The sequence below is a fragment of the Streptomyces sp. NPDC059851 genome (genome assembly GCF_042732005.1).
Taxonomy (GTDB): domain Bacteria; phylum Actinomycetota; class Actinomycetes; order Streptomycetales; family Streptomycetaceae; genus Streptomyces.
Window position 1 is genome coordinate 1 of record NZ_JBHWJJ010000028.1, and the last position, 54963, is coordinate 54963.

The 54963-nt window shown below is 72.3% G+C and carries 56 protein-coding genes and 1 rRNA gene (1 of these 57 only partly in view); 31 read left to right on the top strand and 26 right to left on the bottom strand.

Annotation, left to right across the window (positions count from 1 at the left end; genetic code table 11):
* Positions 1 to 130: 130 nt before the first annotated feature.
* Positions 131 to 247 (top strand): 5S ribosomal RNA (gene rrf / locus ACFV7Q_RS12705).
* 152 nt (positions 248 to 399) lie between these two features.
* Positions 400 to 963: a GNAT family N-acetyltransferase gene (locus ACFV7Q_RS12710; RefSeq protein WP_385427443.1), complete on the top strand. Its 564-nt coding sequence runs from the start codon at positions 400 to 402 to the stop codon at positions 961 to 963.
* On the opposite strand, the gene ACFV7Q_RS12715 is transcribed toward ACFV7Q_RS12710, so the two are convergent.
* The 6 genes from ACFV7Q_RS12715 to ACFV7Q_RS12740 all read right to left on the bottom strand — a co-directional run bounded on the left by ACFV7Q_RS12715 (position 960) and on the right by ACFV7Q_RS12740 (position 8033).
* Entirely contained in the window at positions 960 to 2483 is a 1524-nt protein-coding gene (locus ACFV7Q_RS12715; RefSeq protein WP_385427445.1) for a type VI secretion protein, read from the bottom strand. The genes ACFV7Q_RS12710 and ACFV7Q_RS12715 overlap by 4 nt on opposite strands.
* Complete coding sequence (locus ACFV7Q_RS12720; protein ID WP_385427448.1) at positions 2480 to 3898, bottom strand: ATP-binding protein; 1419 nt, start codon at positions 3896 to 3898, stop codon at positions 2480 to 2482. The genes ACFV7Q_RS12715 and ACFV7Q_RS12720 overlap by 4 nt, the downstream gene beginning before the upstream one ends.
* Before the next feature lie 19 nt (positions 3899 to 3917).
* Positions 3918 to 5477 carry an SCO6880 family protein gene (locus ACFV7Q_RS12725; RefSeq protein ID WP_385427451.1) on the bottom strand — a complete coding sequence of 520 codons (1560 nt, stop codon included), beginning with the start codon at positions 5475 to 5477 and terminating at the stop codon, positions 3918 to 3920.
* Complete coding sequence (locus ACFV7Q_RS12730; RefSeq protein ID WP_385427453.1) at positions 5474 to 6802, bottom strand: hypothetical protein; 1329 nt, start codon at positions 6800 to 6802, stop codon at positions 5474 to 5476. The genes ACFV7Q_RS12725 and ACFV7Q_RS12730 overlap by 4 nt, the downstream gene beginning before the upstream one ends.
* Positions 6792 to 7622: a hypothetical protein gene (locus tag ACFV7Q_RS12735; RefSeq protein WP_385427456.1), complete on the bottom strand. Its 831-nt coding sequence runs from the start codon at positions 7620 to 7622 to the stop codon at positions 6792 to 6794. The genes ACFV7Q_RS12730 and ACFV7Q_RS12735 overlap by 11 nt, the downstream gene beginning before the upstream one ends.
* A gap of 102 nt (positions 7623 to 7724) precedes the next feature.
* Positions 7725 to 8033, bottom strand: coding sequence for a hypothetical protein (locus ACFV7Q_RS12740; RefSeq protein ID WP_042818271.1), 309 nt, complete (start codon positions 8031 to 8033; stop codon positions 7725 to 7727).
* A gap of 366 nt (positions 8034 to 8399) precedes the next feature.
* On the opposite strand from ACFV7Q_RS12740, the gene ACFV7Q_RS12745 reads away from it, so the two are divergent.
* Positions 8400 to 8843 carry a hypothetical protein gene (locus ACFV7Q_RS12745; protein ID WP_385427459.1) on the top strand — a complete coding sequence of 148 codons (444 nt, stop codon included), beginning with the start codon at positions 8400 to 8402 and terminating at the stop codon, positions 8841 to 8843.
* 78 nt (positions 8844 to 8921) lie between these two features.
* Here the strand turns inward: ACFV7Q_RS12745 and ACFV7Q_RS12750 are convergent, their stop codons facing one another.
* Positions 8922 to 9758, bottom strand: a complete 837-nt coding sequence (locus ACFV7Q_RS12750; protein ID WP_385427462.1) for a pentapeptide repeat-containing protein — start codon at positions 9756 to 9758, stop codon at positions 8922 to 8924.
* Between the two features lie 146 nt (positions 9759 to 9904).
* Between ACFV7Q_RS12750 and ACFV7Q_RS12755 the strand changes: the two genes are divergently transcribed.
* The 4 genes from ACFV7Q_RS12755 to ACFV7Q_RS12770 all read left to right on the top strand — a co-directional run bounded on the left by ACFV7Q_RS12755 (position 9905) and on the right by ACFV7Q_RS12770 (position 14446).
* On the top strand, positions 9905 to 10690 hold the full coding sequence (locus tag ACFV7Q_RS12755; protein ID WP_385427464.1) for a thioesterase family protein: 786 nt from the start codon (positions 9905 to 9907) through the stop codon (positions 10688 to 10690).
* Positions 10691 to 10737: 47 nt separating this feature from the next.
* Positions 10738 to 12453 (top strand): serine/threonine-protein kinase, encoded by a 1716-nt coding sequence (locus ACFV7Q_RS12760; RefSeq protein WP_385427466.1) that lies wholly within the window; start codon positions 10738 to 10740, stop codon positions 12451 to 12453.
* A gap of 58 nt (positions 12454 to 12511) precedes the next feature.
* A complete protein-coding gene (locus ACFV7Q_RS12765) occupies positions 12512 to 13531 on the top strand; it encodes an NlpC/P60 family protein (RefSeq protein WP_385427468.1) in 1020 nt (339 codons plus the stop codon).
* 204 nt (positions 13532 to 13735) lie between these two features.
* Complete coding sequence (locus ACFV7Q_RS12770; RefSeq protein ID WP_385427470.1) at positions 13736 to 14446, top strand: phosphatase PAP2 family protein; 711 nt, start codon at positions 13736 to 13738, stop codon at positions 14444 to 14446.
* A gap of 212 nt (positions 14447 to 14658) precedes the next feature.
* On the opposite strand, the gene ACFV7Q_RS12775 is transcribed toward ACFV7Q_RS12770, so the two are convergent.
* The gene (locus ACFV7Q_RS12775) at positions 14659 to 14913 is read right to left on the bottom strand and encodes a hypothetical protein (RefSeq protein WP_385427473.1); all 255 of its coding nucleotides are present in this window, start codon (positions 14911 to 14913) and stop codon (positions 14659 to 14661) included.
* Between the two features lie 105 nt (positions 14914 to 15018).
* Positions 15019 to 15252, bottom strand: a complete 234-nt coding sequence (locus ACFV7Q_RS12780; protein WP_385427475.1) for a hypothetical protein — start codon at positions 15250 to 15252, stop codon at positions 15019 to 15021.
* Between the two features lie 143 nt (positions 15253 to 15395).
* Here ACFV7Q_RS12780 and ACFV7Q_RS12785 point away from each other — a divergent pair, with 143 nt between their 5' ends.
* Entirely contained in the window at positions 15396 to 16232 is an 837-nt protein-coding gene (locus tag ACFV7Q_RS12785) for a hypothetical protein (protein WP_385427477.1), read from the top strand.
* Positions 16233 to 16385: 153 nt separating this feature from the next.
* Positions 16386 to 16538: a hypothetical protein gene (locus ACFV7Q_RS12790; protein WP_385427623.1), complete on the top strand. Its 153-nt coding sequence runs from the start codon at positions 16386 to 16388 to the stop codon at positions 16536 to 16538.
* A gap of 194 nt (positions 16539 to 16732) precedes the next feature.
* Here ACFV7Q_RS12790 and ACFV7Q_RS12795 read toward each other — a convergent pair whose 3' ends face one another.
* Positions 16733 to 17080 carry a metal-sensitive transcriptional regulator gene (locus ACFV7Q_RS12795; protein ID WP_385427480.1) on the bottom strand — a complete coding sequence of 116 codons (348 nt, stop codon included), beginning with the start codon at positions 17078 to 17080 and terminating at the stop codon, positions 16733 to 16735.
* Between the two features lie 194 nt (positions 17081 to 17274).
* Here ACFV7Q_RS12795 and ACFV7Q_RS12800 point away from each other — a divergent pair, with 194 nt between their 5' ends.
* Together ACFV7Q_RS12800 and ACFV7Q_RS12805 are read left to right on the top strand one after the other, a co-directional pair.
* On the top strand, positions 17275 to 17895 hold the full coding sequence (locus tag ACFV7Q_RS12800) for a DUF47 domain-containing protein (protein ID WP_385427483.1): 621 nt from the start codon (positions 17275 to 17277) through the stop codon (positions 17893 to 17895).
* 5 nt (positions 17896 to 17900) lie between these two features.
* Positions 17901 to 18899, top strand: a complete 999-nt coding sequence (locus ACFV7Q_RS12805) for an anion permease (RefSeq protein ID WP_385427486.1) — start codon at positions 17901 to 17903, stop codon at positions 18897 to 18899.
* A 141-nt stretch (positions 18900 to 19040) separates the two neighbouring features.
* On the opposite strand, the gene pstB is transcribed toward ACFV7Q_RS12805, so the two are convergent.
* The 7 genes from pstB to mshD all read right to left on the bottom strand — a co-directional run bounded on the left by pstB (position 19041) and on the right by mshD (position 28418).
* Positions 19041 to 19817, bottom strand: coding sequence for a phosphate ABC transporter ATP-binding protein PstB (gene pstB, locus ACFV7Q_RS12810; protein WP_385427489.1), 777 nt, complete (start codon positions 19815 to 19817; stop codon positions 19041 to 19043).
* Positions 19818 to 19846: 29 nt separating this feature from the next.
* Complete coding sequence (pstA, locus tag ACFV7Q_RS12815) at positions 19847 to 20926, bottom strand: phosphate ABC transporter permease PstA (RefSeq protein WP_385427492.1); 1080 nt, start codon at positions 20924 to 20926, stop codon at positions 19847 to 19849.
* Positions 20926 to 21915, bottom strand: coding sequence for a phosphate ABC transporter permease subunit PstC (gene pstC, locus ACFV7Q_RS12820; protein ID WP_385427494.1), 990 nt, complete (start codon positions 21913 to 21915; stop codon positions 20926 to 20928). Before pstC ends, pstA begins: the two co-directional genes overlap by 1 nt.
* A 127-nt stretch (positions 21916 to 22042) precedes the next feature.
* Positions 22043 to 23176, bottom strand: coding sequence for a phosphate ABC transporter substrate-binding protein PstS (gene pstS / locus ACFV7Q_RS12825; RefSeq protein ID WP_385427496.1), 1134 nt, complete (start codon positions 23174 to 23176; stop codon positions 22043 to 22045).
* An 867-nt stretch (positions 23177 to 24043) separates the two neighbouring features.
* Positions 24044 to 25006 (bottom strand): CHAD domain-containing protein, encoded by a 963-nt coding sequence (locus ACFV7Q_RS12830; protein ID WP_385427499.1) that lies wholly within the window; start codon positions 25004 to 25006, stop codon positions 24044 to 24046.
* Positions 24987 to 27263: an RNA degradosome polyphosphate kinase gene (locus tag ACFV7Q_RS12835; RefSeq protein WP_385427502.1), complete on the bottom strand. Its 2277-nt coding sequence runs from the start codon at positions 27261 to 27263 to the stop codon at positions 24987 to 24989. Before ACFV7Q_RS12835 ends, ACFV7Q_RS12830 begins: the two co-directional genes overlap by 20 nt.
* A 222-nt stretch (positions 27264 to 27485) precedes the next feature.
* Positions 27486 to 28418: a mycothiol synthase gene (mshD, locus tag ACFV7Q_RS12840; RefSeq protein ID WP_385427505.1), complete on the bottom strand. Its 933-nt coding sequence runs from the start codon at positions 28416 to 28418 to the stop codon at positions 27486 to 27488.
* Positions 28419 to 28753: 335 nt separating this feature from the next.
* On the opposite strand from mshD, the gene ACFV7Q_RS12845 reads away from it, so the two are divergent.
* Positions 28754 to 30568: a bifunctional metallophosphatase/5'-nucleotidase gene (locus tag ACFV7Q_RS12845; RefSeq protein ID WP_385427507.1), complete on the top strand. Its 1815-nt coding sequence runs from the start codon at positions 28754 to 28756 to the stop codon at positions 30566 to 30568.
* Positions 30569 to 30710: 142 nt separating this feature from the next.
* Here ACFV7Q_RS12845 and ACFV7Q_RS12850 read toward each other — a convergent pair whose 3' ends face one another.
* A complete protein-coding gene (locus tag ACFV7Q_RS12850) occupies positions 30711 to 31484 on the bottom strand; it encodes an alpha/beta fold hydrolase (protein ID WP_385427509.1) in 774 nt (257 codons plus the stop codon).
* Between the two features lie 135 nt (positions 31485 to 31619).
* Between ACFV7Q_RS12850 and ACFV7Q_RS12855 the strand changes: the two genes are divergently transcribed.
* Positions 31620 to 32207: a TetR/AcrR family transcriptional regulator gene (locus ACFV7Q_RS12855; RefSeq protein WP_385427512.1), complete on the top strand. Its 588-nt coding sequence runs from the start codon at positions 31620 to 31622 to the stop codon at positions 32205 to 32207.
* 59 nt (positions 32208 to 32266) lie between these two features.
* Positions 32267 to 33199, top strand: coding sequence for a phosphatidylinositol-specific phospholipase C (locus tag ACFV7Q_RS12860; protein ID WP_385427514.1), 933 nt, complete (start codon positions 32267 to 32269; stop codon positions 33197 to 33199).
* On the opposite strand, the gene ACFV7Q_RS12865 is transcribed toward ACFV7Q_RS12860, so the two are convergent.
* The 5 genes from ACFV7Q_RS12865 to ACFV7Q_RS12885 form a co-directional block, all read right to left on the bottom strand.
* Entirely contained in the window at positions 33179 to 34717 is a 1539-nt protein-coding gene (locus ACFV7Q_RS12865) for a sensor histidine kinase (protein WP_385427517.1), read from the bottom strand. The genes ACFV7Q_RS12860 and ACFV7Q_RS12865 overlap by 21 nt on opposite strands.
* Positions 34714 to 35469 carry a response regulator transcription factor gene (locus ACFV7Q_RS12870; protein WP_385427519.1) on the bottom strand — a complete coding sequence of 252 codons (756 nt, stop codon included), beginning with the start codon at positions 35467 to 35469 and terminating at the stop codon, positions 34714 to 34716. Before ACFV7Q_RS12870 ends, ACFV7Q_RS12865 begins: the two co-directional genes overlap by 4 nt.
* A gap of 86 nt (positions 35470 to 35555) precedes the next feature.
* Positions 35556 to 36746, bottom strand: a complete 1191-nt coding sequence (locus tag ACFV7Q_RS12875) for a S1C family serine protease (protein WP_385427521.1) — start codon at positions 36744 to 36746, stop codon at positions 35556 to 35558.
* 170 nt (positions 36747 to 36916) lie between these two features.
* Positions 36917 to 37939: a LacI family DNA-binding transcriptional regulator gene (locus tag ACFV7Q_RS12880; protein ID WP_385427524.1), complete on the bottom strand. Its 1023-nt coding sequence runs from the start codon at positions 37937 to 37939 to the stop codon at positions 36917 to 36919.
* A gap of 92 nt (positions 37940 to 38031) precedes the next feature.
* On the bottom strand, positions 38032 to 38766 hold the full coding sequence (locus tag ACFV7Q_RS12885; protein WP_385427527.1) for a winged-helix domain-containing protein: 735 nt from the start codon (positions 38764 to 38766) through the stop codon (positions 38032 to 38034).
* A 515-nt stretch (positions 38767 to 39281) separates the two neighbouring features.
* On the opposite strand from ACFV7Q_RS12885, the gene ACFV7Q_RS12890 reads away from it, so the two are divergent.
* The 9 genes from ACFV7Q_RS12890 (at position 39282) to ACFV7Q_RS12930 (ending at position 46858) form a co-directional block, all read left to right on the top strand.
* Positions 39282 to 39536, top strand: coding sequence for a MoaD/ThiS family protein (locus ACFV7Q_RS12890; RefSeq protein WP_385427529.1), 255 nt, complete (start codon positions 39282 to 39284; stop codon positions 39534 to 39536).
* A gap of 10 nt (positions 39537 to 39546) precedes the next feature.
* Entirely contained in the window at positions 39547 to 41277 is a 1731-nt protein-coding gene (locus ACFV7Q_RS12895; RefSeq protein WP_385427532.1) for a hypothetical protein, read from the top strand.
* 118 nt (positions 41278 to 41395) lie between these two features.
* Positions 41396 to 42124, top strand: coding sequence for a DUF2993 domain-containing protein (locus ACFV7Q_RS12900; RefSeq protein ID WP_385427534.1), 729 nt, complete (start codon positions 41396 to 41398; stop codon positions 42122 to 42124).
* Positions 42125 to 42543: 419 nt separating this feature from the next.
* Positions 42544 to 43389 (top strand): sulfurtransferase, encoded by an 846-nt coding sequence (locus ACFV7Q_RS12905; RefSeq protein ID WP_385427537.1) that lies wholly within the window; start codon positions 42544 to 42546, stop codon positions 43387 to 43389.
* Positions 43390 to 43444: 55 nt separating this feature from the next.
* Positions 43445 to 43735 carry a DUF1416 domain-containing protein gene (locus tag ACFV7Q_RS12910; RefSeq protein WP_385427540.1) on the top strand — a complete coding sequence of 97 codons (291 nt, stop codon included), beginning with the start codon at positions 43445 to 43447 and terminating at the stop codon, positions 43733 to 43735.
* Between the two features lie 62 nt (positions 43736 to 43797).
* Positions 43798 to 44130, top strand: coding sequence for a DUF3099 domain-containing protein (locus ACFV7Q_RS12915; protein ID WP_385427615.1), 333 nt, complete (start codon positions 43798 to 43800; stop codon positions 44128 to 44130).
* Between the two features lie 618 nt (positions 44131 to 44748).
* Complete coding sequence (locus ACFV7Q_RS12920) at positions 44749 to 45321, top strand: FABP family protein (RefSeq protein ID WP_385427543.1); 573 nt, start codon at positions 44749 to 44751, stop codon at positions 45319 to 45321.
* A gap of 85 nt (positions 45322 to 45406) precedes the next feature.
* Positions 45407 to 45871: a Fur family transcriptional regulator gene (locus ACFV7Q_RS12925; protein WP_385427546.1), complete on the top strand. Its 465-nt coding sequence runs from the start codon at positions 45407 to 45409 to the stop codon at positions 45869 to 45871.
* Between the two features lie 21 nt (positions 45872 to 45892).
* Positions 45893 to 46858, top strand: coding sequence for a YgfZ/GcvT domain-containing protein (locus ACFV7Q_RS12930; RefSeq protein WP_385427547.1), 966 nt, complete (start codon positions 45893 to 45895; stop codon positions 46856 to 46858).
* A 77-nt stretch (positions 46859 to 46935) separates the two neighbouring features.
* Here ACFV7Q_RS12930 and dtd read toward each other — a convergent pair whose 3' ends face one another.
* Positions 46936 to 47361 carry a D-aminoacyl-tRNA deacylase gene (dtd, locus tag ACFV7Q_RS12935; RefSeq protein ID WP_385427550.1) on the bottom strand — a complete coding sequence of 142 codons (426 nt, stop codon included), beginning with the start codon at positions 47359 to 47361 and terminating at the stop codon, positions 46936 to 46938.
* Positions 47362 to 47523: 162 nt separating this feature from the next.
* On the opposite strand from dtd, the gene ACFV7Q_RS12940 reads away from it, so the two are divergent.
* The 8 genes from ACFV7Q_RS12940 to ACFV7Q_RS12975 all read left to right on the top strand — a co-directional run bounded on the left by ACFV7Q_RS12940 (position 47524) and on the right by ACFV7Q_RS12975 (position 53096).
* A complete protein-coding gene (locus ACFV7Q_RS12940; protein WP_385427552.1) occupies positions 47524 to 48165 on the top strand; it encodes an AmfC protein in 642 nt (213 codons plus the stop codon).
* Between the two features lie 115 nt (positions 48166 to 48280).
* On the top strand, positions 48281 to 49525 hold the full coding sequence (locus tag ACFV7Q_RS12945; RefSeq protein WP_385427555.1) for a GNAT family N-acetyltransferase: 1245 nt from the start codon (positions 48281 to 48283) through the stop codon (positions 49523 to 49525).
* A gap of 43 nt (positions 49526 to 49568) precedes the next feature.
* A complete protein-coding gene (locus tag ACFV7Q_RS12950; protein WP_385427618.1) occupies positions 49569 to 50369 on the top strand; it encodes a putative protein N(5)-glutamine methyltransferase in 801 nt (266 codons plus the stop codon).
* Between the two features lie 125 nt (positions 50370 to 50494).
* Positions 50495 to 51067, top strand: a complete 573-nt coding sequence (locus ACFV7Q_RS12955; protein ID WP_385427558.1) for a hypothetical protein — start codon at positions 50495 to 50497, stop codon at positions 51065 to 51067.
* 218 nt (positions 51068 to 51285) lie between these two features.
* Entirely contained in the window at positions 51286 to 51573 is a 288-nt protein-coding gene (locus ACFV7Q_RS12960) for a DUF4386 domain-containing protein (protein WP_385427620.1), read from the top strand.
* Between the two features lie 26 nt (positions 51574 to 51599).
* Positions 51600 to 52028, top strand: coding sequence for a helix-turn-helix domain-containing protein (locus ACFV7Q_RS12965; protein WP_385427561.1), 429 nt, complete (start codon positions 51600 to 51602; stop codon positions 52026 to 52028).
* A 25-nt stretch (positions 52029 to 52053) separates the two neighbouring features.
* Positions 52054 to 52608, top strand: coding sequence for a hypothetical protein (locus ACFV7Q_RS12970; protein WP_385427564.1), 555 nt, complete (start codon positions 52054 to 52056; stop codon positions 52606 to 52608).
* Positions 52609 to 52757: 149 nt separating this feature from the next.
* Positions 52758 to 53096 (top strand): DUF2516 family protein, encoded by a 339-nt coding sequence (locus tag ACFV7Q_RS12975; protein ID WP_385427566.1) that lies wholly within the window; start codon positions 52758 to 52760, stop codon positions 53094 to 53096.
* A 98-nt stretch (positions 53097 to 53194) separates the two neighbouring features.
* Here the strand turns inward: ACFV7Q_RS12975 and ACFV7Q_RS12980 are convergent, their stop codons facing one another.
* Positions 53195 to 54466 (bottom strand): PP2C family protein-serine/threonine phosphatase, encoded by a 1272-nt coding sequence (locus ACFV7Q_RS12980; RefSeq protein ID WP_385427568.1) that lies wholly within the window; start codon positions 54464 to 54466, stop codon positions 53195 to 53197.
* 297 nt (positions 54467 to 54763) lie between these two features.
* On the bottom strand, positions 54764 to 54963 hold the 3' end of the coding sequence (locus ACFV7Q_RS12985; RefSeq protein WP_385427571.1) for an NlpC/P60 family protein. Its footprint extends 865 nt past the window's final position; the window shows 200 of its 1065 coding nt (coding positions 866-1065); the start codon falls outside the window, past its right edge — the gene reads right to left on this strand; it ends in the stop codon at positions 54764 to 54766.

Below are 54963 nucleotides of genomic sequence, written 5' to 3' on the forward strand. Positions count from 1 at the left end.
GAAGCCCGGTAACGGGTGGAGCTGACTGGTACTAATAGGCCGAGGGCTTGTCCTCAGTTGCTCGCGTCCACTGTGTTAGTTCTGAAGCAACGAACTCGCCATGTCCGGCTTGAGTTCAACTTCATAGTGTTTCGGTGGTCATAGCGTTAGGGAAACGCCCGGTTACATTCCGAACCCGGAAGCTAAGCCTTTCAGCGCCGATGGTACTGCAGGGGGGACCCTGTGGGAGAGTAGGACGCCGCCGAACAATCATTGCGGGAAGCCCCGCACCAGCCCCTTCTGGGGGTTCGGTGCGGGGCTTTTCTGCGTTCACGGGCTGCATTCGCCGGCACGGCTGCGACGTTTGTCGGTCCGATACCCGGATGCGGTGAAGCCTTCGTGCGTGGTTGTATCCGGGCCATGACTCAGCATGTGATCCGGCCCGTGCGCGCCGACGAATGGGAGAAGGTCAAAGAGCTTCGGTTGGTCGCATTGAGCGATCCCATGGCCCCCTTGGCGTTCCTGGAGACCGCCGCCGAGGCCGCGGAGAAGCCCGACGAGTTCTGGCAGGACCGGGCTCGGGGGGCTGCCGAAGGGCGCGGGGTGCGGCAGTTCGTGGCCGAGGCTCCCGACGGGCGGTGGGACGGATCGGTGACCCTGTTCATCGAGCAGGTCGGGTCCACCGACTTCCTGCAGCAGACCGTCCAGCGAAACCAGGGGCACGTCGTCGGCGTGTTCGTGCGGGCCGATCAGCGGGGGACCGGGATCACCGACGCCCTGTTCCGGGCCGCGCTGGAATGGGCATGGTCGCGGGAGGAGCCGGAGTTGGAGCACGTGCGGCTCTTCGTGCACGAGGACAATGCGCGGGCCGGGGCCTTCTACCGGCGGTTCGGGTTCGAGCCGAGCGGGCTCGTCATCCCGAAGCCGGGCGATCCGACGTCCCAGGAGCTGGAGTACGTCATCGCGCGGCCGGCAGCGGGCTAGAGCGGGGACCAGCGGGCGCGGGCCTGTTCGCGGCTGCGGCACAGCGCCACCAGGGGGAGGAGGTCCTCCCGGAGGAGCTCGGGGAGCTGGGGGATCGGGGCGACGGCCGCGACGTCCTCAAGGACCAGCGTCAGTGGTGGGTCGAGCCGGCCGTGGGATGACCGTGCGGCCATGCGGCGGCCGTGCTCGACCACGCTCGACGCGAGTGCGGTCAGCAGTGGCATCGCACTCGGGTGGGTGCGAGGGTCTTCCAAGGATTCACCCACCACATAAAGGGTGCCCCCCTCCTGCACGAACGATGCAAGGGCGAGTGCATCCGTTCGGTTCGGGGTGCACGCCTCGCGGATGTGGATCGACGTCAGGCAGGACAGGGCCCTGGCCGTCAGCTGGAGGGCCTGTTCGCGGCGTTCGGGATGGGCGGTCAGGGCGGATTCGAGTTCGCCGGCCGCGCCGGGCGCCGCCCCGGGGTGGGTGCGCAGGATGCGGACCGGGTCCTGAACGGCCGTGCCCAGGACCCAGCGGTGCAGCTGCTTGAACGGACGGTCCTCCAGGGCGGCCGCCTGGAGCCAGCTCCGCAGGAGGGTCTCGGCGGTGTCGGCCACGGCCTCGTCCCTGCGGGCCCGCGGGCGTACGGGGGCCAGCAGGGCGGCGGCGCGGGCGGCTGCGGTGGTCCGGTCGGCGCAGGCGTCGGCCGGGTTCCAGTGCATGCGGGCCGGGGTGTCGCACAGGTGCGCCGGGTCGTAGAGGAGGACCGGGCCGAGCTTGGCGCGGGCGTTCTTGGTCTCCTCCCAGAGGGAGGGGGAGGACGTGACGACGAGGGCCGCGCCCTCGGCGGTGGCCAGGTACTGGGCCGCCAAGCAGTGGCGTTCGGCCGGGCCGCCGTAGACCAGTCCGGCTGCAGGGGGCGGCGCCGTAGCCGGCGCGGGCGCGGGCGGGGTGCGGGGCGGGGCGTAGCCGTAGCGGTGGGCCTCGTCCACCGGCGGGGGCACGGCCGCGGGCTGCGGTGCGGCAGAGGCCGACGCCGCCGCGGGTACCGGCTCCGAGGTCTTCTGCCGTGGCTCCGCGGCCGGCCGGGGTACCGGCGCGGCCCGGAGCGGATCCGCGGGGTCGGCCGGCCCTGCCGGGTGCGGGCGGGCGGCCATGGCCCGGCGGGCCTTCGTACGGGCGACGACGCCGATCACGAACACGGTCAGGACGAACAGGACCAGGAGCTGCCCGACGAACAGGCCCCAGAACAGGCCCCATCCCGAGAGGGCCGAGGCGTCGGTGTCCGGCCAGGCGGCGGCCACGTCGTGCGGCTGCGTTATCAGGGCGCGGACGGCCTGCGGGGTGCGGGTGAACGAGACGGTGTCCGGCCAGGAGCCCCGGGAGAAGAGGGCCGCCAGGCCGGTGGAGGACCACACGAGGGCGGCCAGGCCGAGGAGGAAGGCGAGGAAGCCGAGCAGGACCCCGTCCGGGACGCCGCCCCGGGAGGCCGCGGGGGGCGTCGTACGTCTCGTGCCGCTGTCGTGCATGGTCATGCCACCGTGGTCGCGGATCCCGGTCCGCCGCCCTGGTGGCGCTCGGTGAGCAGGGCCCGCTGTTCCGCCTCCCATTCCGCCGCGAGCAGGTCGTCGGGGAGCGGGGGTGGGGTCGAGGACTCCGTCATGGCGCGGTCCGTGTAGACCAGGGGGCGTTCGGCTTCGGTGATGAGGTGTTTGACCACCTGGACGTTGCCGTTGACGTCCCAGACGGCGATACCGGGGGTGAGGGTCGGGATGATCTCCACGGCCCAGCGGGGCAGTCCGAGGACGCGGCCGGTGGCGCGTGCCTCGTCGGCCTTCTGGGCGTAGATCGTTCGGGTCGAGGCCATCTTGAGGATGGCTGCGGCCTCGCGGGCGGCGGCGCCGTCGACCACGTCGGACAGGTGGTGGACGACGGCGACGAAGGACAGGCCGAGGCGGCGGCCGAACTTCAGCAGTCGCTGGAACAGCTGGGCCACGAACGGGCTGTTGATGATGTGCCAGGCCTCTTCGACGAGGAAGATGCGCTTCTTGCGGTCGGGGCGGATCCAGGTGTGCTCCAGCCACACGCCGACGATCGCCATCAGGATCGGCATCGCGATCGAGTTGCGGTCGATGTGGGAGAGGTCGAAGACGATGAGCGGGGCGTCGAGGTCGATGCCCACGGTGGTGGGGCCGTCGAACATGCCGCGCAGGTCGCCGTCGACGAGGCGGTCGAGGACGAGCGCCACGTCGAGGCCCCAGGCCCGTACGTCGTCTATGTCGACGTTCATGGCCTCGGCGGATGCGGCCTCGGGGTGGCGCAGCTGCTCCACGATGTCGGTCAGGACGGGCTGGCGGTCGCGGATGGTGTCGACGACGTAGGCGTGGGCGACCTTCAGGGCGAAGCCGGCGCGCTCGTCGAGGCCGTGGCCCATCGCCACCTCGATGATGGTGCGCAGCAGGGCGAGCTGGCCGGTGGTGGTGATCGCCGGATCGAGGGGGTTGAGGCGGATCCCGTCGTCGTTGGCGGCGATGGGGTCGAGGCGGATGGGTGTTATCCCCAGCTGCTGGGCGATCAGGTTCCATTCGCCGACGCCGTCCTCGCCCTGGGCGTCGAGGACGACGACCTGGCGGTCGCGGAAGCGGAGCTGGCGCAGGACGTACGTCTTCTCCAGGGCGGACTTGCCGTTGCCGGACTCGCCGAGGACCAGCCAGTGGGGTGCGGGGAGCTGCTGGCCGTACAGCTGGAAGGGGTCGTAGATGTAGCCCTTGCCGCTGTAGACCTCGCGGCCGATGATCACGCCGGAGTCCCCGAGTCCGGGGGCGGCGGTGGGCAGGTAGACGGCTTGGGCCTGCCCGGTGGAGGTGCGGACGGGCAGGCGGGTGGTCTCGACCCTGCCGAACAGGAAGCTGGTGAAGGCGTCCGTCAGAGTGGACAGCGGATCTCGCATGGGCGGCCTTTCCCTCCGGCTAGCGTCGGATGCCGGTGGCGAACGGCAGGGTGTTGACGAAGGCGCGGTGGTGCTCGCGGTCGCACCATTCCAGCTTCAGGTAGGACTTTCCGGCGGAGGCGCGGATCGTCCTCTTGTCGCGGGCGAGGGCTTCCGGGGAACGGGAGGACACGGTGATGTACCCGACGAGGTTGACTCCCGCCGCACCGCTGGCGAGATCTTCACCTCTTTGGTCGAGGCGGCCGTGGGCGGCGATGTCGCGGGGGTCGACGGTGCGGTTCATCTTGGCGGCGCGGGAGGCGTCGGCCTCGTCGTTGGTCTTCTCGGTGAGCATGCGCTCGATGGCGATCTCGGTGGGCTCCAGGTCCATGGTGACGGCGACGGTGCGGATGACGTCGGGGGTGTGGACGAGGAGGGGGGCGAGGAAGTTCACGCCGACCGGGGTCATCGGCCATTCCTTGATCCAGGCGGTGGCGTGGCACCAGGGGGCTCGGGTGGAGGACTCGCGGGTCTTGGCCTGGAGGTAGGTGGGCTCGACGGCGTCGAGTTCGGCCGGCCAGGCGTTGCGCTTGGTCATGGCCTGGATGTGGTCGATGGGGTGGTCGGGGTCGTACATGGAGTGGACGAGGGAGGCGAGACGGCCCTGGCCCAGGGGCTGGCGCACGCGGATGTCTGCCTCGGCGAGGCGGGCGCAGATGTCGGTGAGCTCGCGGGCCATGACGATGGCGAGGCCGCTGTCGCGGTCGAGCTTGCGGCCCTTGCGGGAGTCGGCGCGGGCGATGGTGTTGGCCTCCGCGGCGAGTTCGCGCGTGTAGTGCATGCAGGCGACGAGGTAGGCGCGGTGCTGCTCGGAGGAGGTGGAGACCATCGACTGGAGCTGGTCGTAGGAGTCGCGCAGCCAGACGGGGGCGGTGGGGTCGCCGCGCTGGGCGACGTCCTTGGCGTGGGCGTCGGGGTCGGCGGGGAGGGTGCGGGCGAGCATCTGCAGGCGGGTGACGAAGCCGTCGCCGTTGGCGACGTGCTTGAGGAGGGTGCCGAAGCGGTCGACGAGGGCTTCTTGGTCCTCGCTGTCGCGCAGGCCGACGCCGGGGCCTTCGATCTCGATGGCCGCGGTGACGGTGCGGCGGTCGGCGTGCAGGAGCACGGCGATCTCGTCGGGGCCGAAGGGGGCGGAGAGCCAGCTGATGCGGCCGATGCCGGGGGGTGGGCCGATCTCGACCTCGCGGCCGTCGGCGGCGCGGGTGCCGGCTTCCATGGCGCCGGAGCGGTAGGTGGTGCCGCGGCGCAGGATCCGCTTGTAGCTGCGGTTGATCTCGTACCAGCGGTAGAAGGTGCGGCCGCGGTAGGGGACGTACACGGCGGCGAGCGCGAGGAGGGGGAAGCCGACGAGGGTGACGATGCGCAGGGTGAGGTCGGGGACGAGGAGCCCGCTCATCATGCCGAGGAACGCACCGGCGATGACCAGGGCGATCTCGCCGTTCTCGCGGTTCTTGCCGACGATGGCGTTCGGCCGGGCGCGGCCGATGAGGTACGTGCGGCGGGGTGCGACCGGGTGCAGCTGGTGGGACTGGGCCGTCAACGCCCGTCACCTCCTGTGTTCCTCGTGCTGGAGCTCGTACGGGGCTGGGGAGTGGCGGGTCCGCCGCCGGTGGGGCGGCTGCTGTGGGCGGCCACGCCTCCGGAGAGGGGGTTCGCGGGGCGCGGGGCGCTGTCGCCGCCGCCGGAGCGGTGGGCGCCGCGGCTGCTGTGGGCCTTGATGCCCTGGGACACGAGGGTGGCCGGGGAGCTGATGACGGCCGCGGCCTGGGCGCCGTCGGTGGCCTTGCTGCGGCCTGCGCGGGCGGCGGCGATGTCGTCGCCGAAGCCGGGGACGAAGCGGTAGATCATCGCGGAGGCGAAGATCGCCAGGAGGATGATGGCGAGGCCGGAGACGACGGCGGAGAAGGCGTTGGGACCCTTCTCGCCGGCGAGGGCGCCGGCGAGGCCGAGGACGATGACGATGACCGGTTTGACGAGGATGACGGCGATCATGATGCCGGCCCAGCGGCGGACGTGGCCCCACAGGTTGCGGTCGACGAGGCCGGCGTAGACGACGACGCCGAGGAGGGCGCCCACGTAGAGGAGGGCGGCCCGGATGAAGAGCTCCAGGAAGAGGATGCCCGCCGCGAGGACGGTGACGAGGGAGACGACGATCAGCATGATGGGGCCGCCGCCGATGGAATCGCCCTTCTTGAGGGCCTCGATGAAGGACCCGAAGAACACGTCGGTCTGGCTGCCGCTCGCGGAGGCGATGACCTCGGTGACGCCGTCGGTTGCGGAGACGACGGTGTAGAGGATCAGGGGGGTGAAGGCGGAGGCGAGGACGGTCAGCCAGAGGAAGCCGATGGCCTCCGACAGGGCGGTGGCCAGGGGTACGCCGCGGATGGCGCGCTTGGCGACGGCGAGGAGCCACAGGACGAGCGTGAGGACCGTGGACGCGGCGAAGACGATGGCGTACTGCTTGAGGAAGGCCCCGTTGGTGAAGTCGACGTTGGCCGAGCCGTTGACGGCCTTGCTGAGCTCGGTGACGATCCACGCGGCCGCGTCGGCGCAGCCCTTGGCGAGGGAGCCGAGGGGGTTGAGGGCGTCGGCGGGGTCGGTGGGGAGGCCGGTGCGGGGGGCTCCGCCGGTGGTTGCGCCTTGGCCGCGCTCGCAGTAGTCCTTGGCAGGGCCGCGGATCAGGTCGCAGGGGTTGTTACTGCCTTGCGGACTGGGGCTGGTGCTGGCCCCGGGAGCGGCGGGTGTGGCGCCCGGCGGCGTCGGCGTGGGTGTTGCAGCGACGGCGCGGGTGGCCATGAGCACGGCTGTCGTCTGCACGACCGTGACGACGGCGAGGAGCGACAGGTACGGACGGCTAGCGCGCATAGGTGAGTCCCCCGAACTGCGACACGGCGGCGGCCATTTCTTCGGCGGATGCTGCGGTCTGGTCCTGGCCGACCGGCGCCGGGCCGCTCTTCTGCGTGAAGTCGGCGATTCGCCAGTCGCCGTTGACCCAGCGGAGCTCGAAGGTGTTGGTGTACCAGCTTTCCGCGACCGGGTTCTGTGATCCTTCGCCAGCGAGCCCGAACAAGGTGGAGTGCCAGACCGACACCGTGGCGGTGTCGCCGCCGTACTTCTCCACCTTGGTTCCCACGGGGTTCGTCCGGGAGATGAAGGTCTTTCCCTTGGGGGCCTTGCCGGCGGTGTCGAGGCCGATGCGGCCCAGGAAGGCCGGATCCGTGTAGACGCGGTCGAGGTCGCCCTGACGTGCGGCGGCCACGTCGGGCACGTACACGGCCTGGATGATTGCTCGTCTGCGGGCGGAGTCGAACATGCCGTCAGAGCCCAGGGCCACCGCGTAGTTGGCGGCGGCGGACTGGGCGCCCTGCTCGTCGTGGGCGAAGCCCTTGGGGATGCCGGCGTTCTTGCCGTCCACCGGGCGGGTGCCCGTGGGCTCGGTGGCTGCGGTGGACGGCTGGGCGTTCGCGGAAGGGGGTTCGGGGCTGCTGCCGGACTGGTTTGCGAAGGCGATGGCGGCGATCAGGAGGACCACCACACCGACCACCGTGACCAGGCTGCGCGAGGCGCGCGGGGTGCGGCGGGGAGCGCCGTACGGGTCGGCGGGGGTTTCCGGGAGGCGGGTGCGGGTCTGGCCCGTGCCGCCGACGTCGCCGTAGCCGCCGCCGTACTGGTCGTCGTTGCTCATTGCCTGTCCGCCCCCTCCGCGTCGTACGACGGTAGCGCTGGTCCCGCGTGGATGCGGTGTGGTGGTTCGTCCTCGGATACGGGTTTCTGTGGGCGGAGCCGGTTATACGGCCATGCCGTAGACGATCGTGAACAGCGTGCCGAGGGAGCCGATGATGAAGACTCCGGTGAGTCCGGCCACGATCAGGCCCTTGCCCTGCTCGGCGCTGAACGTGTCGCGGAGGGCGGTGGCGCCGATCCGCTGCTTGGCCGCGCCCCAGATGGCGATGCCGAGGCAGAGCAGGATCGCGACGGCCATGATCACTTCGATCATGACCTTCGCTTCATTGCCGAGGCTGCCGAACGGCCCCCAGTTCGGGGCGATTCCGCCGATGATGGTGGTGATGTCGCCCTTTTCAGCTGCCAGGATCATGTAACTCACCGCCCCTGTATGGGTAGTTCCGGTCGCCCGTGCCCGACGGCAGGGGTCACGCTCTATCTTCGCTGATGAAACCGCCGTCGTATGTCGACTTGACGCCTCTCTTTACCCGATGTCCCGTTCCTTGGACCGCTCGGGCGCTCTGACCTGGGCGGAGATGGGAGGGCGTCGGGGAGGACGTGGGGTCACTCTGTGTATCACGGGGGGTGACCGCGGGCAATGATCGCCGTAGCGAGTGTGCGGGCCCGTGCCGGGGTTGGCCCGAACTGCCGGGGTTTGTCCGACGTTCCGTCAGTCGTTCCATCGGGCCGGCGCTTCCGCTCGCGGCGAATTGTCAGTGGCCGCCGGCACGATGGGAAGGTGACGACTACTCAGAGTGCTGACGCCGCTGCCCGTCCCTGGACGCTGACGGACATCGAGGCGGCCGTTCGGGCCGGCTGGTCCGCGGAGACCTGTTCGCCGGATGACGTGGAGCGCGAGCCCTGGAGCACCGACAACCCGGCGTGGGGGCACTGCGACATCACTGCGCTCGTGGTGCAGGACCTGCTGGGGGGCGGGCTGCTGGTCGGGGAGGTGTGGCTGGACGGTGAGCAGCACGGCTTCCACACCTGGAACATGCTGCCGGGCGGTATACCCGTGGACCTGACGAGGGGGCAGTTCCGGCGGGGTCAGGTGGTGACGGAAGGGCGGCTGATGGGGCCGCGGCCGAAGGGGCCGCTGCCTAGGCGCTGGGAGGAGTACCTGCTGCTGCGGCAGCGGGTCGAGGACAGGCTGGGGCCGCTGGGGGCGCCGGCCGCGGGGTGATGGGGCGGCGTCCGCCCTCGGGGTGATAGGGCGGCGTACGGCCTCGGGGGCGCCCGGCGATGGCGAGCGGCTTGCCGGTCAGGCCCAGTGGGCGGGGCGGGTGAGGGTGGGCGGGATCTTGGTGTGGGCGTCGCCCCGGGCGGCGTTCAGCTGGGCCTGGGTGAGGAAGAGGGCGTCACGCAGGTCGGCGCCGCGCAGGTCGGTGTCGCGGAAGTCGGCGCCGATCAGGTCGGCGAGCCGGAGGTCGGCCCGGCCGAGGTCGGCGGCGATCAGGTAGGCGCCGCGCAGGTTGGCGCCGCGGAGGTCGGTGCCGGCCAGGCGGGCTCCCATGAGGTCGGCGCCGCGGTGGTTCTTCCTGCGGCCGGGGGCCTTGGCGCGGACGAGCTCGCTCGTTTTCAGCAGCAGGGTGTTGATCTGCTGCCGCAGGGCGCCGACGTCCAGCCCGGCCAGTGCCTCGGCGTCCGCGGCGGCCCATCGGGAGGTTTCCTCCAGGGCCTGGCGGAGCTCGGGGTGGACCGGGCGGGCGGCGGGGCGGGCGAGTGCCTCGGTGACGTAGAAGAGCAGCTCGTGCAGCTGCCGCATGACGGGGAAGGTTTCGAACATGCGGGCGGCGGTGCCCGGGTGCGTACGCCAGTCACGGCCGCCGAAGGTGACCTGGGAGACCTGCTGTCCGGCGCCGAAGCAGTCGAACGTGGTGCAGCCCTGGAAGCCCTTGCTGCGCAGCTGGGTGTGGATGCCGCAGCGGAAGTCCTGCCGGAGGTTCTTGCAGGGGGAGCCGGCGGCCTTGTTCACCGCGAAGTCGTGGGACTTGGCGAAGGGCAGGGCGACGCAGCACAGCGCGAAGCAGCTGGCGCAGTCGGCGTGCAGGTCGGGGGTGGCGGCGGGGGCGGCGGAACCGGTGGTGCTGTCGGACACGGCCCCATTGTCCCCCGTTCGGGAGGGGCGCCGTGGCCGGGGCGGGGGCTCGGGCTCCGGGGCCCGGGCTCCGGAGCCCGGGGGTGCCCGGGTTTCGGCCGCCGGGGCCTGGCGGCGGCGGTTACCCGCGGGTAGCGTCCGGGGGCATGGCGTTCTTCGAGCGGATCGATGCGGAGCGGTTCCAGGCCACCGAGTACACGCGCGGGCCGTGGGACCCGGCCGCGCAGCACGCCGGGCCGCCGGCCGCGCTGCTCGGCCGGGCGGTGGAGGAGCGGCCGGGGGCCCGCACGGACATGCGGATCGCGCGGATCACGTACGAGATCCTGCGCCCGGTGCCGATCGGCCCCGTGCGGATCACCACGAGCGTGCTCCGGGCCGGGCGCAGCACCGAGCTGGTGGAGGCCGCCCTGTACCCGGAGGGGGCCGCGGAGCCGGTGATGTTGGCGCGTGCGCTGCGGATCCGGGTGGCCGCGGAGGCGGTGCCGGCGGTGGCGCCGGGGCCGCAGCTGCCGCCGCCGGGGGAGGTGGGGGTGACGCCGTTCTTCCCGGTGCCGTGGGACATGGGCTACCACGCGGCGGTGGAGACCCGGTTCACCGAGGGTGCCTTCACCGAGCCGGGGCCGGGGACCTGCTGGATGCGGATGAAGGTGCCGCTGATCGCGGAGGAGGGGACCAGGCCGCTGGACCGGGTCCTGGTGGCCGCGGATTCCGGGAACGGGATCAGTGCGGTGGTGGACTTCGGCCGGTACCTCTTCGTCAACGGCGACCTGACGGTCCATCTGCACCGGCACCCGGCGGGCGAGTGGGTGTGCGTGGAGGCCCGTACGAGCGTGGACGCGGCCGGGATCGGTCTGGCGGACGCCGTGCTGCACGACGAGAAGGGGCCCGTGGGGCGGGGCGCGCAGAGCCTTTTCGTCGCGCCGCGTCCCTAGTCAACCCCGTTGGGGGGCGGGGAAGTCGGTGTGGCAGTCTCGTGCGAATGGAGCCCCTGAGAGACCTCGATCCCGCCTGCATCGGAGCGCACGCCCTGCTGGCCCGGCTCGGTGCCGGCGGAATGGGGCAGGTGTACCTGGCGCGTTCGCCCGGCGGGCGCCTGGTGGCCGTGAAGGTGATCCGGGACGAGATCGTCGGACATCCGGAGGCGCTGGCGCGGTTCCGGCGCGAGGCCGAGACGGTACGGGCGGTGCGGTCGGCGTACACGGCGAACCTGATCGACGCCTCGCTGGCGGCGGCGCCGTTCTGGCTGGCGACGGAGTACGTGGCCGGCCCGACGCTGGCCCGTGCCGTGGCGCAGCGCGGTGCGCTGCCCGCGGACACCTGCCGCCGGCTCTTCGCGGCGCTCGCGGAGGGGCTGGCGAGCGTCCACGCGTACGGGGTGACGCACCGGGACTTCAAGCCGCAGAACGTGGTCCTGGGCGGGCAGGGGCCGCAGCTCATCGACTTCGGGATCGCGCGGGGCGTCGGGGAGACGGCGCTGACCCAGGACGGCCAGGCGCCGGGCACGCCGGGGTACACGGCGCCGGAGGTGCTGCTCGGCGCGGAGGCGGGGCCGGCGGCGGACGTGTTCGCGCTGGGGGCGACGCTGGCGTACGCGGCGACCGGTCGGCCGCCGTTCGGTACGGGTGTGGCGACCACCGTGAGCTACCGGGCGGTGCACGAGCCGGTGGACGTGGCCGGGGTGGAGCCGGAGCTGGCGGCCCTGATCGAGGCCTGCGTGGCGAAGGACCCCGCGGCCCGGCCCGGGCTGGCGGAGGTCGTGGAGCGGTGCGCGGTACGGGACGCGCTGGTCGACGATCCGGTGTACGTCGGGTTGGGGATGCTGGGTGAGGCGGTACCGCTGCACGAGATGCGGACGCAGGGCCCGGGGGCGGTGCCGTACGGGTACGTGCCGACCGCGCACGCGGGTGGCACCGTGCCCGCGCCGCAGCCTCGCGGTGGGCGGCGGGCGGCCGGCTGGGTGGCCGCTGGTGCTGCGCTGGCCGTGGTGGGCGGTGTGGCGCTGTGGCAGCTGACGCCGCTCGGCGGCGGTGGTGGTGGGCGGGACGGCAAGGCCTCCGGCCCGTCGGCGCAGGGCCCGTCGGCGCAGGGCCCGTCGGGGCAGGCGACCGGGGGGCAGTCGCCGTCCGGCCAGGGGTCGGCCGCCCCGTCCGCGGCGGCGCAGTCGCCGGCGGGGCCGCCCGTCTTCATCAAGCAGACGGCCCCGAACCTGGACGACTACAACCCGATCCTGAAGCAGTGCCACAACCCGGTCGCGGAGGAGCCGGGCCTGGCGAACTTCCAGACTTCGGTCACCACCGCCGAGGAGGACCACCTGAAAGAGCTGGCGCCCGGCCAGGTACGGATCGGCTACCGGCTGAAGTTCCCGCTCCCTGACGCGCCGCCGTACTACGTGGCCCTCGTGGTGAAGCCGCAGCACGAGGTCGACGCGAGCGGCCGGTCCACGGCGGTGACCGACAACCGCCAGCTCGGCTTCACGGCCAAGGCGCGCGACCTGTACGAGGGCGACGAGACGGAGTGGAAGTACGCCCTCTACCCCGACGACTTCTCCATGGAGCTGGACGGCAAGCGGGTGCCGGCGCCGCCGCTGGCGCAGGATCCGGGTGGGTGGACGGTGGTGTTCCGGCACGCCGTCTCGGATACCCAACACAAGAGCGTGGTGTGCGACGGCTTCGACTCAGGTCCGCAAAAGGGATGATTCCGACACGTACTGGTGAATCCCTGTGAATGTCTGCTCGATGGGGGAGGGTTGACGGGTGCGCAGATTCTGGGTGATCGGCGGGATCGGCTTCGGGGTGTGCCTGTGCTTCGTCGCGCTCCTCTTGGTCGGCACGTATTCGGCGGCCGCCGGCATCGCGGCCGGCGGCGGGGGCCGTGCCCTGGGCCTGACCAAGGGGGCGGTGCCGGCGAAGTACCAGGCGTTGGTGCAGAAGTGGGGCGTGCTGTGCCCCACCCTCTCCCCGGCCATCCTGGCGGCGCAGCTGTACTCGGAGAGCGGCTGGAACCCCACGATCGTCAGCCCGGCCGATGCCCGCGGCATCGCCCAGTTCATCCCCGGTACGTGGGCGACGCACGGCATCGACGGGGACGGTGACGGCGACCGCGACATCTGGGACCCCAATGATGCGATCCCGTCCGCGGCTTCGTACGACTGTACGCTCGCCAAGGACGTGAAGAACGTCCCCGGGGACCCCGTCGGCAACATGCTCGCGGCCTACAACGCAGGCCCGGGCGCGGTGCTCAAGCACCAGGGCGTACCCCCGTACCGCGAGACGCAGGGCTACGTGAAGGCCATCACGACCCTCGCCAAGAGCTTCGAGAAGCCGGTCGGGCGCGTCGCGCCCTCCCAGCAGGCGGCCGGGGCCATCTACTTCGCGCAGAAGCAGCTGGGGACCCCGTACCTGTGGGGCGGCAACGGGACGCCCGACCAGGACGGGCGGTTCGACTGCTCGGGGCTGACCAAGGCGGCGTACGAGTCGGTGGGGATCACGCTGCCGCGCGTCGCGAACGACCAGTACAACGCCGGACCCCATCCGTCGAGGAACGAGCTGCTCCCCGGTGACCTGGTGTTCTTCTCCGACGATCTGACGAACTCGCGGGAGATCCGGCACGTCGGGCTCTACGTGGGCGGCGGTTACATGATCAATGCCCCGTACACCGGCGCGGTGATCCGCTTCGACAAGATCGACACGCCCGACTACTTCGGTGCGACCAGGGTCACCAGGGACGGCGCCGAGGCGCTTCCGGACCGCACTGCCGGGGCCACAGCGCCCTGATGACGCCGAGTCAGGCCATGGCCCTGAGCTGCGGTGACGCATCACTCTTGGATAACGTTGCCGTGATCATTCGGTGGAGAGTGGAACCGCGCTGACAGAACGGGCGTTCCATGAGCACGGGGATGGATCACAAGGGGGGGTTCGCGGGGCGCACACACGGGTGCGCCCGAAGGGAACCGAACAAGGGCAAGGTGCCGCATCGCCATGGCTGCACTCGCAACCGGTGGGCCGAACGTGGATGTCAGCCTGCTGTACGACATCAACGCATTGGCCCGGCATGCCCCGGCGGGCGTCGACCGGGCGGTCGCCCTCGTCGGCGACTACGGCATTCCCCTGGCCCTGGTGCTCCTCGTGCTGTGGTGCTGGTGCGGTGCGCGCCGGCAGGACGAGGCCTCGGCCGCGGAGTCGTTCGCGGCACTGGTGTGGGCGCCCCTCGCGGCCGCCCTCGCCCTGGTCGCGAACGTTCCGCTGCGCCGGCTGGTCGCCCGCCCCCGTCCCTTCGACGAGCACAGTGGGCTGCAGGTGATCGAACCGGCGTTCGGCCTGCACGGCTACTCCTTCGTCAGTGACCACGCCACCCTCGCCATGGCCCTGGGCGTCGGCCTCTTCCTGGTGCGCCGCAAGTTCGGTCTCATCGGGATCGGCCTGGCCCTCGTCGAGGGCGTCTGCCGCGTCTACTTGGGCGTCCACTACCCGACCGACGTCATCGGCGGCTACGCCCTCGGCACCGCCGTCGTCCTCGTCCTCGCCCCGCTCGCGATGGCGCTGCTGACCCCGGTGGTGCGCGCGGTGGCCCGTTCCCCGCGGCTGGGCCGGCTGGTCCGAGCCGGACACCGGGCCCGCCCCTGCCCCGTGGACCTCGCGGACCGGGAGGCGGCGGACGCCGGTACCCGCGACAAGGACCTCGCCGCCTGAGGGTTGGGGCGGGTGCGGCGGGTGCGGCGGGTGCGGCGGGTGCGGCGGGTGCGGCGCGGCCCGCGGCCCGCACGGGGTCGCCCCGCCCGCCACCACGGCTCAGGGGTGGCCGTAGGCGTCCCGTACGGAGATCAGGACCGCAGCCAGTAGGCACAGCGCCGCCACCCCGAAGCACACCAGCACCGCCGTCGGCCGGGGCCTGGGCCGCGGCGTCACGGGTCACCGCCCTCGGCCCGCGCGCCGGCATCCGACGCCGCGTCACGGCGGTAGCGGGCGCGCAGCCACAGGCCGGTGGCGAAGGCCGCGGCACCGGTCAGCCCGAGGGCCAGGGCCACATCGGCGGGACCGTCCGCGGTGCCCGTCGGCCGGGCCGTGCCCGTCGGCCGGGCCCAGGCCGCGGCGGCCGGGGTGAGCGCGATGAGCAGGGCGCAGAGGAGGGCGGCGAGGCGGGGTGCGGATCTTGGCATGCCTCCAGCGCATCCGCACGCGGGCGGCACGGCCAGCCGGGAGCGTCCGAACGGACGACGCAACGGCCGGCGGCGGGCCCGGGCAGCATCCCCCGGCGGCTATTCCTATTCCGTGCCGTGCCCGGCCGCGTCCTTGCGGGCCAGGTCCCGGGAGCGGCGGGCGGGTCCCTTCCAACCGCAGGTGCACACGGCCAGACAGAACGCGCCGCGCTCGATGGTGTCGGTGGTGTGGGTGTGTGGGTGGGTGTCGCCGGCGGGGGGTCGGACCTCCTCCGCCGGGCGGGGCAGCGCAACGCCGTCGGGCCGGGCGAAGGGTGACGCCTTGGTATGCGGATCCACGCCACCAAGGTACCGGGGGCCGGGAACGGTCGGGAGCCCGGCGGCCCGTGCGGCGGGCCGTGACGGGAAACCGCGGACCTCGTTATCCGGAGCGGGTGGGGGCCTCGGTCGATCAGCGGTAATGCGTTGGGGGTTGGCAGGCGATGGTGGTGCACCAGCACGAGCGGCGGCGCGGGCGGGCGGGCGAGGCGGTGCTCGCCGTCGGCATGGCCGCGACCCTCGCCGCGATGAGCGGCTGCGGCGGCGCCGCCTCCGCGGGCGACGACCGGCCCCCCGCCGACCCGGCGGCCACGGTCCGCGCTGCCGCGGACGCGCTGGCCAGGACGGGCAGTGCCCGGGCCCGTACGGCGATGGAGATGGCCAGCGGCGGCACCCGGGTCACCATCCGTGGAGAGGGCGGCGTCGACTTCAAGAACCGGATGGGCCAGCTCCTGGTCATGCTCCCGGCCGACGCCGCCGGTAAGGAGGAGCACCGGCCCATCACCGAGCTGCTCGTGCCGGGCGCCCTGTACATGAAGAACCGGGGCGCGGGCGTGCCCGCCGACAAGTGGGTCCGGGTCGACACCACCGCCCTCGCCGACGGGAACCTGGTCACCGGCGGGGCGACGGACCCGCAGGCCGCGGCCGAGCTGCTGCGCGGTGCGCAGGAGGTCCGGTACGTGGGCGAGACCGAGCTGGCCGGGGAGAAGGTGCGGCACTACCAGGGGACCACCGACATCGGGCGGGCCGCGCAAAGCGCCTCCCCTGCGGTCAAGGGAGCCCTGGAGGCCGCGGCGAAAGGGTTCAGCAAGGACACCGTGCCGTTCGACGCCTACCTCGACGAGCAAGGGCGGCTGCGGAAGGTCCGGCACCGCTTCACCTACGTCAACAATGGCGTGATCGATGTCTCCTCGACCACGCTGCTCTACGGGTTCGGGACCCCGGTGACCGTCGTATTGCCCGCAAGCAGGGACATTTACGCCGGGAAGATCGCCGACTAGTCGGGCGGACGGTCCCGGGGCGGCGCGATCGGGCCATGGCGGGGTATCCGGAAATGGTCCATCCGTGTCATGCGCACAGCGCCCCGCCCTCCCTACGCTGGGGGACCGCAGGCCCACGTCCCCGTCCGATGGCGGCAGATTGAGGTGACACGCGTGACTCCCGCTGGCGGTACGACGGTGCAGGACAACGTGGCGCTCGCCGAGATCGAGCTGTGCGGCGAGCTGATCATCGCGGCCTCCGCGGCGGCCGAGGAGCGGCTCAGCCAGGACCGGATCGACGAGGTCCTGATGGGCCTCGCCCGGTAGCCGGGCCCGCTCCGGCCGGGAACCCGGCGCCCGCCCTCGCTGCCCGGCCCCGCCCTCGCTACCCGGCCCTGCTGGCCCCGTCCCGGCCCGGACCGGCTGGTCGGAAGGGGCGTGATCCTCCGGCTGCGCGCGCCGGCTGCCGCTCCGCCTCGCCTCCGTACGTCCCCGTACGCCCGGGGGCGCACCCCGCGCGGTCAGGTCCGCAGGAGCCGCGCGATCGCCTTCGTCGCCTCCTCCACCTTGGCGTCGATCTCCGCCCCGCCCTTGACGGCCGCGTCGGCCACGCAGTGCCGCAGGTGCTCCTCCAGTAGCTGGAGCGCGAAGGACTGCAGGGCCTTCGTGCTCGCCGAGACCTGGGTGAGTATGTCGATGCAGTACACGTCCTCGTCGACGAGTCGCTGGAGGCCCCGGATCTGCCCCTCGATCCGGCGCAACCGCTTGAGGTGCTCGTCCTTCTGGTGGTGATACCCGTGCACCGCAGCGCCGGGGGCCGTACCGGTGGCGACGCCGGCTCCGGAGCCTTCCGCCTCGATGGCCGTCATGGGTCCTCCCGTGGTCCGGAACGAGGGGGATATACCCCCAATGGGTATAGGGTAGCGGGCCGTGCCCGGCCGGGCAGGGGGTTCGCGGTCCCCACTGTGCCTGATGGAGGACACGGATGAATGGCCGGTTAGCCGTGGCCGGGGTATACGCCTAGCATCAGCCTGACCAATCCGATGCACCCCGAGGACCCCACGTGCGATTTCGTCTGACCCCCAGGGAGACGAGCTTCTACGACATGTTCGCCGCATCCGCGGACAACATCGTCACGGGCTCGAAGCTCCTGATGGAACTGCTCGGAGCGGACCCCTCCGCCCGGGCCGAGATCGCGGAGCGGATGCGTGCGGCCGAGCACGCGGGGGACGACGCCACCCACGCGATCTTCCACCAGCTGAACTCCTCCTTCATCACGCCGTTCGACCGGGAGGACATCTACGCCCTCGCCTCGTCGCTCGACGACATCATGGACTTCATGGAGGAGGCCGTCGACCTGGTGGTCCTCTACAACATCGAAGAGCTCCCCAGGGGCGTGGAGCAGCAGATCGAGGTGCTGGCGCGGGCGGCCGACCTGACCGCCGAGGCGATGCCGCACCTGCGCACGATGGACAACCTGACCGAGTACTGGATCGAGGTCAACCGCCTCGAGAACCAGGCCGACCAGATCCACCGCAAGCTGCTCGCCCAGCTCTTCAACGGCAACTACGACGCCATCGAGGTGCTGAAGCTCAAGCAGATCGTCGACGTGCTCGAAGAGGCCGCCGACGCGTTCGAGCACGTGGCGAACACGGTGGAGACCATCGCGGTCAAGGAGTCCTGAACCCCGTGGACACCTTCGCTCTGATCGTGACCATCGGTGTCGCGCTCGGTTTCACGTACACCAACGGTTTCCACGACTCGGCGAACGCGATCGCGACCTCGGTCTCGACCCGGGCGCTGACGCCGCGCGCCGCCCTCGCGATGGCCGCGGTGATGAACCTCGCCGGCGCCTTCCTGGGCAGCGGCGTGGCCAAGACCGTCAGCGAGGGGCTCATCGAGACCCCGACGGGCAAGACGGGGATGTGGATCCTCTTCGCCGCGCTGGTCGGGGCCATCGTCTGGAACCTGATCACCTGGTACTTCGGCCTGCCGTCCTCCTCCTCGCACGCCCTGTTCGGCGGCATGGTGGGCGCGGCACTGGCCGGCGGGATCGGGGTCATCTGGTCGGGCGTCGTGGACAAGGTCGTCATTCCGATGTTCCTGTCCCCGCTCGTCGGCCTGCTCGTCGGCTACCTGGTCATGGTCGTGATCATGTGGCTGTTCCGCCGGTCCAACCCGCACAAGGCCAAGCGCGGCTTCCGCATCGCGCAGACCGTCTCGGCGGCCGGCATGGCCCTCGGCCACGGTCTGCAGGACGCCCAGAAGACCATGGGCATCGTGGTGATGGCGCTGGTCATCGCCGACATCGAGGAGCCCGGCGCCCCGATCCCGACATGGGTCAAGGTGGCGTGCGCGGTGATGCTCTCGCTCGGTACGTACGCGGGCGGCTGGCGCATCATGCGCACGCTCGGCCGCAAGATCATCGAGTTGGACCCGCCGCAGGGCTTCGCCGCCGAGACCACGGGCGCGTCGATCATGTACACGGCCTCCTACATGTTCCACGCGCCGATCTCCACCACCCACGTGATCACCTCCGCGATCATGGGTGTGGGAGCGACCAAGCGGGTCAACGCGGTCCGCTGGGGCGTCGCCAAGAACATCATCCTGGGCTGGTTCATCACCATGCCGGCCGCGGCCCTCGTCGCCGCGCTGTGCTTCTGGACCGTGAACCTGGCCGTCGGATAGCCGTACGGGCCCGCGGGCCGCGGCGGCAGCACGAAAATCGGGCCGGCTCCCCCCACCCAGGGGGAGCCGGCCCTTCGCCTTGCGGTGGCACCGCCATGCAGCACCGCAGGACGTCCGTGCGGCAGAGCCGCGGTCCGTGGATCAGCCGAAGCGGCCCGAGATGTAGTCCTCGGTCGCCTGGACGGACGGGTTGGAGAAGATGCGGTCCGTGTCGTCGATCTCGATGAGCTTGCCGGGCTGGCCGACCGCCGCGAGGTTGAAGAACGCGGTGCGGTCCGAGACGCGGGCGGCCTGCTGCATGTTGTGCGTCACGATGACGATCGTGAAGCGCTCCTTCAGCTCGCCGATCAGGTCCTCGATGGCGAGGGTGGAGATCGGGTCGAGGGCCGAGCAGGGCTCGTCCATCAGCAGGACCTGGGGCTCGACCGCGATGGCGCGGGCGATGCACAGGCGCTGCTGCTGACCGCCGGAGAGGCCGGAGCCCGGCTTGTTCAGGCGGTCCTTGACCTCGTTCCACAGGTTGGCGCCCTTGAGGGACCGCTCGACGATGTCCGGCAGGTCGGACTTCTTGTGCTTGCCGTTCAGGCGCAGGCCCGCCGCCACGTTGTCGAAGATCGACATGGTGGGGAAGGGGTTCGGGCGCTGGAAGACCATGCCGACCGTGCGGCGGACCGCGACCGGGTCCACGCCGGGGCCGTACAGGTTCTGGTCGTCCAGGAGCACCTTGCCCTCGACGCGGCCGCCGGGGGTGACCTCGTGCATGCGGTTGAGGGTGCGCAGGAAGGTGGACTTGCCGCAGCCGGACGGGCCGATGAAGGCGGTCACGGAGCGGGGCTCGACGGTCATCGAGATGTCGTCGATGGCCTTGTGGGTGCCGTAGAAGGCGGAGAGGCCGCTGACGTCGATTCGCTTGGCCATGAGGGTCACTTCGCTTTCGTGTGGTCGCGTCAGCGACCGGTCTTCGGGGCCTTCCAGCGGGCGATGCCGCGGGCCACCAGATTGAGGATCATGACGAAGGCGATCAGGACGAGCGCTGCGGCCCATGCCCGGTCGTAGGAGGCGTCACTGCCGACCTTGTACTGCTCCCAGATGTAGAGGGGGAGCGAGGACTGAGCACCTTCGAAGGGGTTCCCGTTGATCAGCTGGGAGCCGAAGACCAGCAGCATGATCGGGGCGGTCTCGCCGGCGATGCGCGCGACGGCCAGCATCAGGCCGGTGGCGATGCCGCCGATGGCGGTGGGGAGGACCACCTTGAGGATCACGCGCCACTTCGGCACGCCGAGGGCGAGGGCGGCCTCGCGCAGCTCGTTCGGGACGAGCTTGAGCATCTCCTCGGTGGAGCGGACCACGACGGGCATCATCAGGATCGACAGGGCCATCGCGCCGGCGAAGCCGGAGGGGCCGAAGCCGAGCATCAGGTTCCAGGTCGTCAGGATGAACAGGCCCGCGACGATGGACGGGATGCCGGTCATGACGTCGACGAAGAACGTGACGGCCTTGGCGAGCTTGCCCTTGCCGTACTCGACCAGGTAGACGGCGGTCAGCAGGCCGATCGGGGCGGCGATCAGGGTGGCCAGCGCGATCTGCTCGATGGTGCCGAGGAGGGCGTGGTAGACGCCGCCACCGGCCTCGAAACTGGTCACGCCGTTCATCGAGTGGCTGAGGAAGTTGCCGTCGAGGACCTTCAGGCCGCGGCTGACGGTGGTCCAGATCAGCGACAGCAGCGGGACGACCGCGAGCAGGAAGCAGAGCCAGACGGCAGAGGTCGCCACGCGGTCCGTGGCCTGGCGGCGGTTCTCGATGACAGCGCTGGCGCCGTAGGTGATGCCGACGAACAGCAGGGCCGCGATCAGGCCCCACTGGATCTTGCTCTGGAGGTCGAAGGCGAGGCCGATGCCGGAGCCGAGGACGGCGGAGAGCACCGCGATGCCGGCGGGAGCCCAGCGGGGCAGGCCGCCCCGGGTGAGGCCACTGGGGGAGGGGGACCGGTCGGCCCGGGTGGGGCGGTCCTGGATTGCGTGGCTCATCAGGCGTTCGCCCCCGAGTACTCCTTGCGGCGCGCGATGATCATGCGTGCGGCGCCGTTGACCAGCAGGGTGAGGAGGAAGAGGACGAGACCGGAGGCGATCAGCGCGTCCCGGCCGAACTCGTTGGCCTCGTCGAACTTCGCGGCGATGTTCTGGGCGAACGTGCCACCACCCGGGTTCAGGATGTGCCCCGAGATCAGGAAGCTCGGGGAGAGGACGGTGGCCACGGCCATCGTCTCGCCGAGCGCGCGACCGAGGCCGAGCATGGAGGCGGAGATGACGCCGGAGCGGCCGAAGGGCAGCACCGACATGCGGATGACCTCCCAGCGGGTCGCGCCGAGGGCCAGGGCGGCCTCCTCGTTCATGCGCGGGACCTGGAGGAAGACCTCGCGGCTGACACTGGTCACGATCGGCAGGATCATGATCGCGAGCAGGATGCCGACGGTGAAGAGGGAGCGGGCCACGCCGACCTGGGTCTTGTCGAAGACGTAGGTCCAGCCCATGTACTCGTCCAGCCAGAGGTTCAGGCCGCCCAGGTAGGGGACGAGGAACAGGGCGCCCCAGATGCCGTAGATGATCGACGGCACGGCAGCCAGCAGGTCGATCACGTAGGCGAGGGGGCCGGCGAGCTTCCGCGGCGCGTAGTGCGAGATGAACAGGGCGATGCCGACGGCGATCGGAACCGCGATGAGCATCGCGATGATCGAGCTGACGACAGTGCCGAAGAGCAGGACGGCGATGCCGAAGACAGGAGGGTTCGCCGACGCGTTCCAGTCGAAGGTGGTGAGGAAGTTGCCCTCGTTCTTCGACAGCGCGATCGAGGCGCGGTAGGTGAGGAAGGCGGCGATCGACGCCATGATCACGAGGAGCAGGACGCCGGAGCCCTTGGAGAGCCCCGAGAAGATCTTGTCACCGGCGTGGCCGGTGGACTTCCCGTTCGCGGAGACAGGCGGAGGCGTGTCTATGTGGGTGGGTGTGGTGGTAGCCATGGTCTTTCCGGTCTGGATGGGGGGCGGGCCCCCTGGCGGCGGTGCACCGGATTCCCCCGCGGGGCGGGGGAGGGGCCCCGACGCCGGGCGGGTGGTGGACCCGCCCGGCGGTCCGGGGCTCAGGGGTTCAGGACAGCGAGTTGATGACCTCGCGGACCTTGGTGTTGATCTCGGCCGGGATCGGGGCGTAGCCGTTGTCGGAAAGGATCTTCTGGCCGGCGTCGGAGGCGGCGTAGCCGAGGAAGGACTTCACGGTCGGCAGGGTCTCGGCCTTGTTGCCCTTGTCGCAGACGACCTCGTAGGTGACCAGGACGATCGGGTAGGCGCCCTCGGCCTTGGTCGCGTAGTCGAGCTTCAGCGCCAGGTCGGAGCCGGTGCCGGCGACCTTGGCGGCGGCGATGGCCTTGGAGGCGCTGTCGGCGGAGGCCTTGACCGGGGCCGAGGCGCCGGTGTTGATGTCGACGGTCTTGATGTTCTGCGAGCTGGCGTAGGAGAGCTCGAAGTAGCCGATCGCGCCGTCGACGGTCTTCACCTGGGAGGCGACACCGGAGGAGTTGGACGCGCCCTGGCCGCCGGGGGCCGGCCACTTCTTGGAGGCTTCGTAGGTCCAGGCGTCAGGGGCGGCGGCCTTCAGGTACTTGCCGAGGTTCTCGGTGGTGCCGGAGTCCTCGGAACGGTGGAAGGCCTGGATCGCGGTGGACGGCAGGTTGACGCCGGGGTTCAGCTTCTTGATCGCCTCGTCGTCCCACTTCTTGATCTTGTCGTTGAAGATGTTCGCGAGGGTGGGGGCGTCGAGCGCCAGCTTGTCGACGCCGGCGACGTTGAAGCCGATGGCGATCGGGCCGCCGACCATCGGCAGGTTGATGCCCTGGCCGCCGGTGCAGATCTTCTTCGACTCCTCGACCTGCTCGGGCTTCAGCGCGGAGTCCGAGCCGGCGAAGCCGACGCTGCCCTGGTTGAAGGCGACGATGCCCTCACCGGAGGAGGAGGACTTGTAGTTGACCTCGACGCCCTGGCAGGCGGCCATGTAGTTCTTGACCCACAGGTCCACGGCGTTCTTCTGCGCCGAGGAGCCGGAGGCGAGCAGCTTGCCCTTGGCGTCCCCGCACTTGATGTCGCCGGCCGCGACGGACGGCTTGCCGCTGGCGCCGCCGTTGTTGGTGTTGTCGTCCGAGCCGCACGCCGTGAGGACCAGGGCGCCGGACACGACAAGCGCGCCGAGGGCGGAGGCACGAAGCATGTTCTTGCGCTGAAGCTTCACTTTTCGGGTGTTCCTTCCAGAAGCCGCCGGCCGCTTTCGGTAGTCGGGGCGGCGTGCGAAGAGGACATCGTCAGGGAGAGGTAACCGCAAGATCCGGCCAGCGGCGCGCTCTGTACGCCATCGAAATTAGGCAGAACAGGTGAAGCGATCGACGGGGGAAGGTGAACGACGGGTGAACCTCGACGGACGGCCGGGTGCGGTCCGCGGGGGCGGTGCGACGGGCGGTCCGGACCGTCCCGGGTGCCGTCCGGACGCCGGCGCGGGACCGGTCCGGGGGTCGTGGGCCTGTCCGCCGGACCGGTGGGGGAGGGGCTTCGGTGCCGTGTGCGCCGCGGGCTCGTCCCTGGCTCGGGGCGTGGGTCGAGGGGGTGCCGGGCTACGGAACCGCAGGGAACCGGTGAACCGGAATGCGGTCCCCTGCGGGGCGCGGCCGTGGGCGGGGCCGGTGACGGGAGCGCTGCTGCCGGCCGTGCCGGCGGCGGGCTCGGGGCCGCACGGCCCAGCGGGCGGGGCGGCCGGCGGGCGGGGCGACCAGCGGTCATTCGAATTCTTGTGTGATCGGACTCGGCGATATTCGCCGGGCGGTGACGCGTCCGCCGGGCGGAAACCCGGGCCGGGCGCCGCGGAACGCTCGGGGTGGACGGGGCTCTCGACGCGGGGGAGGGCGGTCGGGCGCAACTGGCCGGAATTCGACGGTGCTGGTCCTGTGGGCGGTGTGCGCGTGGTGCCGGGCGCGCCGGCTCGGGCCGCCGGGACCTGCCGCAGCCGTACGTGGTCGTACGTGGTCGTACGTGGCGGCAGGTCGCCGGCGGAGGAGGCCGCCATGGGCGCCGCCGGCCCGGAGCCGTCCGGGCGGGCGGGGCAGCATCAGGTGGCGGTCGCGGCGACCGGGTTCCAGAGGGAGTGGAAGGCGAGGCGGGCCGACTCGACCTCGTGGCGCTGGTCGGCGTGGAGGACCCCCAGGGCGTACGCGGTCGCCGGGGCGATGCGCGGGGTGCGGGCGGCGGCGGCCGACGCGGCGGCCGCCTCGGCGGCGTCGCGGTGCCGGTCCAGGGCTTCGCCGGCCGCGGCCAGGCGGGCCACGTCCTCGCCGAGGACCTCCCGGGCGTAGCGGTGGATCCGCAGCAGGCGGCCCACCTCGTGCCAGACGCCGTCGTGGTCGGGCAGGTACGGGTGGACCTGCGCGGCGGCGGGGAGTGCGGCGACGGCCGCGGTGAGCCGGGTCCGCGTCACCTCCGCCAGCGGGACCAGGACGTCCCCGACCCGCCCCCGGGCGGCGATCACGTCCAGCGGCACCTCGGAGGCCAGGACGGCCACCGCGTCGGCCACCGCGTGGAACCGGGACGAGCCCAGCGCGTGCAACGTCGCGGAGTGGGCCCGGGTCCGGGCCAGGGTGAGTTGCCGTTCCAGCAGCGCGGCGGCCCGCGCCGAGCCGACGGTCAGGGCGCCCGGGGTACCGCGCGGGGCGGGCACCTCCGGCGAGCCCGACAGGTGGTGCAGCGCCTCCAGCAACCGGGTCAGCCGGGCGGCGTACGCGTGCTCGTCGGCCAGCGTCGAGGCCAGCCAGGCCAGCTCGCCGCGCAGCCCGTCGGCCCAGGACGCGTCGGTGACCGCCCGGAAGGTCGCCAGGGATCCGCTGATCCGGCGCGCAGCCCCCCGCAGGCTGCGCGCCGCGTCGGCACCGTCCGCGGCGTCGGCCCCGCACTCCTCGTGCAGCCTGAGGCCGCGCAGGAAGGCGGTGGCCTGGGCCCGCAGGTACGCGCCGAGCACGTCCCCCGCGGAGCCCTCGCCGCTCACGTTCGCTGTCAGGTCATGGTTTGGCAGAGCCACGCCGGCGCCTCCGGGCGTCTATGAGCATCTCCTGTACGTGCCGCAGCGGCTGGCCGTCGTGGTCGGTGCTGTGCCGGGTCCATTCGCCGTCCGGGCCCAGGTGCCAGGAGGAGGTGGAGTCGGACATGCCCGTCTCCAGCAGCCGGTCCAGCGCCGCCCGGTGGGCCGCGTCGGTGACCCGCACCAGTGCCTCGATGCGGCGGTCGAGGTTGCGGTGCATCATGTCGGCGCTGCCGATCCACACCTCGGGTTCGCCGCCGTTGCCGAAGGCGAAGACCCGGGAGTGCTCCAGGAAGCGGCCGAGGACGGAGCGGACCCGGATGTTCTCCGACAGTCCGGGGACCTCGGGGCGCACGGCGCAGATGCCCCGGACCCAGATGTCGACGGGGACCCCGGCCCGGGAGGCCCGGTAGAGGGCGTCGATGAGGGCCTCGTCGACGACGGAGTTCATCTTGAGGCGCACGTACGCGGGGCGGCCGGCCCGGTGGTGGGCGGTCTCCTTGTCGATGCGGGCGATGAGCCCGTCGCGCAGCGAGCGCGGTGCGACGAGGAGGCGGCGGTAGGTCTCGCGGCGCGAGTAGCCGGACAGCCGGTTGAAGAGGTCGGAGAGGTCCGCGCCGACCTGCGGGTCGGCGGTGAGCAGGCCGAGGTCCTCGTACAGGCGGGCGGTCTTGGGGTGGTAGTTGCCCGTGCCGACGTGGGAGTAGCGGCGCAGCGTGTCGCCCTCCTGGCGGACGACGAGGGAGAGCTTGCAGTGGGTCTTGAGGCCCACCAGGCCGTACACGACGTGGCAGCCGGACTCCTCCAGCTTGCGCGCCCACTTGATGTTGGCCTGCTCGTCGAAGCGGGCCTTGATCTCGACGAGGACGAGGACCTGCTTGCCGGACTCGGCGGCGTCGATGAGCGCGTCCACGATGGGGGAGTCGCCGGAGGTCCGGTACAGGGTCTGCTTGATCGCGAGGACGTGCGGGTCGGCGGCGGCCTGCTCCAGGAAGGCTTGTACGGAGGTGGAGAACGAGTCGTACGGGTGGTGCAGGAGCACGTCGCGCTCGCGCAGCGCGGCGAATATGTCGGGTGCGGAGGCGGACTCGACCTCGGCGAGGTCCCGGTGGGTGCCGGCGACGAACTTCGGGAACTTGAGCTCGGGCCGGTCCAGCGAGGCGATGCCGAACAGGCCGGTCAGGTCCAGTGGACCGGGCAGCGGGTAGACCTCGGCGGCGGAGATCTTCAGCTCCTGGACCAGCAGGTCGAGGACGCCGGGGTCGATGGACTCCTCCACCTCCAGGCGGACCGGCGGGCCGAAGCGGCGCCGCATGAGCTCCTTCTCCAGGGCCTGCAGGAGGTTCTCGGCGTCGTCCTCCTCGACTTCGAGGTCCTCGTTGCGGGTGACCCGGAACATGTGGTGCGCGAGGACCTCCATGCCGGGGAAGAGTTCCTCCAGGTGCGCGGCGATGACGTCCTCCAGCGGGACGTAGCGCTGCGGGGAGGCCTCCAGGAAGCGCGACAGCAGCGGCGGCACCTTGACGCGGGCGAAGTGGCGGTGCCCGCTGACGGGGTTGCGCACGACGACGGCCAGGTTCAGGGAGAGGCCGGAGATGTACGGGAAGGGGTGCGCGGGGTCCACGGCCAGCGGCGTCAGCACCGGGAAGATCTGGTTGCGGAACAGGGTGAAGAGGCGGGCCTGCTCCTTCTCGGTGAGGTCGGGCCAGCGGATGAGGTGGACGCCCTCCTCGGCGAGCGCGGGGGCGATGTCGTGCTGGTAGCAGGCGGCGTGCCGGGCCATGAGCTCGCGCGAGCGCGTCCAGATGAGGTCCAGGACCTCGCGGGGCTGGAGGCCGGACGCCGAACGCGTGGCGACGCCGGTCGCGATGCGGCGCTTGAGGCCGGCGACGCGGACCATGAAGAACTCGTCGAGGTTGCTCGCGAAGATCGCCAGGAAGTTGGCGCGCTCCAGGAGCGGGGTGGTGGGGTCCTCGGCCAGCTCCAGGACCCGCTCGTTGAAGGCCAGCCAGCTGCGCTCGCGGTCCAGGAACCGCCCGGGCGGGAGCTCCTCGCCCTCCTTGTCGTCGTAGGAGTCCATGTCGGTGTCGATCTCGGGGGCGAGGTCGGCTTCGAGGCCGCTGGCGTGCGGGCGGTGCGCGGCGATGGAGCCGAGCCTGGCGCGCGCGGCGGGCGAGCCGGCAGGGGCCGCGGCGGAGGTGGACGACGTGTGCTGGGCGGGGACCTCGGCGGGTCCTGCGCTGGGCTGGTGGCTCATGACTCCATTGTTCCGCGCACGCGGCAGGACGGGCGCGTCGGAAGGGGCCGCGGTCAGTCGGAGTCGGGGCTGCATGCACGGAGAGTCGCAAGCGCGTCTTAAGGTCCGGTGAATGGCGTATGGCCTCCAGGCTCCGGATCGTGCACGAGTACGTCAGCTTCGCTCCGGAATGCACCCGTACGGGCCCCCGTGCGCCCGGGAGGCCCGTACGGGTGATGACGCTCAGCTCTCCGTTCGGTACATGAGGTCGACCTCGTGCGTGCTGAAGCCGAGGCCCTCGTAGACGGCGAGGGCCGCCGCGTTGTCGGCGTCGACGTACAGCATCGCGGTGGGCAGGCCGGCGGCGGCCAGGTGCTGGAGACCGACCGCGGTGAGGGCCTTGCCGAGGCCGCCGCCCTGGGCGCCGGGCCGGACGCCGAGCACGTAGACCTCGCCCAGCTGATCGTCGGCGTGGACCTTCGTCCAGTGGAAGCCGACGAGTTCCCCTTCCCGCTCTGCGAGGAAGAAGCCCTTCGGGTCGAACCAGGGCTGCGCCATGCGGTCGTCGAGGTCGCGCTGGGTCAGCGCGCCCTGCTCGGGGTGGTGGGCGAAGGCGGCCGCGTTGGCGGAGAGCCAGGCCGCGTCGTCCTGCCCGGGCACGAAGGTGCGGACGGTCACCCCGGCGGGCAGGACCGGCTCGGGCAGCGGGGGCGAGTCGGGGCCGAGCGGGCGGCGCAGCTGGCGCAGCTCGCGGAAGAGGGTGAGGCCGAGGACCTGGGCGAGGTGGCGGGCGGCGGACTTGCCGCCGTGCGCCCACACCCGGATCCGCTTGCCGGAGGCGGCGAGGAGGGCCGAGCCGAGGGCGCGGCCGTGGCCGCGGCCGCGCAGTGCGGGGTGCACGACGAGTTCGGCGGCGGGTGCCTCCACCGGGTCGGTGTCCTCCAGTTGGCCGTAGGCGGCGAGCCGCCCCTTCTCGGTGAGCAGGAAGTGCCGGATGCCCTCGCGGCGGCCGCCGCGCAGCTGGAGCCTGCCCTGCTCGGAGACGGCGCTGGTGCCGTCGGTGCGGGCTGCGTCCTCGAGCAGGGCGATGACGGCGTCGGCCTGTTCCTCCGTCAGTTCGTCGAGGGTCTGGATCTGGCGTCCCGGCTCCAGGGCCGCTGCTGCGTCGTCAGTCATGCTCCGAGCGTACGGCGGTCGGGCGTGCGGGCGGTGGTGTCCCGGCGAGGTCCCGCCGACAGATCGCGCGGGCGGGTCGGCGGACCGGCGCGAGGGCGGCGCAACGGCGGGCGGGCGGGCGGCGGGAGGGCCGGAGGGAGGAGAGGCGGCGGGGGTGGAGGGAGGAGCGGCGGCGGGGGTGCGGCGGGGGCGGAGGGAGGAGTGGCGGCGGGGGCGGGGAGTCCGTCGGTCCGCGTGTGACCAGCTCGATACGTCACCCCCCTGTCGGTGCTACGCGCGTTGACCGTAGGCTGCGCCCGACCTCCATGCTTTACCGCTGTTCATAAGGGGACAAAATGTCAGCGAGGCCACAACGGCACCGCCGAAACCGCCGGTTGACCCTCATCGCGGCGGCCGCCACGGCCGCTTCCGGTGCGCTGGTCGTCGCCGCTCTGCCGGCCGGTGCCGCGAGTGGCGGCGGCGCGGGCAAGAGCCGCACCGTCGACGTGCAGCTGCTGTCGTTCAACGACTTCCACGGCACCCTGGAGCCCCCGCAGGGCTCCTCCGGCACCGTGACCGAGCGTCAGCCTGACGGCACCACCAAGGCCATACCGGCCGGTGGCGTCGAATACCTGGCCACCAGCCTGCGCGAGGCCCGCAAGGGCCACGAGTACTCCATCACCGCCGCGGCCGGCGACATGATCGGCGGCAGCCCGATGCTGTCCGGTCTGTTCCACGACGAGCCGACCGTCGAGGCGCTGAACAAGCTGAAGCTGGACGTCTCCAGCGTCGGCAACCACGAGTTCGACGAGGGCAAGCAGGAGCTGCGCCGCATGGCGTACGGCGGCTGCCACCCGGTCGAGGGCTGCTTCGAGATGGGCAAGGAGTTCACCGGCTCCGAGTTCAAGTACCTCGCCGCGAACGTCGTGGACGAGAAGACCAAGCGTCCGATGATGTCGCCCACCTGGATCTGGAAGAAGGGGGACGTCAAGATCGGCTTCATCGGCGTCACCCTGGAGGGCACCCCGGACGTCGTGACGGCCGAGGGCGTCAAGGGCCTGAAGTTCGGCGACGAGGTCGAGACGATCAACAAGTACGCCGCCGAGCTGAACAAGCAGGGCGTGAAGTCGATCGTCGCCCTGATCCACGAGGGCGGCCTGCCGGCGAACGGCGCGTACAACTACGACTGCAACGTGCCGGGTGCCGGCGCCGGCATCTCCGGCGCGATCGTGGACATCGCGAAGAACGTGGACGCGAAGGTCGACGCGCTGGTCACCGGCCACACGCACCAGGCGTACGCCTGCAACATCCCGGACCCGGCGGGCAACCCGCGCGCCGTCACCTCGGCCGCCTCCCTGGGCCGCCTGTTCACCGAGACCACGCTGACGTACGACCGGCAGACCAAGGACATCGTCCGTACGCCGGTGGCCTCGCCGAAGCCGGTCAACAAGGTCGTCACCCGGGACGTGCCCAAGGCCCCCGACATGACCGAGCTGATCGACCGCTGGAAGGCGCTCGCCGCCCCGGTCGCGAACCGCCCGATGGGCTACATCTCGGCGGACATCCCGGGCCGCGGCCTGGACGCGCCGGAGAAGCCGCTCGGCGACCTGATCGCGGACGCGCAGCTGGAGGCCACGGCCCCGGCGGACAAGGGCGGCGCGCAGCTGGCCCTGATGAACCCGGGCGGCATCCGCTCCGATCTTGCCTACAAGGCCTCGGCCGAAGAGGGCGACGGCGTCGTCACGTACGGCGAGTCGTACACAATCCAGCCGTTCAACAACATGATGAACATCGTGGACCTGACCGGCGCGCAGCTGATCACCGCCCTGCAGCAGCAGGTCAGCGGCCCGGTCAACGGGGTGAACCCGAAGATCCTGCAGGTCTCGAAGGGCTTCACCTACACCCTGGACATGACGAAGTCGGGCGCGGACCGCGTCGTCGTGGACTCGGTGAAGCTGAACGGCGCGGCGATCGACCCCGCCAAGACCTACCGGGTCGCGATGAACGAGTTCCTCGCGGGCGGCGGTGACGGCTTCACCGTCCTGAAGGAGCACAAGAACAAGCTGGTGGGCGCGTCCGACCTGGACTGCTTCAACGCCCTGCTGGCGAAGTCCTCGGCGGCGAGCCCGATCGCCCCGCCGGCCGCGGACCGGATCACCGTCATCAAGTGAGCGACGCGGCTCCTGCCGCACCGCACGCCCGGAGGGGCGGTGGGCCCGTCCGGCCCGCCGCCCCTCCGGCGTTTTCCGGGTCGGTGCGGCGGCCCGTGCCCGGTGGCACCCCCGTGGTCACGGGGCACGGGTCGCCGCGGGGTCACAGGCCGGCCAGGAACTTCCTGACGGCCTCGTGGAAGCCCTGGGGGTCCTGGAACGGCAGGAAGTGCTCGGTGTCCAGGCCGACGTAGGCGGTGTGGGGGCGCCGGGCGGTCATGGCGTCGGCCTGCGCCTGCGGCAGGGCCTCGCTGCGCCGGCCGTGGACGAGGAGGGCGGGGCAGGTGGTGGCCAGCCAGGCGTCCCAGTTGTCGTGGGCGGCCGCGGCGATGGTGTCGAGGACGTCCTGCGGGTGGAACGGCAGCCGCCAGCCGCCGCCGGGCAGCGGGCGCAGCGCGGCCTCGTAGACCGGGCCCATCGCGCCGAGGGCGGCGAGGAGTTCCTCGCGGGTGCCGGCGGTGTACGGCAGGCCGGTCAGGAACGCGAACCGGTCGGTGCCGCCCGGCGCGATCTCGACGGGGCCCTCTGTGTTGACGAGGGCGCTGACCCGGTGGGGCTGACGGGCGGCGAGGTGGTAGGCGTTCATCGCGCCCAGCGAGAAGCCGATGACGGCGACGGAGTCGAGGCCGAGGTGGTCGAGGAGGGCGACCGCGTCGGACACGTAGCCCTCCCGGCTGTGCTCCGGGGCCCGGTCGGAGTCGCCGTGGCCCCGCTGGTCGGGGGCGATGACCCGCCACTCGTCGCCGAGCACTTCGGCGAGGCCGGTCCAGGCGGCGGCCTCGGACATGCCCCCGTGCAGGGCGAGCAGCGGGCGACCGGGGCCCCCGAAGTCCAGGTAGGACAGCGTGCGGTCGTCGATCTTCAGCGCGTGGCGCATGCGTGGACCCCCGTTCGTGCGGGGGCGGCGGGGTGCCGCCCCTTCGCTGTCTTCAGCCTGCCAGCGTTTGGGCAAGCGCGCAATACGATCGTCTTGGGCACATGCGCAAAATCGGTGCGCGGCTACCATCCCGACATGGGAAATCGCGAGGACCTGCTGGCCGGAGCGCGCCGCTGCCTGGAGGAGAAGGGCTATCTGCGCACCACGGTGCGCGACATCGCCGCGGCGTCGCAGGTGAGCATGGCCGCGATCGGTTACCACTTCGGCTCGCGCGAGGCGCTGCTCAACCAGGCGCTGTTCACCGCCATGGACGAATGGGCCGCCGGCGCCGGCCGGCTCGCCGGTGAGGGTGACACCGCCGAGGAGCGGTACGCCGACACCTGGGACCGCAAGATCCGGGACTTCTCCGAGATGCGCTGGCTGTGGCTCGCCTCGGTGGAGGCCTTCGTCCACGCGCAGTCCTCGCCCGAGCTGCTCGCCGTCCTCGCCGAGAGCCAGCGCAAGAACCGGCGGATGGTGGCCGCGGTGCTGCGCGGGGTCCCGACGGAGGAGGTCTCGGAGGAGGACGCCCGCAGCCTGGGCTCGCTGCACATCGCCCTGCTCAGCGGGGTGATGGTGCAGGCCCTGACCGATCCGGAAGGGGCGCCGACCGGGCACGGGCTCGCCCGGGGGCTGCGCGCCATGGTGGAGCTGCTCGACAGACCGGTGCCTACCGACGGGTAGTAAACCGCGCTCGCGCACGCCATAATCCGGCCACCAACCGGACCGGCAAAGGGGCGGGCATGGCCGTGGATCGTCGGGCGTTTCTCCTCGGGGCGGTGGTGACGGGCACGGGCGCGGCCCTCACGCTGGGCGGGGCCCCCGCCTCCGCACGCCCACTGGGCACACGCGCCCCGGGCAGAGGCGCACTGGGCGCACGCGCACTGGACGCACGCGCACTGGGCACCCAGGACTGGATGTCCGGACTCGGAGACCCCACCGCCCTGCAGCGGATGACCATTCCGGGCAGCCATGACTCCGGCGCCCGCCAGGGCGGGCTCTACGTCGCCTGCCAGAACACCTCGATCGCCGAACAGCTCGACTCCGGCATCCGTTTCCTCGACGTGCGCTGCCGCGTGACGGGCGGCTCGTTCGCCATCCACCACGGATCCTTCTACCAGGGCCTGATGTTCGGTGACGTCCTCGTCGCCTGTCGGGACTTCCTCGCGGCCCACCCCCGCGAGACGGTCCTGATGCGGGTCCGACAGGAGTACTCGACGGAGAGCGACGCCGTCTTCCGCGCCGTCTTCGACGACTACCTCGACCACCGCGGCTGGCGGCCGTTGTTCCGGATCGCCGACACCCTGCCCACCCTCGGCCAGGCCCGCGGCCGGGTGGTGCTCCTCGCCGACAACGGTGGCCTGCCCGGTCTGCGGTACGGCGACGGCAGCGTCTTCGACGTCCAGGACGACTGGAACGCCGAGCCCTTCACCAAACGCGGCAGGATCGAGAACCACTTCCGCAAGGCCGTCGAGCAGCCCGGCAAGCTCTTCGTGAACTACACCAGCACCTCGGCCTACCTGCCGCCGCGCTGGAACTCCGACCGGCTCAATCCGCAGGTGCACGCCTTCGTCGACGGCGGCGAGCTGGCCGGCCGGACCGGGCTCGGCATAGTCCCGATGGACTTCCCGAACACCCGCTCCGGCCTGGTCGCCTCACTCATCCGGCACAACTGACACTCCCGCTGCGGTGGTGGCGGCAGCCCCGCGCGTGTGGGCAGTGCCACGTGCCCGCACCGCCCCGGGCGCCTCAACGGCTCCCGCCGCTTCGGCCGCCGTCGCGGGAGGCGGTGTCGGCGCGCCCGGGATCCGGAGCACCGCCTCCGTGCCCGGGCCGCCGTCGCCCGGGGCCCGCAGCTCGGCCGTACCGCCCGCGCGCTGCACCGTACGGGCCACGATCGACAGGCCGAGCCCGCTGCCGGGCAGCGCCCGGGCCGACGAGGACCGCCAGAACCGCTCGAACACGTGCGGCAGGTCCTCGGCCGGGATGCCGGGCCCGCGGTCCCGTACGGTCAGCCCGCCCGCCCGCAGCGCGACCGAGACGACCCCGCCGGGCGGGCTGAACTTCACCGCGTTGTCCAGCACGTTGACCACGGCCCGCTCCAGCGCCGCCGCCTCGCCCCGCACGTACCAGGGTTCCAGCCCCGCCTCGAACACCAGCTCCGGACCGCGCAGGCGGGCCCGCGACAGTGCGCTGTCCGCGATCTCGTGCAGGGCCACGACCTCCAGCCGGGCGGGCGGGCCCGCGTCCGGCCGGGACAGCTCCTGGAGGTCGCCGATCAGCGAGGCCAGCTCCGTCATCTGCGCCTTGACCGAGGCCAGGAGCTCCCGCCGGTCCTCGGCCGGGATGGCCCGGCCGGTCTCCTCGCTGCGCGCCAAGAGCTCGATGTTGGTCCGCAGGGAGGTCAGTGGCGTCCGCAGCTCGTGGCCGGCGTCGGCGATGAGCCGGGCCTGCCGCTCCCGGGAAGAGGCCAGGGCCGCCGTCATGGAGTTGAACGACCGCGACAGGCGGGCGATCTCGTCGTCGCCCTCGTCGGGGATCCGCACCGTCAGGTCCTCGGTGCGCGCGATGTGCTCGACCGCCCCCGTCAACTCGTCCACCGGCCGCAGCCCCGTCCTGGCCACCCACAGGCCGGCCGCGCCCGCACCGACCACTCCGACCCCGCAGACCAGCAGCAGCACCCAGGTCAGCGTGGACAGCGGCTTGTCGATGTCGGCCAGCGGTTTGGCCACCGAGATCCCGAAGACCGGGGCGTTCGGCTGGGCCTGCGCCTGGAAGGTGAAGACGCGCATCCGGGTCCCGGAGGCGGTCTGCACGTCGTGCAGCACGTTGAGCCGCCGGCCGGTGGCGACCTCCCGGTCGGCCGGCACCACCGGAAGGTCGGTGCGGCCGCCCACCCAGCAGTGGGCGCCGTTCGGCAGGACGATCTGGACGGTCGCGTTCAGGTTCCCGGCGATCTCGCGGGCCGGCCGGGCGGGCGCGGTGACGCAGACCCCGTCGCTCAGCGCCCGGACGACCTCCGTGTCCGGGTTCGTGGCCACCAGCGTCCGGTCCAACTGCTCGCGCAGCTGCGTGCGCACCATCACCCACGACACGGCGGCCACCGCCGCGACGGCCACCGCCACCGCGACCGCCACCAGCAGGGCGAGCCGGGAGCGCAGCGGCAGCCCGCGGAACCGTGCTGCGGGGCTCACTCCGGACCCCCGGAATCGCCGGCCCCGGCCCCGGCCGTGCGCAGGACGTACCCGACGCCGCGCACGGTGTGGACCAGGCGGGGTTCGCCGCCGGCCTCGGTCTTGCGGCGCAGGTACATGACGTACACGTCCAAGGAGTTGGAGCTGGGCTCGAAGTCGAAGCCCCACACGGTCTTGAGGATCTGCTCGCGGGTCAGGACCTGCCGCGGGTGCGCGAGGAACATCTCCAGCAGCGTGAACTCGGTCCGGGTGAGCTCCACCGGGCGCGCGGCCCGGGTCACTTCCCGGGTCGCGAGGTCCATCCGCAGGTCCCCGAAGACGAGGTGGTTCTCCGGTTCCCGGGCCGGACCGGGCACGGGGGCGGTGTACGCGCTGCGCCGCAGCAGGGCCCGGACGCGGGCGAAGAGCTCGTCCAGTTCGAACGGCTTGACGAGGTAGTCGTCGGCGCCCGCGTCGAGGCCGGTGACGCGGTCGCCGACGGTGTCGCGGGCGGTGAGCATCAGGATCGGTGTGGTGTTCCCGGCGGCCCGCAGCCGGCGGGCCGCGGTCAGGCCGTCCATGCGGGGCATCTGGATGTCCAGGACGATCAGGTCGGGGGCGTACGAGGCGGCCCGGTCGAGTGCGTCGAGCCCGTCGACGGCGGTCTGTGCCGCGTACCCCTCGAAGGCGAGGCTGCGGCGCAGGGCCTCCCGTACGGCGGGCTCGTCGTCGACGACGAGGATGCGCTGCTGGTCGTCCTCGACGGGCTTCATGCGGTCCCCCCAGGGGTGGTGTGCGGTGGTCGGCGGCCGGCGGCGGGTTGGCCGACGGTGCCTTCCAGCGTCGCACGACCCGTCGGCTAGAAGGCCGCGCCGAAGCCGTCGGTGGCGGAGGACGGGGAGCGGCCGCTGTCGCCGGCGGAGCCGCTGCTGCCGCTGCCGCCATTGCCGCCCTTGCGCAGGGACTCCAGGTCGGCCTTGATCGTGTTGACCGGGATGGCGAAGCCGAGGCCCACGCTGCCCGCGGCGGAGCTGTCGGCGGCGGGCGAGTAGATCGCGGACGGCATGCCGATGATCTCGCCGTTCATGTTGACGAGGGCGCCGCCGGAGTTGCCGGGGTTGAGGGAGGCGTCCGTCTGGATGGCCTTGTACGAGGTGGTGTTCGAGCCGGTGTTCCCGTTGAACTGGCGGCCGTCGAAGGAGAACGGCCAGCTGCCGCCGCCGTCGCCGCCGCGTTGCCGCTGCGGCGCCTGCTGGTCCGACTTGGGCACGTTGACCTCACGGTTGAGCGCCGAGACGATTCCGCTGGTGACCGTACCGGTGAGGCGGTCCGGGGAGCCGATCGCGACGACCTGGTCGCCGACCCGGACGCCGTCGGAGTTGCCGAGCCGGGCGGGCTTCAGGCCGGATGCGCCCTGGAGCTTGATCAGGGCGAGGTCCTTGTCCGGGTCCGTGCCGACGGTCTTGGCGGGAAACTTCCTGCCGTCGCTCAGGGTCACCTGGATCTCGCTGGCGCCGCTGATGACGTGGTTGTTGGTGGCGATCTCGCCGTCGGCGGTGAGGACGAAGCCCGAGCCGGTGCCCCGGCCCGACCCGGTACGGGTGTCGATGCGCACGACCGAGGGGCTGACCTGCTCGGCGACCCCGGTCACCGTGCCGCTGGTGGACTGCGAGACGACCGTGCCGTTGAAGCCGCCCGCGATGCCCGCCCGGTCGCCGAGCAGCTGCTGGGCGAGCGTGGCGGTGCCGCCGCCGACGACCGCCGCTGTGATCGCGACGGCGGCGAGCAGCGCTACCGGGCGCTTGGCCCGGGCGGCGCGCGCCGGACCGCCCGCGGCCGGTCCGGCGGGCGCGGTGGCCGCCGGGCCGTCCGGGGGAAGGGTCTCGCCGTGGATTCCGTGGGGCTGGTGCGCCTCGAACCATCCGGGCGCCGGGCTGTCGGCGCCGGGCGGGTACACGGGCGGCGGCGGGTACGAGCCGCCGAGGGGCGCGCCCAGGTACGTGCGGTCATCCTGCGGGTACCCGCCGTCCCGGCGGAAGGTCTCGGTCATGTACAGGACTCTGTCCGCGGATCATGAGAGCTTTCTGAGTGCCCGCTGAAAAGCCCGACAGAACCTGGTGCGCCCGACGGCCCGGTGTCTCCCGAGGCCCGGTGTCTCCGACGGCCCGGTGTCTCCGACGGGGCGACGGCCCGGAATGCGGAGTCAGCCGCAGGAGCGGTTCACAGGCAGCCGCAGGAGCGCCGGATCACCAGCGCCGACGGGAACTGCTTGAGCCGCTCCCGGCGCGAGCCCGACACCCGCAGTCCGTCGTCGAGGACGAGGTCCACGGCGGCCCGGGCCATCGCCGGGCGGTCCGAGGCGACGGTGGTCAGCGGCGGGTCCGTCAGCGCCGCTTCCTTCACGTCGTCGAAGCCGGCGACCGCCAGCTCCCCGGGCACGTCGATCCGCAGCTCCCGGGCGGCCCGCAGCACGCCGATGGCCTGGTCGTCGGTTGCGCAGAAGATGGCCGGCGGGCGGTCGGGGCCCGACAGGAGCTCCAGCGCCACCCGGTAGGCGTCGTAACGGTTGTACGGGGCCTCGATCAGGCGCCCCTCGACCGACCGGCCCGACTCCAGCATGGCCCGGCGCCAGCCCTCGACGTGGTCGGCGACGGGGTCGCCGACCGACGGGGTGTTCTCGATGCCGCCGATACAGGCGACGTACTCGTGCCCGTGTTCGAGGAGGTGGCGGGTGGCGAGCTGGGCGCCGCCGATGTCGTCGGTGACCACAGCGACGTCGTCGATGGCCTCGGGCCGCTCGTGCAGCAGCACGACTCGGGCGTCCCACGCCTCGATCTCGGAGGCCGCCCGCTCGCTCATGCCCTGGCTGACCAGGATCAGGCCGGACACCCGCATGCCGAGGAAGGCGCGCAGGTAGTGGACCTCGCGCTCGTCCCGGTAGTCGGAGTTCCCGACCAGCACCATCTTCCCGCGCTCGGCGGCCGCCTGTTCCACCGCGTGGGCCATCTCCGCGAAGAACGGCTGGCGCGCATCCGGAACGATCATGCCTATGAGGTCGGTGCGCCGGGACGCCATCGCCTGGGCGACCCGGTCCGGGCGGTAACCCAGCTCCTTGATCGCTGCGAGGACACGCTCGCGCGTGGCCGGGGCGACCGGCCGGGGTCCGTTGTTGATGACGTAGCTCACGACGGCGGTTGAAGTACCCGCAAGTCGCGCCACATCATCCCGCGTCACCTTGGCCACGCTGGGAGTCTACGCGGGGTGACCGGCCTCTGGGCAGGGCATCCTGCGCACCGGACGGTCACGGGTGCTTCCGCCGTACGGGGGACGCCCCGCTACGCGTCGGCGGCAACCTGGGTCGGCGCCCGGTCCGCGGTCTCCGCCGCGGCCCGTTCGGCCTTCTCCGGGGTGACGAAACGGTAGCCGACGTTCCGGACGGTGCCAATGAGCGATTCGTGCTCCGGGCCCAGCTTCGCGCGCAGCCGCCGCACGTGCACGTCCACCGTCCGGGTGCCGCCGAAGTAGTCGTAGCCCCAGACCTCCTGCAGCAACTGGGCCCGGGTGAAGACCCGGCCCGGGTGCTGGGCGAGGTACTTGAGCAGCTCGAACTCCTTGAAGGTGAGGTCGAGGACCCGGCCCTTCAGCTTCGCCGAGTACGTCGCCTCGTCGACCGACAGGTCACCGTTGCGGATCTCCATGGGGGAGTCGTCGGCGCCCAGCTGCTGGCGGCCGGTGGCCAGCCGCAACCGCGCCTCCACCTCGGCCGGGCCGGCGGTGTCGAGGAGGACGTCGTCGATGCCCCAGTCGGCGGTGACGGCCGCCAGGCCCCCCTCGGTGACGACGAGGATCAGCGGACAGCCCGGCCCCGTGGAACGCAGCAGCTGGCACAGCGACCGCACCTGGGGCAGGTCCCGGCGGCCGTCGACGAGGATGACGTCCGCCCCGGGGGTGTCCACGAGGGCGGGGCCCTCGGCGGGGGCCACCCGTACGTTGTGCAGCAGCAGGCCGAGGGCCGGCAGTACCTCGGTGGACGGTTGGAGGGCGTTGGTCAGCAGCAGGAGGGAGCTCATGCCCGACCCCCTGCCCGGGTCGGTCGGTGGTGCACGGTTCGCTGGTCCGTCACGTCGGTTCCTCCTCGGTCCCGTCGAGGACTTTCGCGGTACTGCTTCGTACGGGGTGCGTCGTGGTGCGGCGTGGTGCTCGGTGCCTGGTGCCTACTGCCTGCGCGGCGTCGGTCGGTCCCCGCGCCTTGGGGCCGGCCGGGCGCCTTCGTTCTCGTTCCGTTCAACGTACTGAAAGCACAAAAGGACCCGGGGGCAACGTTGCCCGGATCCTTCGCCAGCAGAATAGCCCACCCGCCGACGTCGGGCCGAGGCTTCCCGGTCCGCGCTTCCTGTGGTTCGCGCCACCCCCGGAACCAGCGTATGCCCCGGTTTCGGCGGTTCGGCGGGCTTCGGGGAGGCTCCTCAGGGCCGTCCGGGCGCACTCCGGGCGCACCCGGGGCGCACGGTGGCACACGGGCCGGCGGCCGGGAGGGGCCATCATGGAGGCCGACGACGGTAGAGAGCCGACGATAGGAGCTGCAGTGGCAACCGGAACCATCCGCTACTGGGCGGCGGCCAAGGCCGCGGCCCACACGGCGGAGGAGCCGTACTCGGCGCGGACACTGGCCGAGGCGCTCGACGCAGTGCGGGAACGCCACCCCGGGGAGCTGACCCGGGTCCTGCTGCGCTGCTCCTTCCTCGTGAACGACGAACCCGTGGGCAAGCGCCCGCACGATTCCGTCCTGCTGACCGAGGGGGGCACCGTCGAGGTGCTCCCGCCGTTCGCGGGCGGGTGAGCGGAAACCGATGAGCACTCCCGAGGAACAGCAGCAGGGGCGGCAGCAGCAGCCCGGGCAGCAGGGGTACCCCCCGCAGGACCCGTACACGACCCAGACCTGGCAGTCGGACACCTGGGAGACGGGCTACCAGCCGGTGCAGCGCGCCGAGCCGGTGCAGCGGCCCGCGGCGCCCGAGGGGTGGTTCCGGGACGAGGCCCCCGCCGTACCCGCGCCGGCTCCGGGTGCGGCTCCGGGTGCGGGTACGGACTGGGGACAGACGGCCTACCCGCAGTCGTACGGGGGCTCGGCGCCCACCCCGCAGCACCAGCACCAGCCACAGCACCAGCACCAGCACCAGCCGCAGCACCCGTCGCAGGCGTACCAGGCTCCGGTGGCGCCCGAGGGGTGGTTCCGGGACGAGGCCCCCGCCGCGCCCGCCCCGGCGCCGGCGGCTGCTGCCGCGCCGGTGCAGGACTGGGCCGCCGAGACGGCGTACCTCCCGCCGGTGCAGCAGCAGAGCAGTGCCGCCGCGGAGACGGCGTACCTCCCGCCGGTTCCGCCGGTGCAGCAGAGCGTTGCCGCCGCCGAGACCGCTTACCTCCCGCCGGTGCCGCAGAGCGCTGCTGACGAGACCGCCTATCTCCCGCCGGTGCCGGCGCCGCAGCCGGTGCCGGAGCCGAGCGCCGCCGCCGAGACCGCGTACCTGCCGCCGGTGCAGGAGGGCGCCGCGCCGGAGGGCTGGTTCCGGGACGCGGCCCCCGCGGCTCCCGTTGCCGCGGCCGCTCCCACCGGGGCCTGGGTGGAGACCACCGCCTACCTGCCGCCGCAGGCCGCCGCCGAGCCCGTGCCGGTGCAGGCGGCGGACCCGCAGCCGGCCTCCGCCGCAGCAGCCCCCGGCCGGCACGCCGCGCCCTCCGCCGCCGCGGGCGCCCCCGGTGGGCCCGTCGACCCGGCCGGGGAGCCCGAGTACTCCCCGCCCACCCTCGGTGGGAACACCATGCGCGCCGTCGACCCCGCCCAGGCCCGCGCCGAGGGCCGCTCGCCGATCATCGACCCCGGTCCGCAGTCGGCCGTGCTGACCGCCGCGCTCGGGCTGCTGCTCGCCGTCGCCGCCGTCATGGGGGACCTCGGGCTGCTCCTGCCGCTGGTGGTGCTCCAGGGACTCACCGCGGCCGGCTGGTTCCGGCTCAACGGCATGTGGCCGGCCCGCCAGGGCATCGTCCTCGCCTTCGCCGGAGCCCTCGTCGCGGATGCCGCGGTGTTCGCGGTGGACGACACGTACGGCGCGGGCGCGATCATCGGCACCCTCGGCGTGTGGGTGCTGCTCACGCTCGTCCTCCAGCTGCGCAGCCAGGCCGACCCCGATGAGCGGATGTACGGCCTCATGGCGTCGGTGGCCTCCGCCGCCCTCGCCATCGTGTGCGCCGGCTACCTGGCCGCCGACTCCGCCGCCGTCACCGTCGGCGCGGTGGCCGTCGCGGTCGCCGTGTTCGTCCGCGCGCTGCCCCTGCCGCCGATGCCGTCCGTCGGCGTGTCGCTGGCCGCGGCCGCCGGTGCGGGCGTCGCGGTCGGCGGGCTGACCTCCGTCGGGGTGGGCGGGGCGCTGCTCGGCCTGGCCGCCGGGGTGTGCGCGCTGATCGGGCTGCGCGTCGCGGCGTACGACTACCCGTCGAAGTTCGTGCACATGACGGCCGGCGTGGCGCTGCCGCTGGCGGCCGCCGCTCCCGCCGTCTACCTGATGGGGCGGGTGGTGGGCTGAGGCCCGGTCAGTAACCCTGTGAACGCGTACGGAGGCCGTCGGCGACGCTGACGGCCTCCGTACGTCCCTGCATGGTCAACTAGGGGCGGACGTACCGGTCTACAGGGGGGAGAGGCGCATGCGCTTCCTGCGCGTCGTCGTGATCATCGTCGTGGTGCTGGGCGCGTTGGCCGTCGGCGCGGACCGCTGGGCGGCCGGTTATGCCGAGGGCAGGCTCGCCGAGCGAATACAGGCGCGCCAGGGTTTGGCCGGGTCCGCCGAGGTGGAGATCCACGGCTTCCCGTTCCTGACCCAGGCGCTGAGCCACGAGCTCGAACGGGTCGACGTCCGGCTGGACGGCGTCGACGCCGTCGCGGACGGCCGCAAGACGCGGCTCTCGCAGCTCCGGGCGAGCTTCAGCGGGGTGGAGCTGAACGGGGACTACAGCGGGGGTACCGCCCGGCGTGCGGAGGGCTCGGCGCTGATCACGTACCCGGATCTGACGGAGGCCTCGCAGACCGGCGTGAAGCTCACCCACGGAGGGGCGCAGGACAAGGTGAAGGTGACCGCGTCGGTGGAGATCCTGGGCCGGACCTTCACGCGCAGCGTGGTGTCGACCGTCACCCTCGTCGACGCGAAGGACGGCGGGAACGGCAAGGGCGGCGGCAAACTGGTCCGGGTGCGCGCCGACGAGGTGCCCGGCGAGGGCATCCCCGGGATCGAGACCGCGATCCGCAAGAAGACCGACTTCGAGCGGCGCCTCGACGACGGGCTGCCGGTGGGGCTCCAACTGACCGGCCTGACCGCCGACGAGGCCGGCGTCCACCTGACGCTGAGCGGAACGGACGTCTCGCTGGCCGGATCGTGAGACGGAGCGGTCCGATCCGCAGAAGGGCCGGCCGGGCGGAGCCGCCGGCGAGGGGCGCGGGTGCCGTCCGGGGCGCCTTGCGTCCCGCCATTCGAGCGTTCCTGTCTCGATATATGACACACCGGTGACAGGGCGGCCCGTTCGTCCCTACGATCCAGGCATGAAGCATCAGCAGGCGGACCTCACGAAGCGACGGGCAGTAGACCTGTGTCGCGTCGCCGCCATGCTCTGTCGATCCATGTGACCTGAGAGCGCATCCGCTCCACCTGTTCGGACGACCGTCCTTCCCGCGTGACCGCGCGCAGCCGTTTCCCTCCCTGTCCACTGGCGCCTCCCCGCTCAGTGCCCACGGGAGCGCCCTGCGCGCCCTCAGCAGCACCCGCACCGCCCCGCCGCACACTGCCCCGGAGGAGAACACCATGAGCCGCAGCGACGTCCTCGTTGACGCCGACTGGGTCGAGGCCCACCTGAACGACGCCAACGTCGTCATCGTCGAGGTGGACGAGGACACGTCCGCCTACGACAAGAACCACATCGCCGGCGCCGTCCGGATCGACTGGAAGAAGGACCTCCAGGACCCGGTCCGCCGTGATTTCGTGGACCAGGAGGGCTTCGAGAAGCTCCTGTCCGCCAAGGGCATCTCCAACGACGACACCGTCGTCCTCTACGGCGGCAACAACAACTGGTTCGCCTCCTACGCGTACTGGTACTTCAAGCTGTACGGCCACCAGGACGTCCGCCTCCTCGACGGCGGCCGCAAGAAGTGGGAGCTGGACTCCCGCGACCTGGTCGACGGCGCCGAGGTACCGAACCGCCCGGCCACGGAGTACAAGGCCAAGGCCCAGGACTCCTCGATCCGCGCCTTCCGCGACGACGTCGTGGCCGCCATCGGCTCCCTGAACCTGGTCGACGTCCGCTCGCCCGACGAGTTCTCCGGCAAGCTCCTCGCCCCGGCGCACCTGCCGCAGGAGCAGTCGCAGCGCCCCGGTCACGTGCCGACCGCCCGCAACATCCCGTGGTCGAAGAACGCCAACGACGACGGCACCTTCAAGTCCGACGAGGAGCTCACGGCCCTCTACGAGACCGAGCAGGTCGACCTGGCGAAGGACACCATCGCCTACTGCCGCATCGGCGAGCGCTCCGCGCTGACGTGGTTCGTGCTCCACGAGCTCCTGGGTCAGGAGAACGTCAAGAACTACGACGGTTCGTGGACCGAGTACGGCTCCCTGGTCGGCGTGCCGATCGAGCTGGGCGCCAACAAGTAGTCCCGGGCACGCGACGCCCAGCAGAACCACTTCTTCGAGGACAGGACAGAGGAACATGTGCGGAGCACAGATCGGCGGACCGGACCTTTCCACGCTCAAGCCCGGTGAGACGGCCATCCAGGGACAGGTGACCAAGGACGGCGAGCCCGTCAGCGGCTACGTGCGGCTGCTCGACTCGACCGGCGAGTTCACCGCGGAGGTCCCCACCTCGGCGACCGGCCAGTTCCGCTTCTACGCGGCGACCGGCACCTGGACGCTGCGGGCGCTCGTCCCGGGCGGCCAGGCGGACCGTGCCGTGGTCGTTGCCGAGGCCGGCAGCGTGACGGACGTGGCGATCGCGGTCTGATCGTCGCGGGCCGTTGGCCCGAGAACCGGCCGGAGGGCCGCACCCCAGGGGGTTGGACGCCACTGGAGCGGGGTGCGGCCCTCCGCGCCGTCCACCGTCGTGCGGGCCGCCTCCGGACCTACTCTGGAGGCATGTACGCCCGGCGGCGCCGCATCTACTTCCTCCTCATGGGCGGATGCCTCTTCCTCTTCGTCTCCGCCTGGTCCTTCGTGCGCCTGCTCTCGGTCGAGGCCGCCGTGGCGATGTGCGTCGTCGCCATGGTCATCCCGCCGATCGCCGCGATGATCGCGAACCGGCGCGGCCCGGACGACCGCTGGTGGGACGACCCCTCGGGAGATCCGCAGTCCGACGAGTGGTGGGACGAACTGGACGGCAAGCGGCGCCGGGACGAATGATTCCCCGCCAACCCGAAACGTGACGCGTTTTCGCGGTCAGGACCCGCCAGCCCAGCGTCACGTGCGGCCGGGGTGTCGGCCCGGCCGACGCGCCCAGCAGCGGCGACCTCGCCCCGTGCGAGGAGATGACGCCCGGTGGCGGCCTGCCGCGGTTCCGACTCGGATGCGCCCAGGCGGGCGACGTGCGGGCCGTGGTCGTCCAGACGCGCCGGGGCGGGCTGCCCGTGATCCCGTTCCACCGGACGGGATCCTGCAGAGCCAGCTGCTCGGCTGAGGGGTTGCGGGTCCGCCCCGCGGCGGCGGGGCGCGCCGCGCCGCGCCGGAGGTGACGGCTGGGGCCCACCTCACGGAGTGCACCGGTCCCCAGGCCAGTAGGCTTGGGGACCGGCCCCGTACCCGCCACCCGAAACCTCCGAGGAGCACCCCGTGCTTGAGGCAGTCTTCACCTCCCTGCTGGTCCTGGTTTGCGTCGGCGTCCTCGCCTTCACCGGCCTGGCCGTGAAGAAGCTGTACCAGGGCCAGCGCTGATCCTCCCCAGACTCCCTCTGGGGCACCCCCAGATCGGCCACCCCCCGGACCACCGGAATCCCCTCCAAGAGATCGTCTGAGCAGCCATCCATGATCCAGATCCCGTCCGACCTGAACCCCGGCCTCGTCCCCCTCGCCTTCCTCCTCGGCACCTGGGAGGGCGCGGGCGTCTTCGACTTCCCCGGTGAGGAGAAGTGCAACTTCGGCCAGGAAGTCGTCTTCACCCACGACGGCCGGGACTTCCTGGAGTACACCTCCCGCACCTGGGTCCTCGACGCCGAGGGCAAGAAGGTGCGGCCGCTGGAGTCGGAGTCCGGCTACTGGCGCGTCGACCAGGACCGCAAGGTCGAGGTCGTCATGGTCCGCGACCAGGGCGTCATCGAGGTCTGGTACGGCGAGCTCGCCGACAAGAAGCCCCAGATCGACCTGGCCACGGACGCGGTCGCCCGCACCGCCGCCGCCAGCCCGTACAGCGGCGGCAAGCGGCTCTACGGCTACGTCAAGAGCGACCTGATGTGGGTCGGCGAGAAGGCCACGCCCGAGGTCGAGCTGCGCCCGTACATGTCGGCCCAGCTCAAGAAGGTCGTCACGCCCGAGGAGGTCGCCGAGATGGCCCGCAACCTCCCGGACATGCCGGACGACGGCATCGCCTTCTTCCGCTGAGCCGTCCGGACCGTTCAGCCCCCCACACCGGACGAGGGGACCGCAGGCCCGCCCGCGGTCCCCTTCCCGTGCTTACACTGGCCGGGTGGTGAGCGCCGAAAGCCCCGACCGTGCCTCGGGCACCGACTGGAAGAGCGACCTGCGGCAGCGCGGATACCGGCTGACCCCGCAGCGCCAACTCGTGCTCGAAGCGGTCGACACCCTGGAGCACGCGACACCGGACGAGATCCTCGCCCACGTGCGCAAGACGGCGTCCGGGGTCAACATCTCCACCGTCTACCGCACGCTGGAGCTCCTGGAGGAGCTGAAGCTGGTCTCCCACGCCCACCTCGGGCACGGGGCCCCCACCTACCACCTCGCCGACCGGCACCACCACATCCACCTGGTGTGCCGGGACTGCGAGGACGTGATCGAGGCGGACCTCGACGTGGCCGCCGGGTTCACCGAGAAGCTCCGCGCCACCTTCGGCTTCGAGACCGACATGAAGCACTTCGCGATCTTCGGTCTGTGCCGCGCCTGTGCCGCCAAGCACCGTGCCCGACCCGCATAGCAGGGTCGTAGGCTTGGTCCCATGACCAGCCCTTTGCTGAACCTCCCCGGCGCCGTCCAGGCCGAAGGCCGTGACGAGGGCGTCGCCGCCCACTACGGAGAGCTCTACGGCGAACAGCGCGCCCTCGCCGACGGCCGCGGCTTCGTCGACCTCTCGCACCGCGGGGTCGTGACCGTCACCGGACCGGAGCGGCTGAGCTGGCTGCACCTGCTGATCACCCAGCACGTGACCGAACTCCCGCCCGGGCAGGCCACGGAGGCGCTCATCCTCTCCGCGAACGGCCACATCGAGCACCAGCTCTACCTCGTCGACGACGGCGAGACCGTGTGGGCGCACGTCGAGCCCGGCAGCCAGGAGGCGCTGATCGCCTACCTGGAGTCGATGAAGTTCTTCTACCGCGTCGAAGTCGCCGACCGGACCGCCGAGTTCGCCGTCGTCCACCTGCCGGCCGGCTCCATCGCCGAGGTCCCGGAGGAGTACGTGGTCCGGGAGACCCCGCACGGTCGGGACGTCTTCCTGCCCCGCGAGGAACTGGAGGCCTTCGCCGCCGCGCACGGCCCGGCCGCCGGGCTCCTCGCGTACGAGGCCCTGCGTGTCGAGGCGCACCGGCCGCGGCTCGGGCAGGAGACCGACCACCGCACCATCCCGCACGAGATCGGCCTGATCGGCACCGCCGTGCACCTGCAGAAGGGCTGCTACCGCGGGCAGGAAACGGTGGCCCGCGTCCACAACCTGGGGAAGCCGCCGCGCCGCCTGGTCTTCCTGCACCTGGACGGCTCCGAGGTGCACCTCCCCCCGCACGGTGCGCCCGTCCGGCTCGCCGCGGACGGGGCGGAGGGCCGCCAGCTCGGCTTCGTGACCACCGCGGTCCGCCACCACGAGCTGGGCCCGATCGCCCTCGCCCTGGTCAAGCGGAACGTGCCGGTCGATGCGCCCCTGCTGGCCGGGAAGACGGCCGCCGCGCAGGAAGTCGTCGTCGCGCCCTGACCGGGCACGTCATAGCGTCCTGACGGGGCAGGGGTGCGGCCCCTGCCCGGCCGGGCGGCTCCTGCGGGTGGGTGCGTTCAGACGTCGATGACGATGGTGAACGGGCCGTGGTTGGTGAGCGAGACCCGCATGTCCGCCCCGAACCGGCCCGTCTCCACCGTCGCCCCCAGCGCACGCAGCTGCGCGACGACCTCGTCCACCAGCGGCTCGGCGACCTCGCCCGGCGCCGCCGCGTTCCACGTGGGGCGGCGGCCCTTGCGGGCGTCCCCGTACAGCGTGAACTGCGAGATCACCAGCAGGGGCGCATTCACGTCGCTGCAGGACTTCTCCCCCTCCAGGATCCGTACGGACCACAGCTTTCGCGCCAACTGCGCCGCTTTCTCCGGGGTGTCGTCGTGGGTCACGCCCACCAGGACGCACAGCCCCTCGCCGACGATCCCGCCCACGGTCTCACCGGCCACGACGACGCTCGCGCCGTCCACCCTCTGCACCACTGCTCGCATACCACCTGTGTACCAGGCGTGCACCCGTCCGGGGCCGATCGGGTGGACCGGGACTGCGCCGGCACCGCGGACAGTGGCACGATGCACGCAGGCGGTGCTTCCGCCCGGCCCCAGGGGCCGGGCGAGACCCCATGCACCGGTCGAGGGGACGGACACGTTCACATGAATACTTCTGGTACCTCCGTATCTGCGTCGGCCACATCAGCCGCTCCGGCCGCTCCGGCCGCTTCAGTCCCATCAGCAGCGGTCGCTCCGGTGACCGGCGCGGTCCGACCACCCGCGCAGCGCACCGCGGAGGGGCAGGCGCCGACCACGCCCGCCACCGCACTCGGACTGCCGGAGCTGCGCACCCTGCGGCGCGAGGCCCAGCGCGACGAGGCCGATCTCAGCTACATCCGCAGACTCCTGCAGGGCAGGATCGACATCCTGCGGGCCGAACTGGCCCGGCGCAGTGACCCGGAGGCGCCCGTCACGCCCGAGCCGCCGGTGGTGGACCGGCTCTCGGAGATCCTCGCCGACGCCCCCTCCAGCCGCAGCGCCTCCGCCCGGCACGTCACGCTCGGGACCCCGCACGGCGAGGAGTACCGGCTGCTGGCCGCGGAGATGCTGGCCGACGTGGAGCTGTCGGACCTCCAGGCCCGGACGGACGGCGAACTGCACGACGCTATGGGCACGTTGGTGGGCTACGAGCAGCAGGTCTCCCGCCGCCGGCAGCATTTGCAGCGCACGGTGGACGACTGCAGCGCGGAGATCACGCGGCGCTACCGGGAAGGCGAGGCACAGGTGGACGACCTGCTGGTGTGAGCGCGGGCGCGGGCGCCGGCGTGGGTGCCGGCCGGGGTCCGCGCGGGCCGCGGGCGGCCGGGGCGGCGGATATTGCCGCGACGCGGTGCGGACGGGCGCATTAGCGTGGCGCGTTATGAGTGCTGACGTCCGGCTGATCGTCGGATCCGAATTCCCCGCCTGGATGCGGGCCGTGAACACCGGCTTCCTGACCGCGACCCGGGTGACCGACTCCGACGTCGCCCAGCGCGCCAAGTACAGCGACCCCGCTCGTGTGTGGGGCTCGTTCGACACCGACACCGGCGCGTGCGTGGGCACCCTGCGCTCCTTCCGGCAGGAGCTCACGGTGCCCGGCGGGGCGACGGTCACGTCCGCCGCGATCACCAATGTCGCGGTCGTGCCCACGCACCGCCGCCAGGGCCTGCTGAGCCGCATGGTGGCCGGGGAGCTGGCCGCCGCCGTCGAGCGGGGGGACGTGCTGTCCACGCTGATCGCCGCCGAGTACCCGATCTACGGGCGGTACGGGTACGGGCCCGCCGCGACGGTCGCGGAGTGGGAGATCGACGTCAAGCGCACCGGGCTGGACCCGCGCTGGTCCCGCCCCGAGGACGGCGGCCGGATCGACATCGTCGACGTGGCCGAGGCCCGACGGGTGGGCCCGGCCCTGCACGACCGGATACGGCTGTCCCGGCACGGTGCGGTGAGCCGCGACGCACGCTGGTGGAGCCTCGCCACCGGCGAGGAGGAAATGTCGTTCCGGCCGTACAAGGACAGGTTCCACGCGGTGTACCGGACCGCGGAGGGCGAGGTGGCCGGCCTCGCGGCGTACACCGCCGACGACCACTGGACGGACGCGAAGACCCCGCAGAACACCCTCCGGGTCACGGAGTTGCTCGCCGCCACCCCCGCCGCCGAGCGGGCCCTGTGGCACTTCCTGTGCTCCGTCGACTGGGTGCTGACGGTGCGCACCGGCTACCGCGCCCCCGACGACCTGGTCCCGCACCTGCTGCCCGACCCCCGCGCGGCCCGGCTGGTGACCTGCGCGGACTTCCTGTGGGTGCGGCTGCTGGACGTCGTACGGGCCCTGCGTGCGCGGACGTACGCGGTACCCGGGGTGCTCGTCCTGGAGGTCGCCGACCCGGACGGCCCGGCTGCGGGGCGCTACCGGCTCGACGCGGGCGCGGGGGAGTGCACGGTCACCGACGGGCCCGCGGACCTGCGCCTGGACGTGGCCGCGCTGGGCTCCCTGTACCTAGGCGACGAGTCCGCGGTGCGGCTCGGCGCGCTCGGGCGGGTGGTCGAGGAGCGGCCGGGCGCGCTGGCCCTGGCCGACGCGGTGTTCCGGACGGCCCGGCGCCCCTGGTGCCCGGATGTGTTCTGAGCGGGACGTGCACGAGAACGACGACGAGAACGACGACGAGAACATGGGCGTGAAGGTGAACGTGTACCCGGACGGGGACGTGGTGGACGCGCTGCGCGCGGCGGGTTGCGTCTTCGCGGAGGAGGAGGCGGAGCTGCTCGTGGCGGCCGCGGACGACGCCGCGCAGCTGGCCGCCCTGGTGACCCGCCGGGCCGGCGGCGAACCGCTGGAACACGTCGTCGGCTGGGCCGAGTTCTGCGGGCTGCGCCTGCGGGTGGGTGCGGGGGCCTTCGTACCGCGCCGGCGCACCGAGTTCCTGGTGTCCGAGGCGGTGGCGGGGGCGCCGGACCGGCCGGACCCGGTGGTGCTCGACCTGTGCTGCGGCGTGGGTGCGCTCGGCGCGGCCGTCGCGGCCCGCTGGGGCGGCGGTGTGGAACTGCACGCGGCGGACATCGACCCGGCGGCGCTGGCGTACGCCCGGCTCAACACGGCCCCGTACGGCGGCCGGGTGCACGAGGGCGACCTGTACGGGGCGCTCCCGGGCGGGCTGCGCGGTCGGGTGGACGTGCTGGTGGTCAACGCCCCGTACGTGCCGACCGGGGAGATCCCGCTGCTGCCGGCCGAGGCCCGCGAGCACGAGCCCGCGGTGTCCCTGGACGGCGGCCCGGACGGGCTGGACGTCCACCGCCGGGTCGCAGCGGGCGCCCTGCCCTGGCTGGCGCCGGGCGGACGGCTGCTGATCGAGACGAGCGAGCGTCAGGCCCCGCTGACGGCGCAGGCGCTGGAGGCGGGCGGACTCACGGTCCGGACGGCCGTGTCGGAGGAGTACTGGGCGACCGTGGTCATCGGCACGCGCCCGGCCTGACGGCTCCAGGTGCCTTCTCCCCCGGGCGGGGGAGAAGGCTGACCCGGCCCTCCGCCCACGGGCGGCGCCGGCAACGGTTCCGCGGGCCGATGTCAGGGCCCGAACCGGCCGACACGATGGTGTGCATGACGCACCGACAGCATGTTCCCGCTCCTGTGCCCGCCCCTGTTTCCGCCTTCGCTCCGGCCCCGGCTGCGCCAGCACCCCGGTGGGCGGTCCGGGCCGCGCAGGCCGTCACCCTGCTCACCGTGCCGTCCGGCATCTGGCGGCTGCTGCTGGCGGCGGGCTTACTGGTGGGCTACACCGAGGCGGGGTACGTGGCGGCCGGCATCCCGGGATGGGGCCGGGTGTACACGGCTGCCGTCAGCGTGGGGAGCGAGCTGCTGGCCCTGCTCGCGCTCGGGCTGGTCCGGCCCTGGGGCGAGGTGGTCCCGCGCCGAATACCGTGGCTGGGCGGCCGTCGGGTGCCGGTGCGGGTGGTCACCGTGGTGGCGGCGCTGGCCGCTGCCCTGCTGACCGTGGTGTGGACGCCGTTCGCGCTGTGGTGGATGCTCCCGCACCCGGACATGACCCCGCTCGGCGCCACCGTCGTCGGATTCCTGTACCTCCCGCTGATCGCCTGGGGGCCGCTGCTGGGCGCGCTCACCCTGTCGTACCACCGCCGGCTCCGCGGGCGGGGCGGCCCGGTTCGGAACTGAGGGGGCGGTCCGGGCCGCGGAGCCCCAGCCCTGGTCGTGGAGGCGTTCGGAGCCGTCCAGGAGGAGGTCGAGGGCGAACTCGAACTCGTAGGTGTCGTCGCAGCCGTGGCCGACGACCTCCGAGCCGTCGTGCGGTCGGGAGGCGGCGATCTCCGCAATGGGCGGGTACCGCGCGGCCAGGGCCGCCGCGGCCTCGACCGCCCGTCCCGAACTTCGTCCTGGGCGCCGACACGCTGCTGGTGGCCCACCTCCTGTACCGCTCGCGGCTGGCGCCCCGGCCCGTTGCCGTCCTGGGGCTGGTGGGCGGCCCGCTGATCTTCGCGTCGGCGACCGCCGTGCTGTTCGGCGCCTACGACCGGCTCTCCCTCTGGGGCTCGCCGGCCGCTCTCCCGGTCTTCGCCTGGGAACTGGCCCTCGCTACCTGGCTCACCGTCAAGGGCTTCCGGTCGCAGGCGGGGACCCGCCGTGGTGAGGTGGGAGCTGTTGCAAGCGTCTGCTTGCAATAGTTAGCAGAGTGCGGCAGGATCGGAGCATGGCATCGCTCAACGTCGGGAATCTCGGCGAGTTCCTCCGCGAACAGCGGCGGCAGGCCCAGCTCTCGCTGCGGCAGCTGGCCGACGCCGCGGGGGTGTCGAATCCGTACCTGAGCCAGATCGAGCGCGGGCTGCGCAAGCCGAGCGCGGACATCCTGCAGCAGCTCGCCAAGGCGCTGCGCATCTCCGCGGAGACGTTGTACGTGCAGGCCGGGATCCTCGACGAGCGGGACCGGGACGAGGTGGAGACGCGGGCCGCCATACTCGCCGATCCGTCCATCAACAAGCAGCAGAAGCAAGTGCTGCTCCAGATCTACGAGTCGTTCCGCAAGGAGAACGCGGCCGAGGGCGGGACGGAGGCCGGGGCAGCGCCCGCGGCCACCACCGGGCCGGCCGGCGCGGACGACGAGAAGCACTCCACGAACTGAACTGTGATCCGGGAGGACCAGCCACATGGCCATCGCCGATGACCTGAAGAAGACCCTCGCCGACCCGACCCCGCTCTACTTCGCCGCCGGCACCGCCGACCTCGCGGTGCAGCAGGCCAAGAAGGTGCCCGCCCTCATCGAGCAGCTGCGGGCCGAGGCTCCGGCGCGGATCGAGGCCGTGAAGAACACCGACCCGAAGATCGTGCAGCAGAAGGCGCGCGAGGCGCAGGAGGTCGTCACCTCCAAGGTCGCCGAGGTGCTCGGTGCCCTCGACGCGAAGATCGACGCGAAGAAGCTCGGCGAGCAGGCGCAGGACCTGGCGCTGCGCGGGGTCGGGGTGGCCGCCGAGTACGCGGTGCGCGCCAAGGAGACCTACGACCGGGTCGCCGAGCACGGCGAGCAGGCGGTGCGGGCGTGGCGCGGCGGGGTCTCCGACGAGATCGTCGACATCGCCGTCGCCGTCGAGCCGGCCCGTGATGGCCTGGAGGGCGAGGACAAGGCCGCCGCCCGCAAGACCACCACGCGCAAGACCCCCGCGAAGAAGGCCGCCGACGAGCAGGGCGAGCCGGCCGAGGTGTGAGCCGGCGCGGGCCGGATCCGCGCAGCGGATGACGGTGGGCCGGGCACCAGCGGGGTGTCCGGCCCGTTGGGGTGGGTGAAGGCCGCTCTGCCGGTAGCGTGGAGGCAGAGGACATCAGGCGTGCCACGTGTGAGAAGGCGGTCGAGTCGATGTTGATGAACGGGTTCGATAACGGGGTGCTCCCGTTGCTCGGGTTCGCCATGCTGGCGCTCGCTGTCGTGGCCTTCGTCTTCGCCCTGCTGGCCAGGGAGGACGCGTACCGCGCCGCCGACAAGCAGACGAAGACGTTTTGGCTGGTCATCCTCGGTGTGACCGTGGTGGTGGACTTCTTCCTGGGGATGCTGTTCCTGCAGATCGCCGGTCTCGTGGCGACGATCGTCTTCCTCGTCGACGTCCGCCCCGCCCTCAAGCAGGTCTCGGGCGGCGGCCCGCGCAGGGGCGGCAGCAGCAGCGACGGCCCGTACGGGCCGTACAACGGCGGGCGCTAGCAGCCGGGCCGGTTCCGCCGCCCCGCCCCGGGGCGCTCGGTTATTGCTGTCCGCCGCAGTTGCCTTTCCGGGCGGCGGCCGGGTGGTCCCGGCCGCCGTCAGGGCGTGCTGCGGGAGAGCAGGACCACGGCCACGTCGTCGGTGAGCTCGCCGCCGTTCAGGCGCCGGGCTTCGGTGACGGAGGCCTCCAGCAGGGCCTCGCCGCTCAGCCCGCGCTCCAAGTGCCGGTTGATCATCTCGACCATGCCGTCCTGTCCGAGCCGCTCCTTGCCGTCGCCGACGCGTCCCTCGATCAGGCCGTCGGTGTAGAGCATCAGGCTCCAGGTCCCGCCCAGCTCCACCTGGCGGCGGGGCCAGCGGGCCTTGGGCAGCAGACCGAGCGCCGGCCCGCTGTTCTCGTACGGCAGCAGCCGCGCGGGGCGGCCCGGCCGGGAGATCAGCGGGGCCGGATGGCCGGCCAGGCACAGGCCTGCCCGGCGACCGTCCGGCGAGATGTCCACGGTGCACAGCGTCGCGAAGATCTCCTCGCAGGGGCGCTCCACCTCCAGCACCTCCTGGAGGGTGGCCAGCAGGTCGTCCCCGCACAGGCCGGCCAGGGTCAGGGCGCGCCAGGCGATGCGCAGCTCCACGCCGAGGGCGGCCTCGTCCGGACCGTGGCCGCACACGTCGCCGATCATCGCGTGGACCGTGCCGTCGGGCGTGCGGACGGTGTCGTAGAAGTCCCCGCCGAGCAGGGCGCGGCTGCGGCCGGGCCGGTAGCGGGCGGCGAAGCGGAGGTCGGAGCCCTCCAGGAGCGGGGTGGGGAGCAGGCCGCGCTCCAGTCGGGCGTTCTCCTGGGCCCGCAGTTTCGATTCTGCAAGCTTGTACTGGGCGATGTCCGCCCGCTTCCGCTCCACCGCGTAGCGGATGGCCCGGCTCAGCACGCGGCCGTCCAGCTCGTCGCGGAAGAGGAAGTCCTGGGCGCCCACGCGGACGGCCTCGGCGGCGCGCTCGGCGTCCGCCTCGGCGGTGAGGACGAGGACGGCGTGGCGGGGCGCGATGCGCAGGACCTGGCGGAGGGTTTCGAGCTGGTCGGGGATGTCCGTGTCCGTGCCGCCACCCGCGGCGCGGGCGGCGCCGCCACCGCTCGCGAGGGCCAGGTCGAGCAGGATGCAGTGCACGTCCGGAGTGAGCAGGCGGGCGGCCTCGGTGAGGTTGCGGGCCGTGCGCAGCCTGATGCGGTGCCGGTCGGCGTCGAGGATTTCGGGGACGGTGAGACCTCCCGCGGGGTCGTCCTCGATCACCAGCAGGGTCAGGGACGCCTGGGGCAGTACGGCCTGACCGCTCTCCGTGGCGGGGGTCTCCCTCTGCCGCGGTACGGGTACGGGCATCGTCTCCGGTTCCTTCCCTCCCCCCGAGGGTGCGCTCGTCCGGGCCGACCCTAGCGGTCCGCGGCGGGAGAGCGGAATGGTGTTCCGGGCCAAGGACGGAGTCATATGCCGTTATCGCGGGGGAAAATCCGCCTCGCCGAATGATGAACGTCACGGCGGAGGACGTTCTCGTCCCGGTCCACGAGACGTCGGCGGGGCGCGGGAGGTTGCCTCCCCGCGCTCCGCGCGCCCGTGCCCCGGGCCCGCGCTCGCGCTCCGCGCGCCCGGGCCCGTGACCGGCGCCCCTTGTGCCGCCGGTCACACGTCGGGCCGGACCACCGCCTTGATCGGCATGGAGCCGGCGCCGGCGATCGTGACGTGCCGGCCGGGGCGCGGGGCGTGGACCATCGCACCGTCGCCGACGTACATGCCGACGTGACTCGCGTCGTCGAAGTAGATGATCAGGTCGCCGGGCCGCATGTCCTTGATCGCGATCTTCGGCAGCAACCGCAGCTGTT

Coding starts and splice junctions, on each gene's coding strand:
- ACFV7Q_RS12710 (WP_385427443.1), top strand. CDS start 400: ATGACTCAGCATGTGATCCGGCCCGTGCGCGCCGACGAATGGGAGAAG.
- ACFV7Q_RS12715 (WP_385427445.1), bottom strand. CDS start 2,483: ATGACCATGCACGACAGCGGCACGAGACGTACGACGCCCCCCGCGGCC.
- ACFV7Q_RS12720 (WP_385427448.1), bottom strand. CDS start 3,898: ATGCGAGATCCGCTGTCCACTCTGACGGACGCCTTCACCAGCTTCCTG.
- ACFV7Q_RS12730 (WP_385427453.1), bottom strand. CDS start 6,802: ATGCGCGCTAGCCGTCCGTACCTGTCGCTCCTCGCCGTCGTCACGGTC.
- ACFV7Q_RS12735 (WP_385427456.1), bottom strand. CDS start 7,622: ATGAGCAACGACGACCAGTACGGCGGCGGCTACGGCGACGTCGGCGGC.
- ACFV7Q_RS12740 (WP_042818271.1), bottom strand. CDS start 8,033: ATGATCCTGGCAGCTGAAAAGGGCGACATCACCACCATCATCGGCGGA.
- ACFV7Q_RS12755 (WP_385427464.1), top strand. CDS start 9,905: ATGGCGTTCTTCGAGCGGATCGATGCGGAGCGGTTCCAGGCCACCGAG.
- ACFV7Q_RS12760 (WP_385427466.1), top strand. CDS start 10,738: ATGGAGCCCCTGAGAGACCTCGATCCCGCCTGCATCGGAGCGCACGCC.
- ACFV7Q_RS12770 (WP_385427470.1), top strand. CDS start 13,736: ATGGCTGCACTCGCAACCGGTGGGCCGAACGTGGATGTCAGCCTGCTG.
- ACFV7Q_RS12775 (WP_385427473.1), bottom strand. CDS start 14,913: ATGCCAAGATCCGCACCCCGCCTCGCCGCCCTCCTCTGCGCCCTGCTC.
- ACFV7Q_RS12785 (WP_385427477.1), top strand. CDS start 15,396: ATGGTGGTGCACCAGCACGAGCGGCGGCGCGGGCGGGCGGGCGAGGCG.
- ACFV7Q_RS12795 (WP_385427480.1), bottom strand. CDS start 17,080: ATGACGGCCATCGAGGCGGAAGGCTCCGGAGCCGGCGTCGCCACCGGT.
- pstB (WP_385427489.1), bottom strand. CDS start 19,817: ATGGCCAAGCGAATCGACGTCAGCGGCCTCTCCGCCTTCTACGGCACC.
- pstA (WP_385427492.1), bottom strand. CDS start 20,926: ATGAGCCACGCAATCCAGGACCGCCCCACCCGGGCCGACCGGTCCCCC.
- pstC (WP_385427494.1), bottom strand. CDS start 21,915: ATGGCTACCACCACACCCACCCACATAGACACGCCTCCGCCTGTCTCC.
- ACFV7Q_RS12835 (WP_385427502.1), bottom strand. CDS start 27,263: ATGAGCCACCAGCCCAGCGCAGGACCCGCCGAGGTCCCCGCCCAGCAC.
- mshD (WP_385427505.1), bottom strand. CDS start 28,418: ATGACTGACGACGCAGCAGCGGCCCTGGAGCCGGGACGCCAGATCCAG.
- ACFV7Q_RS12845 (WP_385427507.1), top strand. CDS start 28,754: ATGTCAGCGAGGCCACAACGGCACCGCCGAAACCGCCGGTTGACCCTC.
- ACFV7Q_RS12850 (WP_385427509.1), bottom strand. CDS start 31,484: ATGCGCCACGCGCTGAAGATCGACGACCGCACGCTGTCCTACCTGGAC.
- ACFV7Q_RS12855 (WP_385427512.1), top strand. CDS start 31,620: ATGGGAAATCGCGAGGACCTGCTGGCCGGAGCGCGCCGCTGCCTGGAG.
- ACFV7Q_RS12860 (WP_385427514.1), top strand. CDS start 32,267: ATGGCCGTGGATCGTCGGGCGTTTCTCCTCGGGGCGGTGGTGACGGGC.
- ACFV7Q_RS12870 (WP_385427519.1), bottom strand. CDS start 35,469: ATGAAGCCCGTCGAGGACGACCAGCAGCGCATCCTCGTCGTCGACGAC.
- ACFV7Q_RS12875 (WP_385427521.1), bottom strand. CDS start 36,746: ATGACCGAGACCTTCCGCCGGGACGGCGGGTACCCGCAGGATGACCGC.
- ACFV7Q_RS12885 (WP_385427527.1), bottom strand. CDS start 38,766: ATGAGCTCCCTCCTGCTGCTGACCAACGCCCTCCAACCGTCCACCGAG.
- ACFV7Q_RS12895 (WP_385427532.1), top strand. CDS start 39,547: ATGAGCACTCCCGAGGAACAGCAGCAGGGGCGGCAGCAGCAGCCCGGG.
- ACFV7Q_RS12900 (WP_385427534.1), top strand. CDS start 41,396: ATGCGCTTCCTGCGCGTCGTCGTGATCATCGTCGTGGTGCTGGGCGCG.
- ACFV7Q_RS12905 (WP_385427537.1), top strand. CDS start 42,544: ATGAGCCGCAGCGACGTCCTCGTTGACGCCGACTGGGTCGAGGCCCAC.
- ACFV7Q_RS12910 (WP_385427540.1), top strand. CDS start 43,445: ATGTGCGGAGCACAGATCGGCGGACCGGACCTTTCCACGCTCAAGCCC.
- ACFV7Q_RS12920 (WP_385427543.1), top strand. CDS start 44,749: ATGATCCAGATCCCGTCCGACCTGAACCCCGGCCTCGTCCCCCTCGCC.
- ACFV7Q_RS12930 (WP_385427547.1), top strand. CDS start 45,893: ATGACCAGCCCTTTGCTGAACCTCCCCGGCGCCGTCCAGGCCGAAGGC.
- dtd (WP_385427550.1), bottom strand. CDS start 47,361: ATGCGAGCAGTGGTGCAGAGGGTGGACGGCGCGAGCGTCGTCGTGGCC.
- ACFV7Q_RS12940 (WP_385427552.1), top strand. CDS start 47,524: ATGAATACTTCTGGTACCTCCGTATCTGCGTCGGCCACATCAGCCGCT.
- ACFV7Q_RS12945 (WP_385427555.1), top strand. CDS start 48,281: ATGAGTGCTGACGTCCGGCTGATCGTCGGATCCGAATTCCCCGCCTGG.
- ACFV7Q_RS12950 (WP_385427618.1), top strand. CDS start 49,569: ATGGGCGTGAAGGTGAACGTGTACCCGGACGGGGACGTGGTGGACGCG.
- ACFV7Q_RS12955 (WP_385427558.1), top strand. CDS start 50,495: ATGACGCACCGACAGCATGTTCCCGCTCCTGTGCCCGCCCCTGTTTCC.
- ACFV7Q_RS12965 (WP_385427561.1), top strand. CDS start 51,600: ATGGCATCGCTCAACGTCGGGAATCTCGGCGAGTTCCTCCGCGAACAG.
- ACFV7Q_RS12970 (WP_385427564.1), top strand. CDS start 52,054: ATGGCCATCGCCGATGACCTGAAGAAGACCCTCGCCGACCCGACCCCG.
- ACFV7Q_RS12975 (WP_385427566.1), top strand. CDS start 52,758: ATGTTGATGAACGGGTTCGATAACGGGGTGCTCCCGTTGCTCGGGTTC.
- ACFV7Q_RS12980 (WP_385427568.1), bottom strand. CDS start 54,466: ATGCCCGTACCCGTACCGCGGCAGAGGGAGACCCCCGCCACGGAGAGC.